Genomic DNA, 57,671 nt, shown 5'->3' with positions numbered 1-57,671 from the left:
CAGTACCCAGCACAGCCTGGGTTGCGCGTTGATCGCCGGCCGCGGCGAGGACATGCAGCGCGACGGCTGGTACAGCATCGCGCTGGCCGCCGAGGGGCTGGAATCCCCGGCCGCGATCGGCCGCAAGGCCGCCGAGCGTGCGATCTCGCGCCTCGCTCCACGGCAGATTCCCACCGGCGAGTACCCGGTGCTGTTCTCGGCCGAGATCGCCCGCTCGCTGGTCGGGCATCTGCTGGGCGCGGTATCCGGCGGCGCCCTGTACCGGCGCGCCAGCTTCCTGCTCGACAGCGTCGGCACGCAGCTGTTTCCGGACTGGTTCGCGATCAAGGAACAGCCCTTCCTGCCGCGCGGCTTCCGCTCGTCCTCGTTCGATGCCGAGGGCGTGGCGACACGCGAGTCGGCCCTGGTCGCCGGCGGCATCCTGCAGCGCTATGTACTCGGCAGCTACTCGGCCCGCCGGCTCGGCCTGCAGACCACCGCCAACGCCGGCGGCGTGCACAACCTGCAGGTCACCGCGAATGCCGGCGACCAGCGATCGATGCTGGCCGGCATGGGGCGCGGCCTGCTGGTCACCGAGTTGATGGGGCAGGGCGTGAACAACATCACCGGCGATTACTCGCGCGGTGCGGCGGGTTTCTGGATCGAGGACGGCCAGATCCAGTACCCGGTCGACGGAATCACCATCGCCGGCAATCTGAAAAGCATGTTTGCTGCGATCGAGGCGGTCGGCAGCGATGTCGATGCGCGTTCGCACATCCGCACCGGTTCGATCCTGGTCGGGAAGATGACGGTGGCCGGCGAAAGTTGACCGCCGAACGGCGTCCTGCCGGTTGACCTGCCGCCGCGATGCGCCGACATTCAGGGGTGTTTCGACCGCGGAGTCACCCATGAGCCAGAACGAGAATGAACCCGCCGGCAGCCCGCCGCCGGAGCAAGAACCCCAAGCCCAGGTTTCCCACGAGCCGGCATCCCAGGCGACGCAGGGCAACGGCCTTTCCGCCGAGCAGCGCCAGTGGGCGATGTTCGCGCACTTGTCGGCACTGCTTGGCCTGTTCACCGGCGGTGTCGGTTGTGTCATCGGCCCGCTGGTGATCTGGCTGATCAAGAAGGAAACCATGCCGTTCGTCGACGACCAGGGCAAGGAAGCGTTGAACTTCAACATCACCGTGGCGGCTTCGGCCTTGATCCTCACGGTGGTGGGCACGATCCTGCTGGTGATCCTGGTCGGCTTCCTGTTCTATTTCGCGGTTTTCCTGCTGGGCATCTACTGGCTGGTGATGACCGTCATCGCGGCGATCAAGGCCAACGAAGGGGTGGCATACCGTTACCCGTTCACGCTGCGTCTAATCAAGTAAGCGCCGGTGATCAAGTAGACGCGCTGCTCGAATAGAAATTCCGCGCAGGAATTCAACGGGCCCCGGCGATGTTTCTCCGGGGCCCATTGCTTTTGGTCGTGCCTATTAGTTTGCGAGGTTCCTTTGGAGGGCCGGGGAGTCGGCGACGTAAGACTTTTCGCATTCGCGGCTCACGCCGCTCCTACAAGAGCCCTTCGTAACCTCGCTCCTTCGTAGAGTGATGTAAGTCGCGACCGTGGTCCTGTGCCGCCACCCACACCGTCAACCCGTCCGGGGCTGTTTTTGGTCCTGACCGTGAACCATCAGCGGCGTGCCTGCCGATCCAGCTGGTCCAGCCGGTGATCCAGCGGCGGGTGGGTGCGGTACATCTGGGTCAGCCGGGCCGAGCGGGTGCCCAGTGCCGTCATCTTCTGCAGCACCGCGTAGAACGCCAGCGGGTCGAAGCCGGCGCGTGCCAGGTAGATGCCGGCGGCCTGGTCGGCGCGGTATTCGGCATCGCGGTCCAGGCTGCCCATCAGCACGGCGGCGCCGTGCCGGCTCACGTAGTCCTTGGCATAGCTGGCGGCACCGGGGGCGCGAACCTGCGCCATCGCGATGTCCTTGCCGACGCCGGCGACCTCCTGCTTGCGGATCACCTCGTAGTGGTCGCGCTGGACGACGTGGCCGAGTTCGTGCGCGATCACCGCGGCGATTTCGGCATCGTCGGCGAGCAGGTCGTACAGTCCGCGCGTGATCAGGATGTAGCCGCCCGGCGCGGCGAAGGCGTTGACCTCGCCGTCGTCGATGATGCCGAACGTCCACGGCAGGTCGGGCCGCGCGGTCTGCGATGCGACCCAGCGCCCGACCAGGTTCACGCGTTTCTGTGCCTCGTCGTTGGCCCACAGCGGCGCGGCACCCAGCACGCGACCGGCGATGGCCGGCCCCAGTTCCAGTTCTTCGGCGGCCAGTTCCTGTTCGGACTTGCCGACAGCGCGGTCGGCCACGCGCATCGCGGAATCACCGATGGCGCCGGCGCCCAGTTTCGACAGCAGGCCGCGGGCCGTCGACAGTCCCTGGCGCTTTTCGGCCTGGGTGGCCTGCGGACGATTGCGGGCAGAGGCCACCGAGGCTTCGCCCGCCCAGTTGACCCTGCTTGCCTGCCAGCCCTGCGAGCGGGCGTGGGCGGCAGCCGTCGCCGGGTCGACGCGGTAGCCCTGCATGCGGGCGATGCCGGCGCTGTCATGGCTGGCACGGCGCAGGCTGCTTTCGTCGATGCCGCGCACGCTGGCGGTTTCGGTCACCCGGCCCTTGCCCGCGTTGCCGGTGAACAGCACCCGGGTGTTGGCAGCGGGCGCCTCGTTGCCGGCATAGGCCATGCGCACGTCATTGATGCGCACGTAGCCGGTCTTGCCGGCGCCCAGCTCAAGCCGGTACCACAGGCCTTGCTGGGCGATGATCCGGACCGCGGCGTTGCGCGACAGGGTGGCGACTTTGGCGGTATCGAATGCCGGGCCGCTGTGCACATCGACCGAGGCCTTGTGCACGACGGCCGGCATCTCGGCCTGGCTGCCGGCGGCGGCGACAACACCACTGGCGGTGGCAAACAGCAGCAAGGGCAGCAGGAAGGTGGTCGTGCGGAAGCTTATCCGGTGGCGCATGCGTCATCTCCATCAGGCTCTGGGCCTGTCTGAACACAGGTGTTTGCGGCCGTCAGTGGCCATTCGTCGCGCTGGTTGAAATCCTGCCCCAGCAGCGCGCGCAGCTGCAGGCGTTCACGTTCGCGGTCCTCGTCGCCGATCCTTGCCGCGGCCATGCATATCCGTACCTGGCAGGTGTCGTCGAGCTGCCGGTTGATGGCGTTGATCTCTGCATACAGCGCATCCAGGCCGCGTCGTACCTGTGCGCGCACATCGGCCTCATCCGTGCCCTTCCACACCAGCAGCATCAGGTCGTCGAGGAGCGCGTTGAGCCAGCTCTTGCGCTCGACGATGCCCTCGACCATGACGATGTCGCCGGTGGTGTAGACGAAGCGGCGCAGGGCGCGCCGGTATTCGCGACGCTTGCGCTTGTAGACGACCGGGTCGAGACCCGCGACGGGCGCAAGCCGCAGCCGCGCGACCAGCAGCCAGGGGTACCGGCGCGTGTCGAGTTCCCGCAGGTAGTCGCTGTTGCCGTCGGCGCGTCCTCGCTGGATGGCCGTGTACATCCGGCACAGGCCGAAGCACAGGCTGACGAAGGCGACGCTGGCGAAGATGTCGAGGAACACACCGAAGAAAGTCAGCCCGGCGAAGGCGGCCAGCAACATCGTGGCGTTGACCGCGACGAACACCGAGTCGACATCCTTGTGCGGCTCGCCGCGCCAGAACACGAACGTGACCAGCAGCGTGGCCAGTGCCGCGAGCACGTACTTCAGCCAGGTGGGCGGCATCCGGATCGCGCTGCCGGTGATCAGTGCCTCGGTGGCTTCGGCGAGCACCTCGACCCCGGGCATGGCGCCGTTGACCGGGGTTGGTTTGGCGTCGTTGATGCCGGCGGCGGTGTAGCCGATGAGTGCGACCGCGCCGTCCAGCGATGGCGGAGCCGCGCCTTCGGGCTGGCACACGGGTCGGCGCTCGATGACATCGGCGGCGCTCACGTAAGGCAGCTGCGAGCGGGTGCGCCAGTTGATCCGCAGCAGCTCCGGGGCTGCGGCGGCATGGTGGCCCTCGGCCAGCAACGCCAGCCGCAACGGCAGTGCCGGCAGCGCCCAGCCGCCGATGTCCTGGTACAGGCGCACGTCGCGCAGCACGCCGTCACCGGCGCGGGCGACATTGACCAGGCCGCTGTTCGCCGCCATCGCCTTGCCGTACGGCAGCATCAGCGCCACCGCGGGTCCGGGTCGCGCTGCGGCGGGAGCCAGTGCGAACGCGCCGGGGACGGCGTCGGCGGTCAGCATCGCCTGCGCATCGAAGTCCGGATGCATGCGCGAGGACGCGAACAGGAAACGACCATCGCCGGCTTCGGCCATGGCCTCCAGGAGGGCGTCGCCTTGTGGGTCCTGCAGGGAGGCATCGGCAAAGATCACGTCGAACGCCGCGGCGCGTACGCCGGCGCGGTCGAGGTTGCCGAGCAGGTCGGCGTGGCGTTCACGGCTCCACGGCCAGCCACCCTCGCCGAGGTTGCGGAAGTGGTCGATCGAGCAGTCGTCGATTTCCACGATCACGGTACGGCCGGAAGGCTTCGGCTCCAGCGGGCGCCATTGCAGGACCTGGTCGAAGATCGCGTCCTCGGCGGCGTCCAGCGAACGCGCATGCGTCCAGTCCCAGGCCAGCCAGCCGATCGCGGCGAACGCCAGCAGGGGGTAGAACGCGAACTTCAACCACAGCGTCAGGCGCGCGAGCGGGCGACGGTAGCCCCGCAGCACCTTCGTCCACTGGTCCATGAGCGCGACGTTGAGCCGCGTTACCGAGGCATCGAGCCGGGCCGCCTGCGCACGTATCCATCGGTGGGTCACGAGCGCCTCCTGGCGGCCGGTGGTCCATTGGTCGGAATGATGTACGTCGGAACGCGTCCGGGGCGGACAGGCCCCTCGGTGACGATGGCTCAGTGTTGGCGATCGACCGCGTGGCGGCCGAGTGCGGCGAGTGCCTCCGCGCGCGAGCCGAACGGTGCGAGGGCATCGTCCATCGCATCGACCAGTTGCGCCAGCCGGCGACGGGACGCATCGATGCCCAGCAGCGCGGGGAAGGTCGCCTTGTCCTGCGCGGCGTCCTTGCCGGCGGTCTTGCCCAGGGTGGCACTGTCGCCCTCGACATCGAGGATGTCGTCGCGGACCTGGAACGCCAAGCCGAGCGCGTCGGCGTAACGGTCCAGGCGGGCGAGGTCGTCGCTGGCGGCGCCACCGCACAGCGCGCCCATGCGCACGGCGGCGCGGATCAGCGCACCGGTCTTGAGTGCGTGCAGGCGTTCCAGTTCGGCAACGGCCAGCGTGCCGGCACCGGTGGCGGCGAGGTCGAGCGCCTGCCCGCCGCACATCCCGGCGCTGCCGGCGGCATTGGCCAGGGTACGCAGCAGTTCGATCCGGACCGCGTCGCTGACGGGGGTGTCTGCCAGCACGGCGAAGGCCAGCGATTGCAGTGCGTCGCCGGCCAGGATCGCGGTGGCCTCGTCGAAGGCGACGTGCACGGTCGGCTGGCCGCGGCGCAGCTCGTCGTCGTCCATCGCCGGCAGGTCGTCATGCACCAGCGAGTACGCATGGATCAGCTCGATCGCGACGGCCGGCGCATCCAGCGCGTCAGGCGCGGCGTCGAACAGCGTGCCCGCGGCGTGCACCAGCAGCGGCCGCATGCGCTTGCCGCCGAGCAGGACGGCGTGGCGCATCGCCGCGTGCAGACGTTGCGGGGAGGCGGTGGGATCGGGCAGGGCGAGGGCCAGCGCGGCGTCGATGCGCTCGCGCCATCGCGCCAGATGCAGCTCAGACATCGGGTGAGGAGGCGCCGGCGAGGGGTTCGAACGGTTCGGCGCTGGCCGGGTCCTGCGGGTCGCTGAGCAGGCGCACGCGCAGCTCGGCCTGTTCGAGCGCGCTCGAACAGTGGCGGTACAGGCCGACACCGCGCTCGTAGGCGGCGAGCGACTCTTCCAGGCTCATCTCGCCGTGCTCCATTTTCTCGACCAGTTGCTCAAGCGCGTCGAGCGAGGTTTCGAAGTCGGCGACCGGGGAGGCTTCGGGGGTGGCTTTGCGAGGCATCCGCGCAGTGTCGGCCAGCGCGTGGATGCGGTCAATCCGATGCGGGATGCCAGCGCAGGTGCGCGCCTTGCCGCTCCAGCCAGTCCGCGAACTCCCCCTCGTAAGCCAGGTCGGCGACGGCCAGCAGCTTGCCGTCAGGCGCGGACAGCAACGGTAGTCCGGGGCGTTGCCACGGCGGCACGCCGAGCTCCTGCAGCACATGCTTGAGCGCGTGGCTGTGGGTCCGGCCGGGCAGGGTGATGCGTTCGCCGCCGCGGCGGGCCGTGACCCGACAGGGGTTTGGCAAAGCGGGCGCGCCTTCCAGTACCAGCTCGCCCCCATTGGGCAGTGGCAACGGCCGGCTGCCGTCCCAGGAGGTGCGCCATCCATCCGGCAGACCGGCCTGGACGGGGGCGGCGTGCAGGTCGTCGCGCCAGGCGTGGATGACGGCGCCGCTCCATTCGAACCGGGCCGAGGCGTCGGCGCGCGCGCGCAGCAGGTCGGATTCGATCCGTGCCAGGCCGTGGGCCGGCAGGGGTGGCAGTCCCAGTCCGGTAGTCCAGCGACGCAACACGCGCGCACGGCGCGGGGCCGGCAAGGCGAGCAGCGCCGCGCGCGACAGCACGCGCGGGTGGTGGCCCGCGCTCGAAGCCAGCGCGGCCGCATCCTCGGCGTCCAGCAGTTGGCTGGCTTCATCGCACAGGGTCGCGGAGCGGGCGAACGCCGCGTCGGCCTGTGGCCAGCGTGCGCGCAGCAACGGCAGCACCTGCTGGCGCAGGAAGTTGCGATCGAAGCGGCTGTCGGTATTGCTCGGATCCTCGATCCAGCGCAGTCCGTGTGCGTTCGCATAGGCGAGCAGGGCGGCGCGCGGGATGTCCAGCAAGGGCCGCCACAGTCGCCCGGCACCGAAGTCGCGCCAGCGTCGCATCGCCGACAAGCCGTCCACGCCCGATCCGCGCAGGGCGCGCAGCAGGAAGGTCTCGGCCTGGTCGTCGCGGTGGTGGGCCAGGGTCAGCACGTCGCCGGGTTCGAGCTTGCTGGCGAAGGCGGCATGGCGGGCATCGCGCGCGGCGGCCTCGGTGCCGTTGCCGTCGGGTTGTACGGTCACCGGGACGGTGTCGAAGGCAATCCCGAGCGCGCTGCAGACGTTTTCGCAGTGCGCCGCCCAGCGGTCGGCATTGGCGTGCAGACCGTGGTGGATGTGGATGGCGCGCAGGCCGGACGTACGGACGGCGGGATCGCTGGCCAACGCGTGCAGCAGGACGGTGGAATCCAGGCCGCCGCTGAAGCCGACCAGCAGGCGGGCCCGGGGCCGGTCGTGGAATGCCTGACCAAGGAACGTCTGGTCAGGCAGCGGGCGTGGCGTGTGCATCGACAGATGGTGCCACGAGGCGGTCACAGTGACCGGGTAATGACGGTGGAACGTCTGCATGCTTGCTAACGTAGGCGGCCGCCTTGCCCCGGGTGACAGGGGACACTTCCAGCGCAATGCCTACTGCCGCGAAGCCGGTATCGGAGCCAGCCTTGAGCCACCTGTTCGAACCCCTGCAGCAACGGTCGGTCGCATTCCGCAACCGCCTGGCGGTGTCGCCGATGTGCCAGTACTCCGCCCGCGACGGCATGCCCGACGACTGGCACCTGGTGCATCTGGGCAGCCGCGCGGTGGGCGGTGCCGCGGCGGTGATCGCCGAGGCGACCGCGATCGCGCCCGAAGGCCGGATATCGCCCGCGGACACCGGCATCTGGAACGACGCGCAAGCCGACGCCTGGGCGCGTATTGCCGGTTTCATCGAGGCGCAGGGCGCGGTGGCCGGCATCCAGTTGGCGCACGCCGGGCGCAAGGCCAGCACGCATGCGCCCTGGCTCGGCCGCGGAGCGGTGCCGGCGCAGGACGGTGGCTGGGTTCCGGTGGCACCGTCCGCACTCGCCTTCGATGCGCATTACGCGCAGCCGCGGGCGCTGGATCGCGCCGGGATCGCCAGGGTCATCGAGGACTTCGCGCTGGCTGCGCGGCGTTCGCTCAAAGCGGGGTTCCGTCTGTTGGAAGTCCACGCCGCCCACGGCTACCTGCTGCACCAGTTCCTCTCGCCGTTGTCGAACCGGCGCGAGGACGACTACGGCGGCAGCTTCCAGAACCGTGTGCGGCTGCTGTGCGTGGTGCTCGACGCGGTGCGCCACGAATGGCCGCAGGAGCTGCCGGTGTGGGTGCGGATCTCGGCGACCGACTGGGCTGACGGCGGCTGGGACATCGAGCAGAGCGTCGCCTTGTCCCGCTTGTTGGCCGGGCATGGCGTGGATCTGGTCGATGTCTCCTCCGGCGGGCTGGTGCCGGATGTCGAGATTCCGCTGGAGCCGGGTTATCAGGCGCCGTTCGCCGCCCGCATCCGCCGCGAAGCCGGTATCGCGACCGGAGCGGTGGGCCTGATCACCGATGCGCAATACGCGGATGCGCTGGTCGCCACCGGCGAGGCGGACATGGTGTTGCTGGCCCGCGAGCTGCTGCGCGACCCGTACTTTCCGCAGCGTGCGGCCCGGCAACTGGGAGCGGAGATGCCGGTTCCGGTGCAGTACCAGCGAGCCTGGTGATTGCCTGATCCGTGTCCGGCAGATCAGGGTGCAGGACAGGGGGCCGGGCAGGGTGCAGGGCCGGTCAAGGTCGGAGCCGTCCGCATGCAGCGCGCTGCCCCGCAGGTCGGCATGCCGACCTGTCGAACGCTCCTTTCCGGATACGGGTGACCGGCTTTGCGGGGCGCACAGCGCCGCTGCCGCTCGGCCGCGTTATGCGGCCTCGTAGGCGCCGTAGTTGCGCAGGCGCGCGTAGCGTCGTTCAAGCAGCTCTTCGATCGGCAGCGCTTCGAGGGCATCCAGCTCGTTCAGCAGCACCGCCTTGAGCCGGGTCGCGATCTGCCGGGGGTTGCGGTGCGCGCCGCCGGTCGGCTCGCGCACGACCTTGTCGACCAGCCCCAGCCCTTGCAGGCGCTTGGCGGTCAGGCCCAGTTGCTCGGCGGCATCCTTGGCCTTGGCGGGGTCTTTCCACAGGATCGAGGCGCAGCCTTCCGGGGAAATCACCGAATAGGTGCTGTGCTCCATCATCACCGTGCAGTCGCCGACGCCGATCGCCAGTGCGCCGCCGGAGCCGCCTTCGCCGATCACGGTGCAGATGATCGGGGTCTTCAGTTCGGCCATTTCCAGCAGGTTGCGGGCGATGGCTTCGGACTGGCCGCGCTCTTCCGCGCCGATGCCTGGGTAGGCGCCGGGCGTGTCGATGAAGGTCAACAGCGGCAGGTGAAAACGCTCGGCCAGCTTCATCAGGCGCAGGGCCTTGCGGTAGCCCTCCGGGCGCGGCATGCCGAAGTTGCGGCGCACCTTGCTCTTGGTGTCGCGGCCCTTCTCGTGGCCAATGACGACCACCGCGCGGCCGCCGATGCGGGCCAGCCCGCCGACGATCGCGGCGTCGTCGCTGTAGGCGCGGTCGCCGGCCAGTTCCTGGAACTCGTCGCACATCACCCGGATGTAGTCGGTGGTGTGCGGGCGCGCCGGATGCCGGGCGAGCTGCGACACCTGCCACGGGCTCAGGTCGCGGAAGATCTGTGCGGTGCGCTTGCGCAACTTGTCCTGCAGGGCATGGACTTCGGTGTCGGCATCGACCGCCGAGCCACGACTGGCCTGGCGAAGTTCCTGGATCTTGGTTTCCAGATCGGCGATGGGTTGTTCGAAATCGAGGTAGTTCGGATTCATGTGTGGGCCGCTGGCCTGTGAAGTGGACAAGTCTAGCCGACCGGTCCGGATCGTACCGGAGGCGCGGGGTCGGCTGGCGTCAGCAAGCCCAGGGTCGGCCCAGTGCCAGTTTCACCGTCCTCACGCCCGGCACGGCCCGCAGCGCTCCCGCCAACTCGGCGTCCACCCGCACGCCGTGGCTGCCATTGAGGTCGACCATGCCCGCGGCCGCTTCGATCAGCAGGTCCAGCCGCAGCGGCGTCGCGCCCGGCCGGTGCCTGGCCAGCAACGCATCGACCCGCTGCCAGGTGCCGGGTACGCGCAGGTCCAGTCGCAGCGACAGGCGCGTGGCGTGTTCGGCGCAGATCTGGTTGTAGTCCCAGCAACGTTCGGCCTTCAGCGCGAAGCCACCGCTGAATGCGTCCTCGCGCAGGCCACCCTTGATCACCAGCAGGCGGTCGCGGGTCAGCAGCTGGGCGAATTCGGCGTAGGTCTCGGAGAAGAACGCGCACTCGAGACGGCCGCGACCGTCCTCGATCTGCACGAACATCTGGCTGTCGCCCTTCTTGCGCACCGCGACGACCTGACCGGCCATCACCGTGTCCAGTTCCGGTCGCCAGCCGCTGCGGGCGCTGTCGGGGCGCGACTCCCAGATCTTTTCCAGGTCGCCCAGGTCGTGGCCGACCAGGTCGCGCAACTCGTCGCGGTACGGGTCGAACGGATGGCCGCTGAGGTAGTGGCCCAGGGTTTCGCGCTCGCCGGCAAGCAGTCGCCCGAGCGGAAACTCGTCGGTTTCCCTCAACTCGATCCGCAAGGCCGGCGCTGCGCTTTCACCGCCACCGAACAGACTGACCTGGCCGGCCTCGCGCTCGCGCGCGAGCTGGTCGGTCGCGCGCAACACCTCGGGCAGCTGCAGCATCAGGCTCGCGCGGTTCCTGCCGAGCTTGTCCAGTGCGCCGGCCTGGATGAGGGCTTCCAGCGCGCGGCGATTGAGCTTGCCGCTGTCGACGCGCTTGCAGAAATCCAGCAGGTCGTCGAACGGCCCGGCGCGGCGCGCCTGCACGATCGCCTCGCAGGCGCCGTGGCCGACGCCTTTCACCGCGCCCAGGCCATAGCGGATCGTGCCGACCGGCAGCCTTTCCGGTGACGGCGAAGCAGGGCGCGCGTCCGTATTGGCTGGCGAATCGGGCTTTGGCGGTGCCACCGCCTCGAACATGTACTGCGACGCATCCACGTCCGGCGGCAACACGGCCAGGTTCATCGCCCGGCATTCGTCGAGGAAGCCGGTGACCTTGTCGGTGTTGTCCATGTCGCTGGACAGCACCGCGGCCATGAACTCCGCCGGGTAGTGCACCTTGAGCCAGGCGGTCTGGTAGGCGACCAGCGCGTAGGCGGCCGAGTGCGACTTGTTGAAGCCGTACTCGGCGAACTTCTCCATCAGGTCGAAGATCGGGCTGGCGATCTTGGCCGGAATGCCGTTGGCCAGGCAGCCGGCCTCGAACTTGGCCCGCTCCTTGGCCATCTCCTCGGGCTTCTTCTTGCCCATCGCGCGGCGCAGCAGGTCGGCGCCGCCGAGCGAGTAGCCCGCCATCACCTGGGCGATCTGCATCACCTGTTCCTGGTACACGATCACGCCGTAGGTCGGGCCGAGCACCGGCTCCAGCGACGGGTGCGGGTAGCTGACTTCGGCCACGCCGTGCTTGCGGTCGACCCAGTCCTTGTCCATCCCCGAGCCCAGCGGGCCGGGCCGGAACAGCGCCGCCAGCGCGATGATGTCCTCGAAGGTGTCGGGCCTGGCGCGCTTGAGCAGCTCGCGCATGCCACGTGACTCGAACTGGAACACCGCCACGCCTTCGCCGCGCGCGAACAGCTCGTAGGTCGGCTTGTCGTCCAGCGGCAACGTGGTGATGTCGAGCGGTGGCTCGCCGGCCGTCGCGCGGCGCACGTTGATGGCCTTCACCGCCCAGTCGATGATCGTCAGCGTGCGCAGGCCGAGGAAGTCGAACTTGACCAGCCCGACCGACTCCACGTCGTCCTTGTCGAACTGGGTGACCGGGGTCTTGCCGCGTCCCTCGCCGTCGTGTTCGGCGAACAGCGGGCAGAAATCGCTCAGCGGCGAGGGCGCGATCACCACGCCACCCGCGTGCCGGCCTGCGTTGCGGGTCAGGTTCTCCAGGCTGCGCGCCAGGTCGAGCAGGTCGCGCACGTCGTCCTCGGAGTGGTAGCGCGCGATCAGGTCGGCGGAGGCGAGCTCCGGGTTCTTTTTCGCCGCCTCCGACTCGCCCAGGGCATCGCCGAGACTGACGCCGAGGGTCATCGGGATCAGCTTGGCGATGCCGTCGACGAAGCCGTACGGGTGGCCCAGCACCCGGCCGCAGTCGCGCACCACAGCCTTCGCCGCCATGGTGCCGTAGGTGATGATCTGGCTGACCCGGTCGCGGCCGTACTTGCGCGCGACGTAGTCGATCACCTCGTCGCGGCGGTCCATGCAGAAGTCGATGTCGAAGTCGGGCATCGACACGCGTTCGGGGTTCAGGAAGCGCTCGAACAGCAGGTCGTACGGCAGCGGGTCCAGGTCGGTGATGCCCAGCGCCCACGCCACCAGCGAACCGGCACCCGAGCCGCGGCCGGGACCGACCGGGATGCCTTGCTGCTTGCCCCAGTTGATGAAGTCCGCAACGATCAGGAAGTAGCCGGGGAAACCCATCGACAGGATGACGTCGAGCTCGGTTTCCAGCCGCTGGTCGTACACCTCGCGGGTCTTGCCGGGCGCGAGCGGGGCTTTCTCCAGCCGCTGCGCGAGGCCCTCGCGCGCGGAGTTGCGCAGCCAGGATTCGATCGTGTGCTCAGCAGGTACCGGAAACGCCGGCAGGTAGTAGGTGCCCAGCTGCATCTCGACGTTGCAGCGGGTCGCCAGTGCGAGCGCGTTGTCGATCGCATCGGGCACGTCGGCGAACAGTTCGGCCATCTGCCCGGACGATTTCAGGTACTGCTCGGGGCTGTACTCCTTCGGCCGCTTGGGGTCGTCCAGCACCCGGCCGGTGGAGATGCACACGCGCGCCTCGTGGGCGTCGAAACCGTCGGCGTCGAGGAAGCGCGTGTCGTTGCTGGCGATCACCGGCAGGCCGCGCTTGCTCGAGGTGTGCAGGGCGAAGCTGTTGAAGGCCGCCTCGTCATCACGACCGGTGCGGGTCAACTCCAGGTGCAGCCGCTCGCCGAACGTGCCCTGCCAGTCGGCCAGCCACGCCTCGGCCAGTTCGTGGCGATGCGAGGTCGCCAGCCGTCCGGCCAGGCTCTGCCGCCCGGCCAGCGCGAACAGGCCCTCGTTGTCCTCGCGCAGCCACTCCGGCCGCAGCGCCACGCTGTCGGTGCGGTGGCCTTCCATCCACATCCGGCTGAGCAGGCGCGACAGGGTCAGATAGCCGGTGTGGTCGCGGCACAGAAGGGTCAGCCGCGATGTCGCTTCATTGCCGTCGGCCAGGCCGATGTCCGCGCCGAGGATCGGCTTGATCCCGGCGCCTTCTGCCTTGCGGTAGAACTTGACCGCGGCGAACAGGTTGTTGACGTCGGTCAATGCAACCGCAGGCTGGCCCAGCGCAACGCAGCGCTTGACCAGCTCGTCGATCCGGATGGTGGAATCGACGAGCGAGAATTCGCTGTGCAGGTGGAGGTGTATGAAGCGCGCTGACATTCGTGCCGTGGACTGACCGGCTGGGGCAACCGCCAGAGTAGCAGCCCGGTCGAAGCCGGCAAGGCCTTGACAGGGCCGCTACGGAGGCGGCGCCAGAGCAACAGCGGGCGTTCAATTCACCCGGAAGCGCCCAGGCGCATCGGCCGACAGATAGCTGTCGCGGCCAACCCGCCGGCAGTGCGCCAGCCACTCGGTCTCCGCGTCGCGGGCGTCCTGCCATTGTTCGCGGGTGAAACCGAAGCGCGTGCGTTGTTCGCCACGCAGGCCGGCCTCGATCCGGCGCAGGCGGCAGAAGTCCAGGTAATCACGCACCTCGTCGCCCAGCGATGGCCACGCGGTCTCGACCAGTACCGCGTCATCCAGCCAGCCCACCACCGGCAGCCTGTTGGGGATCAGCGGCGCGTTCCCGTGCAGGTAATCAACCGCGACCGCAGCCACCAGGGCGGCTTCGGCGCGTGTCTCCCATTCGGGGTCGGACAGCATCAGGTCGACCGCGCCGGCGCGACGCACACGGTCACGGATGCAGGCCGGCACGCGGCCGTCGGGCGACTGGTCGATCAACTCACGTGCGGCGCTGGCCACCTGGTCGCGATCCAGCAAGGGATGATCCTCGCTGATCCGCGCCAGCAACGCGTTGAAGTGTTCCATTTGGGCCGGTTCGAGTTCGAACTGCGCGATCCGGTGCCGCTGGTGCGGACCATCGCGCTCCAACTGGAACAGTGCATTTGGCAATGGGGTTATCCGGTTAAGGGAGATGTTCATGATGGCTCTCGAAATTGATCCCGTCCTGAGGAAGCGATTGCAACGGGAGAAGTGAATGCGGCGCGACACGCCACTGGCACTCGCGCATCGCTGAATGGGCCTATGTGGACGTCCGCCGCCAGGGAAGTTTGCCGGCTGGACCGCACCGTTTGACGGCACGCGCAGCTCAGGTGACCCGGAAGCGCGGGCCGGGTTCGCCGGAGGTCGTGTAATGGCTGTCTGCGACCTGCAACTGGTGACGCCACAGCGCCACCTCGGCGACCCGGTCGCGAACCCAGCTCGCACGTTGACGGTCTCCATTGCCGTCGGGATGCTCTTCGTTGCGGTACGCACAGAAGTCGCGGTATTCATCGGCTTCCGTGGCGAACGCGGGCCACGCCAGTTCGATCAGCAGGACATCGTCGAGCATGCCGAATATTGGCTGCTGGTCGGCGATCAGGTCGTTGTCGCGATCGATATAGTCCACCAGCCGGGCCAGTCGTACCCGTGTCGCCTGGTCGGTGTCCCAGTCGAAGTCCTCGACCATCGCGCGCAGTTCCTCGACCCGCCGCAGGCGGCGGTCGAGGACGTGGCGGAGGCGGGCCGGAGCCAACCCCGTCAGCCAGATCATCAGTTGTTGCAGGCGGTCGGGATCGACCCGCACGGCGTCCGGATTGATTTCGTGCAGCAGGGCGTCGAACTGTGCGATGGCATCGCCACGCAGCGCCGGCAGCGCAGAAGCATGTCCGTCGGGACCGCGCCCTTTGGTGGAGGGATCGCCGATGCCATTGCGGTTGCGCGTCTCGTGACTTTCGCTGACGTAGGGCAACGGGTCGGCGGTGGGTGTACGGAGTGATGCGCGCATGACACACCTCGGTGCCGGTCCTCGGATTTCCGGGAGCGCATCGACCGGCAATTCAGCGCATCTCCGGGTTTTCGGGCATTCCCGCGCGGAGCTTCCGCACGAAAAGTAAATGGGACATTTGCACGTAAATCATCGAAAACGGTCGTCGCGTCATGCCATCCGTGGATCCATGCCCCGATCCTGCGCTTTTATTGCGCGATTGTCCCGTGTCGAAAGTGGGGTGGCTGGTGCGGGCAGCCGGCTGAGACATCGGAGTGGCGAGCTTTGGGAAACTCCAAGGGGGCCGGTTACACAACGGTTGGTGAACCGTTGTCGGCCCTGGCGGCGGCCGCGTGCGCGTCCAGGCACTGGCGCACCGGAGTGAAGCTTCGCCGATGGTGCGGGCATGGGCCGTGCCGGGCCAACGCGTCCAGGTGCGCGGGCGTTCCGTAACCCTTGTGGGTCGCAAAACCATATTGCGGCCATTGCTCGTGCAGGGCGGCCATCATCCGGTCCCGGGTGACCTTGGCCAGGATCGAGGCGGCCATGATCGCGCGGTCGCGGGTGTCGCCGCCGATCCAGGCCTCAGCCGGGCAAGGCAGGCCACGGGGCAGGGCGTTGCCGTCGATGCGGGCCAGCTCGGGATGCGGCCTCAGGCCTTCCAGCGCCCGACGCATGCCCAGCAGGGTGGCCTGGTAGATGTTGAGGCGGTCGATTTCCTCGACCTCGATCGTCACCACCTGCCAGGCCTGGGCGCGCTCGATGATGCGCTGGTAGAGGACTTCCCGCCGTTGCGGCGTCAATTGCTTGGAATCGTCCAGGCCGTTGATCGGGGTACGGCCCGGGCCGAGCACCACGGCGGCGACCGTGACCGGCCCGGCCAGCGGCCCGCGCCCGGCTTCGTCCACGCCGGCGATGCGTTGCGCGTGCGGGGCCGGGTCGAGCTGGAGCGCGAACTGGCGGCCGGGATCAGTCACGGGTGGCCAGGTCATGGGGTTGGTCAACCGTGCCGGATACGAGCTCGACGATGGCCTGCGCGGCCTGGGCCGAAGCATCGCGCCTGAGTTGCTGGTGCAAGGCCAGGAAGCGCGGCTGCAGGGCCTTGCTGGCGGCTTCATCGTGCAGCCAGCGCAAGGTCGCGGCTGCCAGCTTGTCCGGCGTGCACTCGTGCTGCATCAACTCGGGCACCACGGCCTGCCCGGCCAGCACGTTCGGCAGCGCGTAGTGGTCGACCTTGAGCATGCCCAGGCCCTTCACCAGCCGGTAGGTCAGCGGCGACACCTTGTAGGCCACGACCATCGGCCGCTTGGCCAGCATCGCCTCCAGGGTGGCGGTGCCGGAGGCCAGCAGGATCACGTCGCTGGCGATCATTGCGGTGCGTGCGCGGCCGTCGATCACCCGCAGCGCGGATTGCAGCGCGGCGGCATCGCGATGGTTCGCCAGGACCCGGTCGAACGCAATGCGGGCCTGGGCGCTGGCCATCGGCGCGACGATCTGCAGGCCGGGTTTGGCGGCCAGCACAAGGGCGGCCGCAGCGAGGAAGTCGGTGGCCAGGCGTTCGATTTCGCCGATCCGGGATCCTGGCAGCAGGGCCAGCACGGGGCGCGCCGGATCCAGGCCGAGTTCGGCCCGCGCGGTGTCGCGGTCGGGATGCAGCGGCATCTCGTCGGCCAGCGGGTGGCCCACGAAGCGCGCATCCACGTCGTGACGGGCATAGATCGCCGGCTCCATCGGAAACAGGCACAGCACCCGGTCGGCACTGAGGCCGATTTTCCCGGCCCGCTTCTCCCGCCAGGCCCACACCGACGGGCTCACGTAATGCACCGTGCGAACGCCGCGCTGCTTCAGCCACTTCTCCACGCCGAGGTTGAAGTCCGGCGCGTCGATGCCGATGAAGACGTCCGGCTGCCAGTCCAGCAGCCGGCGGCGCAACTCGCGGCGCAGCCGCAGCAGCCGTGGCAGGTGGCGCAGGACTTCCGACAGGCCCATCACCGCCAGTTCGGAGGCGTCGAACCAGGTTTCCATGCCGGCCGTGCGCATGGCCTCGCCGCCGACACCGACGAATTCCGCTCCGGGCCAGTGTCTGCGCAATTGCGCGATCAGCCCCGCACCCAGCAGATCGCCGGACGCTTCGCCGGCCACGACGGCGACGCGCATGGAACGGGTGGGCGGAGGGTCGTTGAAGAACTCCGCGGCAGCGGTGTTGCCGCTCACCGCAGCAGGGGCCGGTCGCCGCTGTCGACGAAGTCCAGCAGGTCGCGTACGTCCCGGCTGTCGTTGGCCAGTTCGACCAGCTTGGCGCGGGCTTCGTCCAGCGAGTTGCCGGCCATGTACAGGGCGCGGTAGGCGCGCTTGATCGCGCCGATGCGTTCGGCATCGAAACCGCGCCGTTTCAGGCCTTCGTTGTTGATCCCACGCGGCCGGCTGTAGCCTTCCTGGGCCACCATCACGAACGGTGGCACGTCGCCATTGACGAAGGCGCCCATGCCGACGAAGGCGTGCGCGCCGATCCGGCAGAACTGGTGCACGCCGGCGAATCCGCTGAGGATCACGTGGTCGCCGACGCTGACGTGTCCGGCCAGGGTCGCGTTGTTGGAGAACACGCAGTGGTTGCCGACCACGCAGTCGTGGGCGATGTGGGTGTACGCGAGCAGCAGGTTGTCGTCGCCGATCCGGGTGCTGCCGCCGCCGCCTTGGGTGCCGCGGTTGATGGTGACGAATTCGCGCACCGTGTTGCGGTCGCCGATCACCAGCTCGACCCGTTCGCCACCGAACTTCTTGTCCTGCGGCTCGCCACCGATCGCGGCGTGGCCGATGAAACGGTTGTCGCGGCCGATCCGGGTCGGCCCGTGCACGCTGCAGTGGGGACCGATCTCGGTGTTGTCGCCGATCTCCACGTCCGCACCGATGATGCTGAAAGCCCCCACCCGCACGCCATCACCGAGCCGGGCGCCGGCCTCGACGACTGCGCTGGGATGGACTGCGAGCGTGTTCATGCCTTGGCTGCCACCTCGGCGCACAGGATGTCGGCGCAGGCGGCCTGCTCGCCATCGACCCGGGCCACGCCCTGGTACAGGGCCATGTTGCGGATGGTGCGCTTGAGGGTGACTTCCAGATCCAGCCGGTCGCCGGGAACGACCATGCGGGTGAACTTCGCGCCGTCGATCTTGACCAGGTAGAACAGCTTGTTCTCGGTCGTGCCGCCCAGCGACAACTGGGTCAGCAGGCCGCCGGCCTGCGCCAGCGCCTCGATCACCAGCACGCCGGGCATCACCGGCTGGCCGGGGAAGTGACCGTTGAAGAACGGCTCGTTGTTGGTCACGTTCTTGTAGGCGAGCACGCGTTTGTGGGGCTCCAGCTCGATCACCCGGTCGACCAACAGGAACGGATAGCGGTGCGGAAGCAGCGCCTGGATGGCCGGTACGTCGATCGGCAGTTTCAGGGTGTCGCTCATCAAGTCCTGTCCTTAATTTTCCTGGTCGCGCAACTGGCGCGCCATCTTGTCCAATTGTCTGAATCGCGCGGCGTTCTTGCGCCAGCTGCGATTGTCCATCAAGCCGGTGCCCGACGAGTATTCTCCCGGCTCGCGGATCGAGCGGGTGACCAGGCTCATCGCGGTGATCACCACCCGGTCGCAGATTTCCAGGTGGCCGGTGATGCCCGCGCCGCCGCCGATCAGGCAGTAGCGGCCGATCCGGGCGCTGCCGGCGACCGCGACGCAGCCGGCCATCGCGGTGTGCGCGCCGATGCGGACGTTGTGGCCGATCTGGATCAGGTTGTCGAGCCGCACGTCCTCCTCCAACACCGTGTCCTCGATCGCGCCGCGGTCGATGGCGGTGTTGGCACCGATCTCGCAATCGTCGCCGACGACCACCCCGCCCAGCTGCGGCACCTTGATCCATCGCCCCGCGTCCATCGCCAGGCCGAAGCCGTCCGCGCCGAGCACTGCGCCCGGATGGATGCGTACACGCTGCCCCAACCGCACACGGGTGACCAGGGTGACCCGGGCGACCAGTTCACTGCCGGCACCGACCACGCAGTCCTCGCCGATCACGCAGCCCGGGCCGATCACCGCGCCGGCCTCGATCCGGCTGTTCGCACCGATGCTCACGAACGCGGCGACATGCACGTCATCGGCCACGCGGACGGTCGGGTGGATGTCGGCCGACGGGTGGATACCCGGTGGGCGCGACGGCAAGGGTTCGAACAGGGCCGACAGCCTGGCGAAGGCGGTATAGGGATCGCTGGCGATCAGCGCGGTGCCGGGATAACCCTCGGCGTCGGACTCGCGCATCACCACCACGCCGGCGTTGGTCGCGTTCAACTGGTGGCGGTATTTCGGGTTGGCGAGGAAGGCGAGCTGGCCAGGTCCGGCCTGGGCGAGGGTGCCCACGCCCAGGATCCGGACGCTGCCGTCACCGTGCAGGCGGAGCGAGAAACGCTCCGCCAGTTCGGCAGCGGTGTACGGGGGCGATGGCATGACGGCTTCCGGTCGCCGTCAGAACGAGCCGCCGAAGGTGAACTGCAGGCGCTCCAGCTGGTCGCCGTCTTCCTTCTTGATCGGGAACGCGTAGCTGATCGTGATCGGCCCCATCGGCGAGCGCCACATCAGCGCCAGGCCGGTGGAGGCGCGCAGCTCGCCGGCATCGAAGGCATCGAAGCTGGAGAACACGTTGCCGAAGTCCACGAACGCCGACACGCGCGCCGCCGAGCTGTCGATCAGGGTCGGGAAGATCATCTCCACCGAGCCGATCGTCTTCAGCGAGCCGCCGATCGGCTGCCGGTAACTGCTGCCCAGCGCGGACTCGTGGGGGCCCAGGGTGTTGTCCTTGAAACCGCGCACCGAGCGCGTACCACCGGCGTAGAAGTTCTCGAAGAACGGCAGGCCGTCGGCGGTGATGGTCTTGACGTAGTCCGCGGAGTCCGGCTGGCACGGATCGGTAGGCGCCGCGCCGGGGGTAAAGACCGGCGGGGTCGCCGGATCGTTGTCATGGTCGACCATGGTGGGCGCGGTGTAGCAGACGTTGCGCACGAACGCGTCGCCGTAGCTGTCGCCATAGCCGAGTTCGGCGCGGGTGTTGAGCACCAGATGGCGCGACAGCGGCCAGAAGTTGGAGATGTTGTAGTTGAGCTTGTAGTACTCGACCGTCGACCCGGGCAGGGTCGCCTCCAGCCACAGACGCTGCGACATGCCGCGGGTGGGAGTCAGGGCGCTGTTGAGGGTGTTGCGCGCCCAGCCGATCTCGCCGCGCCAGGCATGGAACGTGCGCTGGCCGACCGCGTCGATGTAGTCGACGATGGATTCGGGGGTGACGCCGCGGTAGGCGAAGATCTGGTTGCTGTCGATGCCCAGCAGCGTGGTGAAGCTGTCGGTTTCGGTGATCGGCACGCCGAGCACCATCTGCCCCATGCCGCTGGTGGAGGAGTACTGCGCGGTGTTGAAGTCGGAGTTGTTGAACTCGCTCCAGCGCAGGTTGTAGCCCAGCGACACGCCGTTGTCGGTGAAGTACGGGTCCATGAACGAGAAATCGTAGCGCTGCAGGTAATCGTTGCGCTGCGCCTGCACCGCGATGCGGTTGCCGCTGCCCAGGAAGTTGTTCTGCGACACCTGGACCTGGGTGCTCAGGCCGGTCAGCTGGGAGTAGCCCAGACCGAAGACGAACTGGCCGGCGGCGACCTCGTTGACGTTGTAGACCACGTCGACCTGGTCATGGCTGCCCGGCACCGGGGTGGTTTCCACGTCGACCTTGTCGAAGTAGCCCAGGCCCTGGATGCGGATCTTGGAACGGTCGATCGCAGCCTGCGAATACCAGGTGCCCTCGAACTGCCGCAGCTGCCGGCGCAACACCTCGTCGGCGGTGCGCGAGTTGCCCTTGAACACCACCCGGCGCACGTTCACGCGCGGCCCGGGCACCACCTGCAGCGCGATCGCGACGGTCTTGTCCTCGCGGTTGACGTCGGGCACCGGATTGACCTGCGCGAACGCATAGCCGACGTTGCCGAGGGTCGCGGTGATGGCGTCGGAGGTGATCTCCAGCAGGCTGCGCGAGAAGATCTGGTCGGGCTTGACCAGCACCAGCTTCTCGATGTCTTCCTTCGGCAGCACGGTGTCGCCGGTGATCTCGACGCTGGAGATCTTGTACTGCTCGCCCTCGGTGACGCCGGCGCTGATGAACATGTCCTGCAGGTCGGGACTGATCGAGACCTGGGTGGAGTCGATGCTGAAATCGACGTAGCCGCGGTCGAGGTAGTAGTTGTTGAGCTTTTCCAGGTCGCCCGACAGCTTCTCGCGCGAATACTGGTCGTCGCGGCGGTACCAGCTCAGCCAGTTGTGCACGCCCGATTCCCAGTACTTCAGGATCTCCTTGTCCTCGAACAGCTCGTTGCCGACCAGGTTGATGTGCTGGATCCTGGCGGCCTTGCCTTCCTCCACCGCGATGCTCACGTCCACGCGGTTGCGTGGCAGTGACGACACGCTCGGGGTGATCTTGACGTTGTACTTGCCGCGGTTGTTGTACTGGCGGGTCAATTCCTGGGTGACGCGGTCCAGGCTCAGCCGGTCGAAGGTGTTGCCCTCGGTCAGGCCGATGTCGCTCAGGCCCTTCATCAGGTCTTCGGTCTTGATGTCCTTGTTGCCGGTCAGGGTCAGCTTGTTGATCGCCGGGCGCTCGGTCACGGTCACCACGAGGATGTCGCCCTGGTGGCCGATCCTGACGTCCTCGAAGAAACCCGTCTTGTACAACGCCCGGATCGCCTCGCCGGCGGCGGCCTGGTCCATCCTGTCACCGCGTTCGACCGGCAGGTAGGTGAACACGGTGCCGGCGGAAATGCGCTGCAATCCGTCCACGCGGATATCGCTGACGGTGAACGGACTGACCGGCGCGGCCGTGGCGGTCTGCGCCATGGCGGTGAATGCGGGAACCGTGGAAAGCGCCGAGGCAAGAGCAAGGGCAAGCAGGCGGCGGGAAAGGGGTCGCGTCATCATCACGTCCGGTTGGGGGGCTTGCGGCACTCGTCGAGGCGGGTGTCGGGTCGGGGCAGGAAGAGGGGCTGGCAATTGGCAGGAGGCATCGGGAAAACCCGTTGGCGGCATGTCGGGCATCAGTGCACCAGGTTGTTCACGATGTCGTTGTAGAACGCCAGGCCCATCAGCCCGGCGATCAGCAACAGGCCGATGTATTGGCCGGCGATCATGGTCCGCTCGCTCACCGGGCTGCCTTTGACCAACTCGATAAGGTAATACAGCAGGTGACCGCCGTCCAAGACGGGTATGGGCAGCAGGTTCAGGATGCCCAGGCTCAGCGACAGCATCGCCAGCAGCGACAGGAACCACGCGGGGCCCTGATCGGCATACGCGTTGGCGGCGCGGGCGATGGTGATCGGCCCGGCGACGGTGTTGCGGACCTCGACCCGGCCGGTGAAGGCGCGGCCGATCATGGCGAACAACTGGCTGCCCTGATGCACGGTTTCGCGCAATGCCGCCGGCAAGGCCGCGACCGGGCCGTATCGCAATTCCGCATCCATCGGCGGCATCTCCGGCCGCGCCGGGGCAATGCCGAGCGCCCAGTACGCCTCGCCGCCGTTTTCGGGCTGGACTTTGGTGGGGCGCAACTCCAGCGCCAGGCGATCGCCGTCGCGGATCACCTCGACCATCGCCGCGCCGCCGTGCTCGCCCAGCGCCTGCACCAGCGGGCCGAGATCGCCCCAGCTCTGGACCGGACTGCCGTCGATCGCGCTGATCGTGTCGCCTTCGGCGAGCACACCCCAGGCCGCGGTGTCGGGGGCGACGCGGCCGACCACCGCCGGCAGCAGCAGGTGGCGCGGGGTGAGGCCGATGGCATCGACCGCGCGACGCTCGTCGAACTGCGCGGGCAACTGCGAAAGAGCCAGCGTGCGGCTCGACTCCATGCCCGCGGCGGAGCGCACCTGCATGTCCACGTTCGCGTGGTCCAGCGCGGCCGGGATCAGCGCCAGCTGGACCTCGCTCCAGGTCGGGGTCGGCCGGCCATCGATCGCCAGGATGGTGTCGCCGCGTTGCAGGCCGGCCACGGCGGCGATGCCGTCGACCTGGCCCACGACCGGCGCATAGTCGGGCCGGCCGATCACGAACATGCCCCACAGCAGGAACACGCAGAGCACCAGGTTGGCCAGCGGCCCGGCGATCACGATCGCGATCCGCTTCCAGACCGACTGGCGATTGAAGGCCTGCTCCAGCTGCCCGGCGGAAAGGGGTTGCTCCTGCCCGTCCGGCCGGCCTTCATCGAGCCGGCCCTCGTCCAGCATCTTGACGTAGCCGCCGAGCGGAATCGCGGCGATCACGTACTCGGTGCCGTCCTTGCCGCGCCGCATCCACAGCGGTTTGCCGAAGCCGACCGAGAAGCGCAGCACCTTGACCCCGCAACGGCGCGCGACCCAGTAGTGGCCGAACTCGTGGAACGTGACCAGCAGGCCCAGGCTGACCAGCAGCCACCAGATCGAACCGAAGAATTCAGCCATGGTGGGGATCCGGAAGGCGGGTGGGGCGGGTCATGCCGGTGTCCTGGCCGCCGCCACGGCCTGCGCGGTGTGGTGGCGGGCATGCGCATCGGCGTCGTGCAAGGCGTCCAGCGACGTCGCCGGGCTTGCCGGGATCGCGGCGAGGGTGTCCTCGACCAGCGCGGGAATCGACAGGAAACCGATCCGCCGCTGAAGAAATGCTGAAACTGCGACTTCGTTGGCGGCGTTGAGCAGCGCCGGCGCGGTGCCGCCCGCGGCCAGTGCGCCATAGGCCAGTCGCAGGCAGGGGAAGGCGTCCAGATCCGGTGGTTCGAAGTCGAGCCGCCCGCCTTCCGCCAGCAGGTCGAGCCCGCCCACACCGGAGTCGATCCGCTGCGGCCAGCCAAAGCCGACCGCGAGCGCCGTGCGCATGTCCGGCAGCCCCAACTGGGCGAGGGTGGAGCCGTCGATGAACTCGACCATCGAATGCACCAGGCTCTGCGGGTGCACCAGCACGTCGATGCGCGCGCCGGGCAGGCCGAACAGGTGGTGCGCCTCGATCACTTCCAGACCCTTGTTCATCAAGGTCGCGGAGTCGACCGAAATCTTCGGTCCCATCGACCACTTGGGATGATTGACCGCCTGCTCGACGGTGACGTCCGCCAGGGATGCACGCGTGCGGCCACGGAACGGCCCGCCCGAGGCCGTCAGGATGATCCGGGCCAGGGTGTTGTCAATGGAGCTTTGCGTCCGGGCGGAGGGCAGGCACTGGAAGATCGCGTTGTGCTCGCTGTCGATCGGCACGATCGTCGCGCCACCTTCACGCGCCGCGGCCATCAGCAATTCGCCTGCCAGCACCAGGGATTCCTTGTTGGCCAGCAGCAGGCGCTTGCCCGCGCGTGCGGCGGCCATGGTCGAGGGCAGGCCGGCGGCACCGACAATGGCGGCAACCACAGTGTTGCAGGCGTCACTGCCGGCCAGGTCCTCGATGGCCTTGGCGCCGGCATGGGCCCGCGTGTCCAGACCGGCGTCGCGCAGGCCATCGCACAAGGCAGCGAATCGGGTCTCGTCGGCGATCACGGCGTGCTGCGGTCGATGCCGGCGGCACAGCACCAGCAGCGCCTCGACGTCGCGTCCTGCGGCCAGCACGGTGACGCGCAGGCGGTCCGGATGACGCGCGATCACGTCGAGCGCGGAGGTGCCGATCGAGCCGGTGGCCCCGAACACGGCGATGTCCTGCCGGTCTCCGCCTTGGCGGTCGTCGCCATGCGTGCCGGACGCATGCATGCCCGAAGCCTGCGTGTCCGAAGCCTGCATGGCCGGGTTGGAGCCGGACGTGGCGATGACCGGAGCCATCAGAGGCCCATCAATGCCTTGCCCAGCGCAAATGCGGGCAGCGCGGCGAGCACGCCGTCGAGACGATCCAGCACGCCGCCGTGCCCCGGGATCAGGTGCCCGGAGTCCTTCACGCCGGCGTGGCGCTTGAGCAGGCTTTCGAACAGGTCGCCCACCACCGAGAACAACGTCGCCACCAACGCCACCAGGGAGACGACCGGCAACTGTTCGACGGTCGCACCCGCTGCCAGCGACATCAGCACGCCCACCGCCACGCCGGCGACCATGCCGCCCACCAGCCCCTCGATCGTCTTGTTCGGGCTGATCCGTGGCGACAGTTTGTGCTTGCCGAAATGCCGGCCGACGAAATATGCGCCACTGTCGGCCGCCCACACCACCATCAGCGCCGTCAACAGCCAGAAGTGGCCTTTGGGGATGCCGGGCAATGCGCTGGCGGACGGGTCGCTGGCGTGCAGCCAGCCCAGTGCGCACCAGGCGGGAATGGTCGCCAGCACGCCGGCGAACAGCTTGAACACGCGTGCGTGGGTGGTGTGGTCGCTGGCGAACCGGTAACGGCCCAGCCAGGCCAATGCCAGCAGCCACCACACCACGCCGATCAAGGTCATCAGCTCGAACAGCGCGAAGCTGAAGCCCATCGTGGAGCGTGACGCCCACACCAGGGCGACCATCAGCGCGAGGTGCGCCAGCAGCAATACGGTGCGCGCGAGGGGCTCGTCGATGTCGGCCAGGTCGAACCATTCCCACAGCCCGAGCAGGAAGACGATCGCGGCCAGCATCATCATCCATTCGGTCGGCAGCAGCAGGATGGCGGCGATGGCGACGGGAGCCATCACCAGCGCGGCGATCAGGCGGATATGGGTCATTCGGGAATCTCGTCGGAGGGGGCGACCTGCGCTCCGGTGAGGCCGAAGCGACGTTCCCGGGAGGCGTAGTGGTCGAGCGCGCGCTGCAGTGTCACCGCATCCAGCTCGGGCCACAACAGATCGGTGAACCACAGCTCGGTATAAGCCAGCTGCCACAACAGGAAGTTGCTGATGCGCATCTCGCCGCCGGTGCGGATGAACAGATCCGGCGCCGGCAGGTCGGCCAGGGCGACGCGCGATGCCATCGCCGCCTCGTCGATGTCATCGGGGGTTAATCGGCCGGCCGCCACATCCATCGCCAGCGCGCGTGCGGCCTGGGTGATATCCCAGCGACCGCCGTAGCTGGCCGCGATGTTCAATTGCAGGCCGGTGTTGGAGACGGTCTGCGACTCGGCCAGCGCCATCCGCTGGACAATGGTGGCGCTGAAGCGCTCGCGCTCGCCGATGAAGCGGATCCGGACGCCGCGGCGGTCGAGTTCGTCGACCTCCCGTTCCAGCGCATTCATGAACAGCTTCATCAACGCGCCCACTTCGCCTTCCGGCCGGCCCCAGTTTTCGCTGGAAAACGCAAACAGGGTCAAGGCCTGGATACGTTTTTCAAGGCAGAAGTCGATGCAGATGTTGACCGCGCGTGCGCCCGCCCGGTGACCGATGACGCGCGGCCGATGACGCCGCTCGGCCCACCGGCCATTGCCATCCATGATGATGGCCAGATGGCGGGGAATGCCGGCGCTGGTGACTGGTTCTGAAGACATGGCAGTGACGACGGGTCGGGCCGTCAAACCGCCATCAATTCCTGTTCCTTCGACTTGACCACTTCATCGACTTCCTTGATCGCCGCGTCGGTCAGCTTCTGGATCTCGTCTTCCATCCGGCGCACGTCATCTTCGCTGGCTTCCTTTTCTTTCAGCAGTTCCTTGACCTGCTGGTTGGCGTCGCGGCGGATGTTGCGGATCGCGACCTTGGCGTCCTCGCCTTCGCCATGGACCATCTTGGACAGATCGCGACGGCGCTCCTCGGTCAGCGCGGGCAGGTTGATGCGGATCACGGTGCCCGCGGTGTTGGGGGTCAGGCCGAGGTCGGAGTTGATGATCGCCTTCTCCACCGCCGCGACCATGGGCTTCTCCCACGGGGTGATGGTGAGCGAGCGGGCATCGTTGACGGCGATGCTGGCCACCTGCCCCAAGGGCATTTCCGAGCCGTAATAGTTGACCTTCAAATGGTCGACCAGCGAGGTCGAGGCGCGGCCGGTGCGGACCTTGGTCATGGCATGACGCAGAGACTCGATGCTCTTGTTCATGCGGGTCTGGGCGTCTTTTTTGATCTCGTTGAGCATCGCCGATTCCGATCCTGTGCGGTAATCGTCGAAGTATAGCGAACCGCGCCGCGCCGAGGCCCGGATTTCAGTGCCCGTGGGGCGCGCGGTCGTGCCGGTCGTGCTCGCACGATTGGCCGTGTTCGATCTGCAGGGTCGGGTGGTTGATGCCGAAACGCTCGTCCAATGAATGGTTGAGCGCGTCGATGAAGGCGTCGTGGTCGTGGGTGGAGGGGCGGACCAGGTGTGCGGTCATTGCGATCTCACCCGTGCCCAGCGACCAGATATGCAGGTGATGCACGGCCGTCACCCCGGGCTGGCGGATCAGGAAATTCCCCACCTCGTCCTGGTCGACCGTGCGCGGAACCGCGTCCATCGCCGCATTGAAGCTTTCCCGCAGCAGCCCGAAGGCGCTGGCCGCCACCACCAAGCCGACCAGCAGGGCGATGACCGGGTCCAGCCACTCCCAGCCAAACCACCACATGCCGGCACCGGCGGCGACCGCGGCAGCGGAGATGGCCGCGTCGGCCATCAGATGGAGGAAGGCACCGCGCCGGTTGAGGTCGTGGTCATGGCCGTCGCGCATCATCCACGCGCCACCCAGGTTCACGACGATACCGATGGCGGCGACGATCATCACCGGCAAGGCCGGGATCGCCGGCGGCGCATCGAACCGGCGGATCGCTTCCCATCCCAGCGCACCCGAAAACGTCACCAGCAGCAGGGCATTGGCCAGCGGTGACAGCAGGGTGGCCCGCCGCCAGCCATAGGTGTGTCTGCTGGTGGGCGGACGCCTGGCGAGCACCGCCGCGCCCCATGCCAGGCCGAGTCCGAAGACGTCGCCCAGGTTGTGCAGCGCGTCCGACAGCAGCACCAGCGAGTTGGTATGGAAGCCATAGCCCGCCTCCACGATCGTGTAGGCGAGGTTGGCCAGGGTGACGACCGCGAATGCCCGGGTCGCGTGCGGCGTGGTGTGTGGATGCGGGTGCATCGGGCGATCGTGGCATGACGCCCGGATGGACGCTATTTCAGGCGGGTCGTCGGCCACCCGTTTACGGCAAGTCGCGACGTCTCTCGTCCGGCACCTGCTTCCGGTGGAAGAGGTGTTTCAGCTGCGTCCCTGCACCAGGGTGCCGATGGGTTCCCCGCGCAGGATCCGCAGCAACTCGCCCGGCTGGCTCATGTCGAAAATCCGCAACGGCAGATCGCTGTCGCGGGCGAGCGCGAAGGCCGCCGTGTCCATCACCTGCAGGTTGCGGGTGATCACATCGTCATAGGTGAGGGTGTCGTAGCGCACTGCATCGTCGTGCTTGTTGGGGTCCTTGTCGTACACGCCATCGACCTTGGTCGCCTTCAGCAACAGGTCGGCGCCGATCTCGATCGCGCGCAGTGCGGCCCCCGAGTCGGTGGTGAAAAACGGTGCGCCCACGCCGGCGGCGAAGATCACCAGCCGGCCCTTTTCCAGGTGGCGGATCGCGCGCCGGCGGATGTAGTCCTCGCACACGTCGTTGATCTTGATCGCGCTCATCACCCGCGCCTTGGCGCCGAGCTTTTCCAGCGCGTCCTGCATCGCCAGCGCATTGATCACCGTGGCCAGCATGCCCATCTGGTCGCCGGTGACCCGGTCCATGCCGCCTGCGGCCAGTCCCGCGCCACGGAAGATGTTGCCGCCGCCGATGACCAGCGCGACTTCCGCCCCCGCCTGCTGCGCCTCCATCACCTCGCGCGCGAGCCGGTGGATGACCAGCGGGTCGATGCCGTAGTCCTCGTTGCCCATCAGCGCCTCGCCGGAAAGCTTCAACAGGATGCGGCGATAGGCGAGCTGGGACATGGTGACCTCTTGTGGGTGGGCAAACGCGGCAATTGTACGGGAAGCTCCGCGTCGGCCGCTTGCTCCCGCCTTGGAGGTCCGTACTTCATGCCTGACTTTGCATTTACGAATGCAAATCACGCGATCGCGTCTTTCTCAAGGGTCTGTTTGGGCGCTTGCCCGTTTAAAAGTGCGATATCAGTCACATTTCTTCGATGCTCAATAATTAATGTCTTGTTAAGAATAGCGGCGGGAGAGATAGTCGGTACGCCCATCTGGGCCATTCATTGACAGTGTTGAGGGGAGTAGCCACGTGTCGAAAACATCCATTCACCGTACTCTGCGTCGCAGTGCATTGACCGTTGCGCTCGGCTTTTGCGTTGCTTCGGGCGTGCACGCCCAATCCAACGTTGCCGGTTCCATCTCCGGTTCCACCGGCCAGCCGGGGGCTACGGTTGTCATCGAGAACGTAAACACCGGTCTTACCCGCCAGATCACGAGTGATGCCAGCGGTCGATATAGCGCCACGTCGCTGCCCACGGGGGTTTACAACGTCACTCTGCAACGGGATGGGCAGGTCCTCGCTACGCAGGAGCGCGTAGAGGTCCAGCTCGGATCCGGCCGCGAGGTCTCCTTCGCGACTGCAGGGGGCGCGGGCGGTGCAGCGGCAACCGACCTCGACCGGATCATGGTGACGGCATCCGCTGCGTCCATGATCGACGTGTCCTCCACGGATACGCGCACGGTATTCACCGCGCAGCAGCTGGAAAAACTGCCGGTAGGAAGAAGCATCGAAGCCGTGGCGCTGCTCGCGCCCGGCGTGATCCAGGCGGACTCGCGTTATCCGGGTACGGCGTCTTTTGGCGGATCCGCGGCATCCGAGAACGCGTTCTACATCAACGGTTACGCCGTCACCAATCCCCTGACCAACCTGGGTTCGACAACTTTGCCGTTTGATGGCATCAGCCAGATGCAGGTAATCACCGGAGGCTATGGTGCTGAATTCGGGCGCGCCACAGGCGGCGTCGTCAATATCGTGACCAATCGCGGTGGCAACGAGTGGAAGTTTGGCGGGCTGATGACCTACAACCCCGCGTCGCTGCGGGCGGACTACAGGAACATCATCTATCCGAACAACGGCACGGCCAATGATGGGTTGATCTATCAAAAACGTCAGGAGATTGATGTCAATTCCTGGAGTTACGGTCTGTCGGCAAGCGGCCCCATCATCCAGGACCGGTTGTTTGTGTATGTGACCGCTGAGGCCCAAGATCAGGATCAGGACGGCGTTCTGGCGCGGCCGGGCGGCGCAACCAACGGCTATCAGCGCTCACATTATGAAATCCCGCGCTGGATGGCGAAGCTGGACTGGAACATCACCGACAATCATCTGCTGGAAGTGACTGCGGTGTCCGACATCACCAAACAGACGGTCGATTACTTCCCCTATGTATATACGCCTGGCACTAATGAAACCACGAAGGGCACCAGCAAGACCGGTGGCTACTACTACGAGGATGGCGGCGAGCTGTATATCGGCAAGTACACCGGCTATCTTTCCGACAACCTGACCTTGAGCGCTCTGTATGGGCAGCAGAAGCAGGATCACGTCGCCGAACCGTTTGGCTATGACCCCAGTGTCGTTTATGTAAGTGACAGCCGTTCCATCCCCGACCCGATCCAGCGCGGTACCTACGCTCAGCTCGCGTTCCCGGATGCTTTTGACGAAACCGAAGGTGGACGCCTGGATCTGGAATGGCGGCTGGCGGATCACGCCCTGCGACTCGGCTACGACCGGCAGGACTCCACATCGCGCGCGGGCCAGGTGACTTCCGGGCCCAATGGCTACCGTTGGATATATCAGACCTGCGGTACCGGTCATGCCGGCGACGCTATTCCCGGCGGTGGCGGAGCCATCTGCCCGGGAGGTTCGGGTGACTATGTTTCGCAGTACAAATATGCGAATGGCGGAACCTTTACGGTAAAGCAATGGGCGTATTACCTGGAGGATCGTTGGCAGATCACCGATCAATGGCTGTTGACGCTGGGCCTGCGTAACGAGAATTTCCGCAATTTCAATGCGGACAACATCGTCTATGCGGAGCAGAAGAACCAGTGGGCTCCGCGTATCGGCGCCAGTTGGGATGTATTTGGAGACTCTTCGCTGAAGGCGTTCGCCAATGCGGGTCGTTACCATCTGGCAATGCCCAACAACGTGGCGCTGCGTGGTGCGGCGGGATCGCTCTACACGAACGAATACTTCTCCTTCACCGGGTTCGATCCGGCGACGGGCGCGCCCCTGGGGCTGACGGCCTTGGGAGACGGGCCGTACTCGTCAAACCGGGAATATGGCCAGGCCCCTGATCCGGACTCGGTTACGGCGAAGGGGTTGAAGTCGCACTTCCAGGATGAGTTCGTGCTCGGGTTCGAAAAGCGGATGACCGACTCGATCAATGTCGGCGCCCGTTATGTCCACCGGGATCTCAAGTCGGCCATCGACGACATGTGCGATTACCGGCCAGCCTACAAATGGGCCATCGACCGTGGGATGTCGGAGGAAATGGCGGATCAGCTGGGGAACGAGTTGGCAAACTGCCGTCTGTTCAATCCGGGCGAAGCCAATACCTTCATGCTGGATGATGGAACCGGGAAGCTGGTGGAAGTCGCACTGACCGCCGAGGAGCTTGGATTTCCCAAGTTGAAGCGGATGTATCAGGGCATCGACATGTTCGTTGAGCGTGCGTTTGACGGCAAATGGTACGGGCGTCTGGATTACACCTTATCCCGCAACTACGGCAATGCCGAAGGCCAGCTCAAGTCGGACGTCGGTCAGGGCGATGTTTCCCAGACCATGGATTGGGATCACCCGGAGCTGATGGACTACGCGAATGGCTATCTGCCGAATGATCGTCGTCATTACGTCAAGGGGTATGGCTTCTATCAGTTGACTCCCGAGTGGCGCTTCTCGGCTGCTGCGACGTTCCAGTCCGGACGGCCGAAGAACTGCACCGGCTACTATCCGGATACCCCGGAGAATGAGGAGTTCAACGAGTTCTATGCCTATGGCGGTCCCTACTACCACTACTGCAATGGGCAGCCTGTCGCCCGTGGCACCAGTGGTCGGATGCCGTGGACCAACAAGCTCGATCTGGGTGTTTCATACGCGCCAAACTTTGCCAACAACGCGTTGGTGTTCTCGCTCGATGTATTCAACGTGTTCGATTCGCAGGTCGCACAGAACATGGTCGAATATGGCGAGCTGGGCGGTATCGGTGTTCCGTACAACCAGACAGGGCGTCCATTGAGCTTCTCGACCCCGCGCAATGTCCGGTTTGCGGTGCGCTACGACTTCTAGTCTGGCCGTCAGGGGCATCGTCAGCGCAGGCTGGCGATGCCTCGCCGGCACAAGGCGCCATTATCGGCCTGCCGGCTCTTGACTCTCTCCAATCTTGGCCGCCGGAAGGCGGCCTTCTTTTTGGCGTTGCAGATAACGGAATACGTGCTTCGTTCACGGTTGCTGCAGACAGCGGCGCACAAAAAACCGCGGTTGCCCGCGGTTTTTCAGAACAGAATCTTGCGGTTGGCTTACGCCAGGCCGGCCTGCTTCATGACCTCGGAGGCGAAGTCGTCGGTCTGCTTCTCGATGCCTTCGCCGACGGCGATGCGGACGAAGCTGATCACTTCGGCACCGGCGGACTTGAGCATCTGCTCCACGCTCTGGTTGGTGTCCAGCACGTAGGGCTGGCCGGTGAGGCACAGCTCGTTGACGGTCTTGGCGACCTTGCCGGAAATCATCTTCTCGAGGATATCGGCGGGCTTGCCGGTGTCCTTGACCTGGGCCAGGGCGATTTCCTTTTCCTTGGCGACGAAGTCGGCGGGGACGTGGGCCGGCGAGATGTACGGGGGGTTCATCGCGGCGATGTGCATCGCCAGGCCGCGGGCCAGCTCGGGGTTGCCGCCGGTCAGCTCGACCAGCACGCCGATGCGGCCGCCGTGGACGTAGGCCGACACGGTGTTGGCACTGTCGATGCGGGCCATGCGGCGGACCTGGACGTTCTCGCCGACCTTGGCGATCACGGCAGCGCGGGCTTCCTCGACGGTCTCGCCGGATGCCAGCTTGGTGTTCTTGAGCGTTTCGATGTCAGCGGCCTGCAGGGCGGCTTCGCCGACGGCATCGGTGAAGGCCAGGAAGTTGCTGTCCTTGGCGACGAAGTCGGTCTCGGAGTTGATCTCGACCAGCACGGCCTTGCCGTCGGTCTGGGCGGACACGACGCGGCCTTCGGCGGCAACGCGGTCGGCCTTCTTGTCGGCCTTGGCCAGGCCCTGCTTGCGCAGCCACTCGGCGGCGACCTGGACGTCGCCATTGTTTTCCACGAGTGCCTTCTTGCACTCCATCATGCCGGCGCCGGTGCGCTCGCGCAGTTCCTTGACCAGGGAAGCGGTGATCTCTGCCATGGGGGTTTTACCTCGAATGTTCAGGGCTGTAGGAGCGGCTTCAGCCGCGATGGATCCGGTGACGAGCCTTGCGGCAAGTCCAGCCGTGACCGCGGCTGAAGCCGCTCCTACATGAAGGGAGCGCGGCCGCAGTATCGTGCGGCCGCGCGACAGCGGTATTACTCGGCGGCCGGCGCTTCGTCGGCCTTGGCTTCGGCAGCAGGTGCGGCCTCATCGGCCTTCTTGGCCGGAGCCTTCTTCGCCGGTGCGCGGCGCGGCTTCTCGCTGGCGTTTTCGCCTTCGATGAAGTCTTCCTCGCGGACACTGGCGGCCGACGGCGCGGCGGCCTTGCCTTCCAGCACGGCGTCGGCGGCGGCACGGGCGTACAGCTGCACGGCGCGGATGGCGTCGTCGTTGCCCGGGATCGCGTAATCGACCAGGGTCGGGTCGTAGTTGGTGTCGACCACGGCAATGACCGGGATGCCGAGCTTCCGGGCTTCCTTGATCGCGATGTCCTCATGGCCGATGTCGATCACGAAGATCGCGTCCGGCAGGCGGTTCATTTCCTTGATGCCGCCCAGCGAGGCGAGCTTCTTGTCGCGCTCGCGACGCAGGTTCAGCACCTCGTGCTTGACCAGCTTGTCGAAGGTGCCGTCGGTCTCGGCCGCTTCCAGCTCCTTCAGGCGACCCACCGACTTCTTCACCGTGGCGAAGTTGGTCAGGGTGCCGCCGAGCCAGCGCTGGTTCATGTACGGCATGCCGCAACGCTCGGCTTCTTCCTTGATCGACTCGCGGGCGCTGCGCTTGGTGCCCAGGAACAGGATGACGCCGCGCTTCTGGGCGATGCTCGAGATGAAGTTCATCGCGTCGTTGAACAACGGGACGGTCTTCTCGAGGTTGATGATGTGGATCTTGCCGCGGGCGCCGAAGATGTACGGGCTCATCTTCGGGTTCCAGTAGCGGGTCTGGTGTCCGAAATGGACGCCGGCTTCCAGCATCTGGCGCATGGTGATCTGGGGCATTGCGGTAACTCCGATAAGGGAATCCGGCCGCCGGATAGGGTGGGGCGGCTGCATCGGCGTGAGCCGAGGCAAGGATTCCGGGGTTGGACTTCCCCACTGCTTCCGTGACCGAACTTCGTGGCGACAAGCCTTGAAGCACCCCGGCACGGGCTTTGGCAGCGGGTGTGTATTCGTCGGTGACGCCCGACGTGGGCGGTGTGAAGGCGCAAGACCTGCACAGCCCGCGGATTGTAACGGCCGCAGGCGGGAGCGGCAAGCACGCGGGTGGTGCCGATTTCCGTGCGCAGCGGCTGAGCCGGCCGCGGCGCTCCGTCCGGGCCTGCCAGGCGCAGGCCCCGGCGCGGTGCCAATCGGCGATAATGCGCGAATGGCTATCAACCTCAAAACCCCCGAAGAGATCGAAAAGATGCGCATCGCCGGTCGCCTGGCGGCCGAAGTGCTGCAGATCGTCGCGCCGCACGTGAAAGCCGGTGTCAGCACCGAAGAGCTGGACCGCATCTGCCACGACCACATCGTCAACGTGCAGAAGGCGGTCCCCGCGAACGTCGGCTACAAGGGTTTCCCCAAGACGATCTGCACCTCGGTCAACAACGTCATCTGCCACGGCATCCCGAGCGAGGCCAAGATCCTGAAGGACGGCGACATCGTCAATATCGACGTCACCGTGATCAAGGACGGCTGGCATGGCGACACCAGCCGCATGTACATCGTCGGTACCCCGTCGGTGCTGGCGCAGCGGCTGGTGGACGTGACCCGCGAAGCGATGTTCCGCGGCATCCGCGTGGTCCGGCCGGGCGCGACCCTGGGCGATATCGGCCATGCGATCCAGCAATATGCCGAGTCGGAGCGCTTCAGCGTCGTGCGCGAGTACTGCGGCCACGGCATCGGCAAGGTCTACCACGACGAGCCGCAGGTGCTGCATTACGGCAACGCCGGGGAAGGGCTGGTGCTGGAGGCCGGCATGACCTTCACCATCGAGCCGATGATCAACACCGGCAAGCGCCACACCCGCGTGCTGCCCGATGGCTGGACGGTGGTGACCAAGGACCGTTCGCTGTCCGCGCAATGGGAGCACACCGTGCTGGTGACCGGGGACGGGGTCGAGATCTTGACCCGCGTGCCGGGCGACGACAACGACCTATGACCGGGCCCGACCCTGCCGCCGGTCCGGCCGGGGTCCGGGGCGCGGAACTGCCTGCGGCGCCGCAGGACATGCAGTCCCTGCAACAACAGGACACCGCCTGGGCGGCGACGGCGCGCGAGGGCCTGGCCGCGACCGATGCGGCGTTCGCCAGCCGTTTCGACACCGGGGTCGAGGCCGAGGCCGGCATCGATCGCCTGCTGGCCGAGCGCGCGGCGGCGGTCGATGCGCTGGTCCAGGCGGCGTGGCTGCGCTGCATTCCTACCGATGCCGGGCTCGCGCTGTTTGCCGTCGGCGGCTACGGTCGCGGCGAGTTGTACCCGCAGTCAGATATCGACCTGCTGGTATTGGCCGAACCGGCCGTCTCGCAGCAGTACGCCGATGCACTGGGGCGGTTTTTCACCTTGCTGTGGGATTCCGGCTTGCCGGTCGGCCATGCCGTGCGTTCGTTGGCGCAGTGCACCGAAGCCTCGATCGAGGACATCACGGTGCTGACGGCGATGCTCGAGGCGCGCCCGCTGGCCGCCAACGAGCACGAGCGCCGCGAATTGCAGGCGGCGGTGTCGCCCCTGCTGGTCTGGCCGCCGCAGCCGTTTTTCGAGGCCAAACGCGCGGAGTTGCGTGAGCGGCACGCGCGTTTCGACGACACCGCCGACAACCTGGAACCGAACCTCAAGGAAGGCCCCGGTGGCCTGCGCGACGTGCAGACACTGAGCTGGATGGCGCTGCGCATCATCGGCACCGCCGACATGGAATCGCTGGTGGCGTTCGGCCAGCTGGGTGCCGACGAGGTCGCCACGCTGGAGCGCGCGCGCCGCACCCTGGCCCGGCTGCGCTACGGCCTGCATCTGGTGGCAGGAAAGCGCGAGGAGCGGTTGCGGTTCGATTACCAGAAGCTGCTGGCGACGCGGCTGGGGTTCGAGGATGTTGGCGGCACGCTGGCGGTCGAGCAGATGATGCAGGCGTTCTACCGCAGCGCCTCGCTGGTGCTGCGGATCGGCGATCGCCTGCTGCAGCGTTTCGAGGAGCAGCTGGAGGGCGAGGCCGAACCGGAGCCGCTGGACGCGCTGTTCGAGCTGCGTCGTGGCTATCTGGCCGCGCGCGAGGCGGACTGGCCCCGGACACCGGCGCAGATCTTCGCGCTGTTCTCGGCCTGGGCGATGCGCGGCGAGTTGAACGGCCTGCATTCGCACACCGCCCGGGCGCTGGCCGAGGCGCTGCCGATGCTGCCGGATTTTTCCCGCGCCGAGCCGGCGTTGCGGCAGCAGTTCATGGCGTTGCTGCGCGGCACCCAGCCGGTGCGCACGCTGACCCGGATGGCCCGGCTGGGCGTGCTCGGGCGCTGGATCCCGGCATTCCTGCGGGTGTCCGGGCGGATGCAGTTCGACCTGTTCCACGTCTACACGGTCGACCAGCACACCCTGGCGGTACTCAAGAACCTCGCGTCGTTCGCCTCGGGTGGCCCGAGCGAGCGTTTCGCGCTCGCCCACGAGGTCTGGCCGCGGCTGCGCAAGCCCGAGTTGCTGCTGCTGGCCGGCCTGTTCCACGACATCGCCAAGGGCCGCGGCGGCGACCATTCCGAGCTGGGCGGCGATGACGCGCGGGTCTTCTGCCGCACGATCGGGCTGGGCGAGGCGGATACCGCGCTGGTGGAATGGCTGGTCCGCAAGCACCTGCTGATGTCGATCACCGCGCAGAAGCAGGACATCGCCGACCCCGAGGTGATCCATCGTTTTGCCACCGTGGTGGGCGATCGCGAACGGCTCGACCACCTGTACCTGCTGACCTGCGCCGATATCGCCGGCACCTCGCCGAAGCTGTGGAATGCGTGGAAGGACCGGCTGATGGCCGACCTCTACACCGCCACCCGGCTGGCGTTGCGGCGCGGGCTGGAGAACCCGCTGGCGGCGGCCGAGCGCAGCGCCGAGACGCGCCAGGCCGTGCGCACCCGGCTCACGACCTTCGGCATCGACGATGCCGGGATCGATGCGCTGTTCGCGCGCATGCCCGAAATCGGTTTCCAGCGTGGCCGGCCGGACCAGCTCGCCTGGCAGGCGGCGTCGCTGCGGGGGCTGGCGGAGGGCGAGACGCGGGTAAGGGTGCGCCCGGTGGCGGCCGATACCGGGGCGCTGGAAGTATTCGTGCACTCGCTGGATCGCGACGGGCTGTTTGCCGCGATCGTCGCCGTGCTCGACCGCTGCGGCCTGGAGATCCAGCACGCGCGGGTTCTGGACGGCCCCAACGGCACCATTTTCGACACCTTTGAAGTCATCCCGGGCGATCCGCGGCGTGCGCCGGTTGCCGACGAGGTCGCGCGTCGATTGACCCAGGCGCTGGACGGGCCGCTGGAAGACATCCGGCCGGCCCGGCGCACCCAGCCGCGCCACCTGCGCCATTTCCGCATTCCGCCGAAGATCGGTTTCGACGACGCCGGCCAGGGACGCAGCACCCTCAGCCTGGTGTGTACCGACCGTCCCGGTCTGCTTGCCGACGTTGCCCGGATCCTGCGCAACCAGCGCCTGCGCGTGCACGATGCGCGCATCGCGACATTCGGCGCGCGCGCCGAAGACGTCTTCCAGATCACCGCCACCGATGCCCAGGGCCGCAACCAACCCCTGGACGAGAACCGCCGGCAGGCACTGAGCGCCGAATTGCTCGCCTGCCTCGAAGGAGAACACCCGTGAGTCCAGTCAAGAAGTCCGCCGCCAAGACCGCCGTGAAGAAGGTTGCGGACAAGAAAGTGCAGCCCGGCATTTCCGCCGTGGAAGAGCTGAAGGTCGTCATCGAAGGCGCGTTCGAGCGTCGCGGCACGCTGACCCCCGAGGAGATCGAAGGCTCGACCCGGCCAACCGTGGAACGCGTCATCGACGGCATCGAGAACGGTGAATTCCGGGTCGCCGAACCCGACGGAAAAGGCGGCTGGAAGGTCAACGCATGGCTGAAGAAGGCGGTGCTGCTGTATTTCCGCACCCAGGAAATGGAACTCGTGGATGCCTACCCGGCGCCGTTCTGGGACAAGATTCCGGCGCGCTTCGGCGACTTCGACGAGGCCGCGTTCCGCCAGCTCGGTGCGCGCGTCGTGCCCGGCGCGATCGTGCGCCGCGGCGCCCACATCGGCCGGGACGTGGTGCTGATGCCGAGCTTCGTCAACATCGGTGCTTACGTGGGCGAGGGCAGCATGGTCGACACCTGGGCGACGGTGGGTTCGTGCGCGCAGATCGGCAAGCACTGCCACCTGTCCGGGGGCGCCGGCATCGGCGGCGTGCTCGAGCCGCTGCAGGCGACGCCGACGATCATCGAGGACCATTGCTTCATCGGCGCGCGCTCGGAAGTGGTCGAGGGCGTCGTCGTCGGCCACCACAGCGTGATCGGCATGGGCGTATTCATCGGCCAGAGCACGCGCATCTACAACCGCGCGACCGGGGAGATCTCCTACGGCTACGTGCCGCCCTACAGCGTGGTGGTGTCCGGGCAGTTGCCGGCGAAGGACGGCTCGCACTCGCTGTACTGCGCGGTGATCGTCAAGCAGGTCGATGCGAAGACGCGCTCCAAGACCAGCATCAACGACCTGTTGCGCGGGTTGGCGGATTAGCCGCGCACGTTGAAAAACGGTGGATTACGCCTGCGGCTGATCCGCCCTACGCGGGCGTTGCCACGGGTGACACGCCGCAAGTATGTCCATGTAGGCTCTTCGGCGGCGTCCTTGCCGCCGAAGGTCGCCCGCGGCAACGCCCGCCCACACCTTGGAATTCTGGAGTGCCATGAACACCACGCTCTACGGATTGAACAATTGCGATACCTGCCGCAAGGCGCGCAAGTGGCTCGACCGCTTCGGCATCGCGCACGAGTTCATCGACTACCGCGACCAGCGGCAATCGCCGGAAACGCTGACGGAATGGAAGGACAAGCTGGGCGGCTGGGAGGCGATGATCAACAAGTCCTCGACCACCTGGCGGCAGTTGCCGGACAACCGCAAGGCCCCCGGGTCGGACGCCGAATGGAAACTGCTGCTGCGGGAATACCCGCAGCTGATCCGCCGCCCGGTGGTGGTCACCGACGACGGCCAGGTGACCCAGCGCTTCAGCGACAACGGCTTCAAGCAGCGCTTCGGGATCGCATGACGTTCCGTCGGTTGCAGGAGCGACTTCAGCCGCGACCTGTACATCGTTCCCAATGCACGAACTGCCATGGCTGCATCGTCCAGGACAACGAAGAGAGGCCGGCGATCCGGCAACGGCGTCGGTAAACCGGTTCCGGTTCGCGGCTGAAGCCGCGCCTACAGGAGATATTTCCGCCATGTCCGATGTCCTCCAACTCACCCGTGACCTTATCGCGCGGCCATCGGTCACCCCCGACGACGCCGGTTGCCAGCCGCTGATCGCCGAACGCCTGCAACGCGCCGGCTTCCAGTGCGAGCACCTGCGTTTCGGGGCAGTCGACAACCTCTGGGCGACGCACCGTGGGACGAACCGCGGCACGGATGGCGGCACGGATGGCGAGGCCGACGGACCGACCCTGGTGCTGCTCGGCCACACCGACGTGGTGCCGGCCGGGCCGCGCGAGGCCTGGGCCAGCGATCCGTTCGAGCCGCAGGTCCGCGATGGCATGTTGTACGGGCGCGGCGCGGCCGACATGAAGGGCAGCGTGGCCGCGTTCGTCATTGCCGCCGAGCGCTTCGTCGCCGCCCATCCGGACCATCGCGGCCGCCTCGCGTTGCTGCTGACCTCCGACGAGGAAGGCGATGCCATCGACGGCGTCCGCCGGGTGACGGAGCACTTCCGCGAACGCGGCGAGCGCATCGACTGGTGCATCACCGGCGAGCCGTCCTCCACGTCCCGGCTTGGCGATCTGCTGCGCGTCGGACGCCGCGGCAGCCTGACCGGCACCTTGACCGTGCGCGGCGTGCAGGGCCATGTCGCCTATCCCGACAAGGCGCGCAATCCGATCCATCAGGCGCTGCCGGCGCTGGCCGAATTGACGGCGCGCGAATGGGACGCGGGCTACGAATCGTTCCCGCCGACCAGCCTGCAGATCAGCAACATCCATGCCGGCACCGGCGCCAGCAACGTGATCCCGGGCGAGCTGCAGGTGGTGTTCAACCTGCGCTACAACCCGACCTGGAACGCCGATCAACTCGAACACGAGTGCGAGGCGATCCTGCGCGCGCACGGCCTGGACCACGCGATCCACTGGCACCGCAGTGGCGAGCCGTTCCACACCCCCGAAGGCCCGCTGCGCGCCGCCACCCGTGAGGTGCTGACCCGTTTCTGCGGCGACGCTCCGGAGGAAAGCACCGGCGGCGGGACGTCCGATGCACGCTTCATCGCCACCCTGGGCACCCAGTGCATCGAGATCGGGCCGGTCAACGCGAGCATCCACCAGGTCGACGAACACGTCTCGGTGGCCGACCTGGAGGCCTTGCCCGGCCTGTATCTGGCTTTGATCGAACGGCTGCTGGGCTGACTCAGACCAGGTCAGTGCAGGGCATCACACCCGTAGGTGCGGCTTCAGCATCAGTGAGCTCGCGACTCACGTCGCTCCTGCGGTCGCGCGCGTCCATCGACCGAAGCAACCGCAGGACAAGGGCGCGGTTTCCGAGAGTCTCCGCACAGCCATCTACACCTGCAGGAGCGACATGAGTCGCGACCCGTGCATCGACTCCCATGTTCGCCGGGGCATAGGCAATGCAGTGACCCGCGCCCCCGATCGGTGCTTTCGAGTCGCCGGGAACTACGGCGCGGTCAATTCCGGCAACTCAAGCGATACCCACGACAACGTGGCATCGCCGCCGCCACTGGGCATCGCGACCGCATCGCGGGCGCGAACCTTGTCGGCCAGCGCATCCGGAATGCCGTGCGAGCGGTCGTAGCCGTACACGGTGACGGCTTGCCCCGGCGTCGCCCGGAATTCGAACCGTGCCCCGTCCTGCGGCAGGCCGACCAGCGCCACCTTGCGCCACGTGACCGGCTGCTTATGCCAGCGTGACGGTGCCAGCGGCTGACCCTGCACGCGGATGCCGGCCACGTCGATGCCGCCGGGAAGCAGCAGGCCGGCTTCGTCGGCACCGCGTTGCGAATGCAGCCGGATGCTGATCCGGCGCTCGCCATCCACAAGGACATCCTGTTCGACCTGCAGCACGGGCGGCGCCAGCGCCGGACCGCGGACGCCGGGGAATCCCCGGCCCAGCCAGGGCGCGATCGGTTCCGATGTCGTCGCAAAGCCGGCCTCGTGCAGGAAACCGGGCGGCAGGGTCGCATTGGGCTGTGCGAACAGGCGCGCGTCCGCGCCCGTGCCGTTGTCTGCGCCGGCATACATCAGGTTCATTGGGCGCGGGACGTCGGCATCGAAGGCCGGGCGAACCAGCGACAACACCGCGAGCACCAGCACGCCGGCGGTTGCAGCGATGCCCAGGACACGGCCGGCAAGACGGCCCGACGCATTGAGCGCGGGCAGCAACGGCAGCAGGATCAGGCCGGTGAGCAGGGTCGCGGCCGGCAGGCCGGGGTGGCCGATCGCGCTGTAGCTGTCCGCTGCGTAGGGAAACCACAGGCCGGCGGCAACCAGCGCGGCGATTCCGGCCCAGACGACCGGCCGTTTCGGCCACAGATGGCCGCACACCGCACCGGCGAGCAGCGGCAGCAGGCCCAGATGACTGGCGCCCGGCATCGCGTTCACCGCGAACACGGCGATGAGGGCGAACGGCAGCAGGCTGGCGAGGGCGAGCGCGGCATCGCCGAAGCGGCGTCGGCCCCAACGCCCGAGCACGATAACGATCGGCAGTGCCGACAGCACGAAGGCCGCGCTCAGCACGCCGCCTTGCGCGGTCCACGCCGCCGGCGTCGCGCCCAGCCACCCCAGCACGGCGTGCAATGTCCAGCCGAATCCGCCCAGCAACGCCAGGCCGGCCAATACCGTCAGACCGGCACCGGCCCGTGCTGCGGTTTTCAGCGCCCCGGTGCGGGCCAGGCGCCAAGCCGACGTGAACCACGTGAGCAGGCCCAGCACCAGCAGCGCCGGGTTCCAGGTGGAAGGCCAGCCGCCCATCACCGTGCCCAGCACGCCGAAGAACACCGCGTCGTGCGTGGCCTGCAGCGATGCGGGCGCCGCGGCGAACGCACGCGCCATCGCCAGCGCGTTGTCGCCGTGCTGCTGCAGCGAGCCGGGGTCGAGGTGGGCGATGTCGTCCAGCGGTGTGTGGTAACGCGCCGCGCCGCGTGCCCAGGCGAAGTTGGTGCCGGCCAGGCCCTCGCGCCGGTACACGGTGAAATCGGTGTCGTTGGGCAGGGTCTGGTAGATCTCGTAATCCAGCGACGAACCGCCCGGCCGCGGCAGCAGGTGACGGATGGCCGCCATCAGTGCGGCGTTGCCCGGCTGGGTTTCGATCAGCAGGCTGGCACCGCCGGTGCCGCGCGCTTCCAGATTGATCGCGGTGGCGATGCGGGCGAATTCCGGCTCGCGCGCGAAGGCCTCCGCACCGATCAGGCCCAGCTCCTCGCCGTCGTTGGCGAGCAGCCACACGTCGCGCGGCAACGGTGGACCAGCCCGCAGGGCGCGCGCCACCTCGATGATCGCCGCGACTCCGGCGCCGTCGTCCGACGCCCCCGGCCCGGCCGCGACCGAGTCGTAATGGGCCGACAGCAACACCGCCTGCTCCGGATCCTTGCCGGCGATCTTCGCCACGACGTTGTCGACCGTCGCGCAGGTGCTGCCACCGCAGGCGAAACGGCGCTGTACCTCGACCGGAATCCCCAACTGCCCGAACTCGGCCACGATGCGGTCGCGCACCGCCGCGTTGGCCGCGCTGCCGGTCGGGTGGGGCGACTGGTCGCCGAGCAGGCGCACCAGCACGGCTTTGGCCCGCGCCGCCGAGAACAGTTCCGCCGGTGCGTCGAAACCCGCGGGAGCAGGTGGCGCGCTGCCGCGCAGCGACAAGCCCGCGATCAGCACGAACAGCGCCAGCATGACGACCGCCGTCAGCCGCGCTCCGGCCAGGTGTGCACCAGGCAGGCGCACACCGGCGGCTTGCACGCCCGCGTCAACGGATGGCGTCTTGTGCGGCATCTTCTTCCCCAGGCCCGGCCGGAAACGGCCTGTCGATGATAGCCGCGGCCCGGCTATCTGAAGCTCGCATGGGAGTGGACGAAACAACTACCGGATCACCCGCGCGCGATCACCTCATGGCATGCCGACGGTCAACACGTAACAGTATGTTTCGGCGGTCACTCTGCGATGCCCGCGCGATGGGAAAACCGTGGGCGTTCCAGGCGGCGAATCCACCTGCCAGCGGGCGTACGTGCTTGAAGCCGCGGCTCTTCAACTGCCGGGCGAGCAGTGTCGGCGTAGTTCAGCAGCAGGAACGGACTCAGGTGCTGGTCGTGACTGTTGCAGGAAAACGGGGCGCGCGCTGGAGGTCCAGAAGTCGTAGCTCAGCCGTCGGATCGCGATGCTGGAGGAGCGACTGGGTGTGTGCCTGATCCAACGGTCCATACGCCGGTTTTCTGTCAGATGGTGTTGGTGTTGGCTATGGCTGGCTCGATGGCCTGAAAAGCGCACGCCGCCGCGCAGGTTGATTGCGATGGCGGCCGCCGCAACCGGTTGCCGGTCAACCTACCGCAGAGCCGGGAGACTTGTTTCTACCGGCGGATCTTCGAGCGGCTGTTCCCCGGCGCGGCATGCGCGCAAACGGTGCCGGGCGGCAAGTCGCTCGCCTGCTCATCACCGGCCGCGATCGCTGGGGATGCCTCGTGCCGATGCCGCCGAACCGTCGGGCAGGGCAGTGGTGGAGTGCATCAGGCGGCACCACAGCACTGATGGCGGTCGTCGCCCATTGAGTACCGTTGCGCCTCGACCTGGAAACCGCCTTTTCAGGATTTCCCGCGGGGTTCAGTGCCCGTGGTCGCTTTCACCGGGCGCGTGGCTGATCCCTTCGGTAAGCAACTTGTCCACGGCTTCGACGAAGTGGGTGAACTGCACGTAGGACTCCACGTACTCGCGGCCCTGCTCGACCGAGTCCTCGGCGACCTGCCGTTGTTTGTAGGCGGTCGCGAAGCGCTCGCTGACCTGTCCGCGGATCGCCGCGGCGAGCTGGTCGGCCAGCGCATCGGCGTTCCCGGTCTCCAGCGCCCGGTCCGCCGCCGCAATCGAGGGGTCCATGCTGCCCAGCGGTTTGATGCCGGTGAAGCCCGCTCCCTCGCTGGCGCGGTGCACGCGGACCAGGGTTTCGAAGAAGTAGTTGTCGGCGACCGTCCTGGCGGTATCGCTTTCGCCGCGGACTGCCAGGGCCATGTCGAACGCGCTGCGGACCTCGGCCTCATCGTTCGCCGGGATCCACTTCAGGACCGGCGTCACGTTCTTCTCGATCAGGGCCTTTTGCGCATCGGCGATGACCGGGCCGTCCAGGCTGTCGCAGTGGGCCATCGCCGGGCCGGCGGTTGCGAACGCCAGCGCCACTACCAGCGCCAGCGCGGTGAATCGGGGAAAACGGGTTTGCATCTGCATGGAAATTCTCCTTGGGTTGGGTTTGTCCTTCTCTGCGCTTCAGCGCAACAGCCGCATCGCGTTGAGGATCACTATCAGCACCGAGCCCTCATGCACCAGCATGCCCAGTGACATGGTGACCCCGCCGGCGAACACGCCCACCAGCAGTACCACCACGGTGGCCAGGGCGATGATGATGTTCTGTCGCATCACGCCCACGGTGCGCTTGGCGAGGCGAATCGCCTCCGGCAGCTTGAGCAGGTTGTCGCCCATCAGCGCGATGTCTGCGGTTTCCACCGCCACTGCCGAGCCGGCGGCGCCCATGGCTACGCCGATGTTGGCGGTCGCCAGCGCCGGGGCATCATTCACGCCGTCGCCGACCATTGCCACCACGTGGCCTTCGCGCTGCAGTTTCGCGACGGCGTCCAGCTTGTCCTCGGGCAGCAGCGAGGCGTGGATCTCCCCGATGCCGGTGGCCTTGCCGACCGCCTCGGCCACCAGCCGGGTGTCGCCGGTGAGCATGACCACCTTGTCGATGCCGGCGGCATACAGGCGGGCCACCATTTCCTTCGCGTCCTCGCGAAGACGGTCGGCCACCGCGACCACGCCGATCACCTGCTGGTCGACCGCCACGATCATCGGCGTCTTGCCGGCCGCGGCCAGCGCACGCGCCGCTTCGGCAGCGCCGGCATCGTCACTGATGCCGTACTGCTCCAGCAGCGCCGGGTTGCCGATCAGCACGCGGCGACCGTCGGTGTCGGACACGATGCCCTTGCCCGGCACCGGCGTGACCGAGCCGGGGATGCCGTCGGGGCCCACGCCTTCGGCGATCGCGGTGTCCAGAATCGGGCGTGCCAGCGGGTGTTCGGAGCCCGCCTCTGCGGCGGCGGCCCAGCGCAGCACGTCGGCACGGCCCATGGACGGGTGCAGCACCACCACGTCGGTCAGCTGCGGCCGGCCCTCGGTGAGGGTGCCAGTCTTGTCCACGGCGACCACGGAGATTTTCGCAGCGGTCTCCAGGAATTCGCCGCCCTTGATCAGGATGCCGTTGCGCGCCGCACGGCCGATGCCGGCCACGATCGCCACCGGAATCGAGATGACCAGCGCGCCCGGACAACCGATGACCAGCAAGGTCAGCGCCAGCACCACGTTGCCGCTGACCAGTCCTGCCACCAGGGCCAGGACCATCACGCCGGGCGTGTACCACGTCGAGAACCGGTCGATGAAGGACTGCGTCCGCGCCTTGGCGTCCTGCGCCTCCTCGACGCGGTGGATGATGCGCGCCAGCGTGGTGTCGGCGCCGATGCCGGTGGCCAGCACCTGCAGGAAGCCACCGCGCGAGATGGTGCCGGCGAAGACCGGGTCGGACTTCGACTTTTCCACCGGAATCGACTCGCCGGTGATCGAAGCTTCGTCGATCGCACCGGTACCCGACACGACCTGGCCGTCGACCGGCACCTTGGCCCCGTTCTTGACCAGCACGATCTCGCCCATCCGCACCTGGCTGGCGGGGATCTCCTGCTGTTCGCCGTCGCGCATGACGATGGCGGTGTCCGGGGCGACGGCGACCAGTTCGGCCAATGCCGAGCGCGTCTTGTTGAGCGTGGCCGCCTCCAGCGCATGGCCGACGGCGAACAGGAAGGTGACGGCCGCGGCTTCCCAGAAGTTGCCGATCAGGATCGCGCCGATGGCCGCGACCGAGACCAGCAGGTCGATGCCGATCATCCTGGCGACCAGCGCACGCAGTGCCTTGACCACGATGTCGTAGCCGGCCACGACGGCCGCGGCCAGCATCAACAGGTCTGAGAGCAGGAATGATTCCGCGCTGTGGGTCGCGTGGACCCCGGCGTCAAACCACCACTGCGGCGCGAGGGAGGGATTCGCGGCGCCCCCGAGCGCCTTGTCCAACACGAACGAGGCAACAATCAGGATCCCGGAAAGTGCGGGGACCAACCACTTTCCGGTGACCCATTGCTGGAGGCGGCTCACGTCATCAAAACGCCGACGGAGCCGATTTGTAACCGGCCTTTGCGACCGTTGCCACGAGATCGTCCACCGACACCTTCGACGTATCGTGGTCAATCTCGATGCGCGCCGACGCGAAATAGACCTTCACCTTCTCAACGCCGTCGATGCGGCCGACCTGTTTCTCGATCTTCTCGACGCACGACGGGCAGGAAAAGCCCTCGGCACGCAGGATCGTATGGGTGATGGGAACAGTGCTCATGTGTTTTCTCCTTGATCGGATCCATACCGCAGGATCCACACTGTTACCGTACGTCACCGCATATTAGAAAGAGTTGATATAAATCAACTCGGCGGCCTGCGTCCATTGCTGTTCAGGTTCCGGGGGCGAAGCACGCTGACCGCAATATGTGGGCTTATTGCCGGCGTAAACCGTACACCACGGTCTGCAAGGCGGTGACTCCCTCGGCGATGAAGGCCGGCTGCTGGGCGAGGATGTCGCGGCGTTCCAGGACGTCGACGTGCCAGAGCGGCTCGAACAGCTCGCGGACTTCGCTTTCTTCCACCGAGAACGGCGGGCCGGCTTTCTCGTCCTGCGGGTATTCCAGGGTGATCAGCAAACCCCGGCAGCCGGCCGGCAGTTTCGCGTACACCTCGCGGGCATAGCGCCGGCGCATGGGTGGCGGCAGCGCGATCAGCGCGGCGCGGTCGTACACGATGTTGCAGTCGGACAGGGTCGCGGTGTCCAGCGCAAACACGTCGCCCTGGATGATCTCGATACCGCCGGCGTGGTAATGCCGGCCGATGGCCGATTCACTGATGTGCGGCTCCAGCGCGTGTTCGGCGAAGAACTGACCGATCGCCGTCGCCGACAACTCGGCCCCGAGGACGCGGTGGCCCTGTGCGGCGAACCACGCCATGTCGAGACTCTTGCCGGCCAAGGGCACGAACACCCGGCTGCCCGGAGGCGCCTGCAGGGCGGACCAGTGCTTCAGCATCAGCGGCGTCTCGCGGTCCTGATGAAAGCCGATGCGGCCTTCGCGCCAACGCTGTTGCCAGAATTCGGGTTCCATCAGGATTCTCCGTTGCGCCTCGATGTAATCCGCTTGCGACGGTTTCCCAACGCGCCGCCGCGCGCGATGTAACTTGCTTGCGACTTATTCGACTGACAGCCCTTCCACTTTCTGCCACCCGCGCGGCAACAACCCGCCGCGCGTCGCGCGCCCGCCCAGATACGCCTCCAGGTCCTTCCAGGTCACCGTCATCGTGCGGGCGCCGGACTTCACGCTGAGCGATGCGCCGGGAGCGACCACGGCCACCGCGACCACGTGCTCGGTGCCCAGTTTGGCGCGGGGAATGTCGATCAGCTTGTTGCCCTTGCCCTTGTCGAGTTCCGGCAATTCCGACACCGGGAAGGCCAGCAGGTGGCCGGCGCTGGTCGCCACGACCACCCGGTCCTGCGCGACGTCGCTCACGGCCGCAGGCTGCAGCACGTGGGCGTTCGGCGTCAGCGACAGCATCGCCTTGCCGGCCTTGTTGCGGCTGGTGAGGTTCTCGAAGCGGGTCACGAAACCGTAGCCGTGCGAGCTGGCGAGCACGAAGCGCTGGTCGTTGTCGCCGCTGGCGATCGCCTGGAACGAGGTCTTCGGAGCGGGCGAGAAGCGCACGGTCAGCGGTTCGCCGTTGCCGCGTGCCGAGGGCAGGCTGTGGACCACGGTCGAATAGCTGCGGCCGGTGGAATCCAGGAACGCGACCTGCTGGTTGCTGCGCGTGCGGGTCGCCACCAGCAGCTCGTCGCCTTCGCGGTAGTTCATCGCGGCCGCGTCGACGTCATGGCCCTTCGCCGCGCGCACCCAGCCCATCTCGCTGAGCACGACGGTCATCGGCTCGCTCGGCGCCAGATCGGTTTCCGACAGCGCCTGCGCCGCACCGCGGGCGACCAGCGGCGAGCGCCGGGCGTCGCCGAATTTCTTCGCATCGGCCAGCAGCTCGTCCTTGACCAGCTTCTTCAGCTTGCCCTTGCTGGCGAGGATCGCGACCAGCCGGTCACGCTCTTTCGCCAGTTCGTCCTGCTCGCCGCGGATCTTCATCTCCTCCAGCCGCGCCAGCTGGCGCAGGCGGGTTTCCAGGATGTAGTCGGTCTGCTCCTCGCTGAGCGCGAAGCGCTGCATCAGGACGGGCTTGGGCTCGTCCTCGCTGCGGATGATGCGGATCACCTCGTCCAGGTTGAGGAACGCGACCAGCAAGCCTTCCAGCAGGTGCAGCCGCTGCTCGACCTTCGCCAGCCGGTGGTTGAGCCGGCGGGTCACGGTGTCGGTGCGGAACGTCAGCCATTCGGCCAGGAACGCCTTGAGTCCCTTGACCTGCGGGCGGCCGTCCAGACCGATCACGTTGATGTTGACCCGGAAGCTTTTCTCCAGGTCGGTGGTGGCGAACAGATGACCCATCAGCTGGTCGACATCGACCCGGTTGCTGCGCGGGATCAGCACGATCCGGGTCGGGTTGGCGTGGTCGGACTCGTCGCGGATGTCCTCCAGCCACGGCAGCTTCTTGGCCCGCATCTGGGTCGCGATCTGCTCGATGATCTTGCTCGGCGACGCCTGGTGGGGCAGGCCGGTGATGACGATGTTGGGGCCGTCCTTCTCGTACACGGCGCGCGCGCGCACGCTGCCCAGGCCGGTCTCGTACATCTGCAGCAGGTCGGCGCGCGGCGTGATGATCTCGGCGGTGGTCGGGTAGTCCGGGCCGAGCACGTGCTCGCACAGGTCGGCGGTGGTGGCATCGGGGTCGTCCAGCAGGCGGATGCAGGCGCTGACCACTTCATTGAGGTTGTGCGGCGGCACGTCGGTGGCCATGCCGACGGCGATGCCGGTGGTGCCGTTGAGCAGCAGGTGCGGCAGTCGTGCCGGCATCCAGGACGGCTCTTCCAAGGTGCCGTCGAAGTTGGGGACCCAGTCGGCCGTGCCCTGGGTCAGCTCGCCCAGCAGCACCTCGGCGATCGGGGTCAGCTTGGACTCGGTGTAGCGCATCGCCGCGAACGACTTGGGGTCGTCGCTGGAGCCGAAGTTGCCCTGGCCCTCGACCAGCGGATAGCGGTACGAGAACGGCTGCGCCATCAGCACCATCGCCTCGTAGCAGGCGCTGTCGCCGTGCGGGTGGTATTTGCCGATCACGTCGCCGATGGTGCGCGCGGATTTCTTCGGCTTCGCCCCGGCATTCAGGCCCAACTCGCTCATCGAATAGATGATCCGCCGCTGCACCGGCTTGAGGCCGTCGCCGAGGAATGGCAGCGCGCGGTCCAGCACCACGTACATCGAATAGTCGAGGTAGGCGCGCTCGGCGTATTCGCGCAGCGGAATCTGTTCGTAACCGTGGAAGTGGGGCCGTACGGAATCGGTCATGGGCGCAGTGGATCTCGTAAGCGGAACGCAGGGGGATGGCAATTCTACCGGCGGGCGGTGGCCTGGGCGGACGCGACGGCCGGAAAACACAAGGCCGAAGGCGCTTGCGACGCCTCCGGCCTTGGGGGTGTGTTACCAGCGGTGGCCGCGCGGAACCGGACGATCACCTGTGCGGGTGCGACTCAGCGGTGCAGCTCGCCGGATGCCTCCGGCTGGTAGCGGATGGACAGCACTTCCAGCTTGATCGTGCGGCCACCGGGCACCGGCCATTCGATCACCGCACCGACGTGCAGGCCCAGCAGCGCGCTGCCGACCGGGGCGAGGATCGACACCTTCTCCGGGCTGCCATCGGCATCCTTTGGGTAGACCAGCGTCAGTTCGCGCTCGCCACCGCTGTTGACGTCGCGGAAGCGGGCGGTGGAGTTCATCGTGATCACGTCGTCCGGCATCTCGGCCGGCTCCAGCAATTCGGCGCGGTCGAGCTCGCGACGCAGGGCGTCGGTATTGAGACCCTGGGCCAGAGGCTGCTCAAGCAGCGACTCCAGACGCTCGCAGTCCAGACGGGACACCAACAGCGGCGGGGTGGCGGTAGCGTTCATGCTTCATGGCTCCAAAAGCAATGCGGGCGACGCATCAAAATGCGCGTCGCCCGCGGAATTTCTGTGGTGGGTTGAAGTTAGCTCTGAATCGGGTGCGCATCAACTGGCGGTTCAACCGGCAAGTCCAGGAAGCGCACCCCGGGCCCGTCGAGGCGACATTGTCCCACTTCCGAAGAAATATTTCGCAAGGCGTTGACAACCTGTTCGCGGCAACGCAACATACGCGGCCCGCACAGCCAGAACACAACGGTTTTGCGGTTTGCCCGGGTGGCGGAATTGGTAGACGCACTAGCTTCAGGTGCTAGCGGGGGCAACTCCGTGGAGGTTCGAGTCCTCTCCCGGGCACCAACACCGTTCGACGACTACCATGTCGAACAAACAGAAAGCCCCGCTTCGGCGGGGTTTTTTGTGGCCGATGCTTTTGGCCGGGGCGTTTGGTGCCGCTGGTTTGCCGGTAATGCGATCAGTCCGGATCCCGTGGTTCGGCATCGATCGGCTCCCGGGGCAACGGCGGGATGCAACCGGCGAGGTATGCGGTGCCGGGAATCAACACCCAGTCGCGCCGGCTGGAACGGCCCAGGTCGATGGTGCGGGCCGGGTCCACGCAATCGCCCACCGACTCCTTCAGCGCAAACAGCCAGCGTTGCGCCGGGGCGGCGGCGAGCCAGGTCACCGCGTCGTGCCATTGGCCGCGGATGTCGCGTTCGAAACCGAACTCGCGCGTCGGCCCGGTCGCCTGCAACAGGTGCTGCTCCCGCCAGCCCACCAGACCGAGTCCGGCATCCGGGCCGATGCGCGCGCGGACGTCCTGCATCAGCTCCCGGGCCGAGCTGCTGGCATCCAGCGCGGGGGCCAGGCCGAGGCCGTACACCGTCCACAGCACCAGGTTGAACGCCACTGCCACCACCGCTGCCCGGGATTGCCGCCCTCGCGTCCGCAAGCCCCAGAAGAAGAGCAGCAGGCCCGCCGTGCCGACGACGCACACCCACACCAGCAGTCCGTGCACGCTCATCGCATCCAGGCTGCGGTCGGCCGCCACCTTTGACACCCATCGCGCACCCGACAACCCACTGATGCCCAGCGCCAGCATTCCGGCCGACATCGCCAGCACGTAACCGAGCAGGGTGCGTCGCACGCCGGGCCGGCGCAGCAGGCCGGCCAGCAGCGGCGCGGCGGCGACGCACAGTGCCGGCAGCGCGGGAAAGATATAGACCTCGCGCTTGCCCGGGCTGGCGCTGAAGAACACGAACACCAGCACCGCCCAGCCGACCAGCAGGGTCGTGCGCGCATCGCCGCGCCGGATGCGCCGCCACCAGGCCGGCGCCAGCCACGGCAGCAGCAGCGCGCCGGGCAACCACAGCGTCGCGATCACCTGCAGGTAGTACCAGGAAGGCTTCACGTGGTGCCAGGCGTGGGCGTAGCGGGTGGCGGTCTGCTTGAACAGGATCTCCGACGCGTACTGATGCAGCGCCGCATCGGTGGTGCCGACCACCGCCAGCAGCATCGGCAGCAGCCACACCCCGGCGCCGGCAAGGAAGCCCACGGCCAGCCAGAGCCAGCGCCAGTTCCTGTAACTCCCCGCGATCGCCGCCGGGTCGCGACGCCGTGCCAGCCACCACGGCAGCAGCACCAGCAGGGGCAGGAAGCCGACCCCCTTGGTGACCGTGCCGATGCCGGCGGCGAATCCGCCCAGCGCCAGCGCCGCCCAGTCCGGCCCGCGCAGCAGGTGCCGCGACAGGCCCCACAGCGACAAGGTGGTCCAGAACACCAGCACCATGTCGATCTGGCCGCGCTTGGCCTGCAGTCCGAATTGCAGGCAGGCGAGCAGGGCGAAGCCGGCATACATGGCCACGCGGCGGTTCCACAGCCGCCGGGCGAGGTCGTGCACCAGCCACAGGGTTCCCAGCCCGGCCAGCAGCGACGGCAGCAGGAAGGCGACCCGCCAATCGCGCACCACGGTGTAGGCGATCGCCTGCAGCCACATGAAGGGCGGCGGCTTGTGCGCGTACAGCTCGCTGCCGCGGTGCGGAACCAGCCACTGGCCGGATTCGACCATTTGTTTTGCCGCCAGCACGAACCGCGGCTCATCCGGCGGCGACGGATCGCGCAGCCCGATGCCGGCACCCAGGGCCAGCGCGGCGAGCAGCAGCAACCACCAGAGGGTGGACGGCCGGGACAGGCGTCGATCGTGCATGTGTGGACTCCGCAGGCGGGGTGGTCACGGTGCCGATCATCGCATCGGAATTTGGTCGTAATGGTTCCGACACCACTCCGACGCGCGCGGTGGGACGCTCTGGCCTACAGTCAGCCGTGCCATGCCACGCCCCCGTGCACGGCTTCTCCCGTCACCGCCAGCCGGAAACCCGCGATGCGCGTACTAGTGGTGGAAGACAACCAGAACCTGGTCGCCAACCTGTTCGACTACCTCGAGGCCCGCGGCCATGTCGTCGATGCCGCACCCGATGGCTTTACCGGCCTGCACCTGGCCACCACGCAACCCTATGACGTGGTCGTGCTGGACTGGATGCTGCCGCGGATGGACGGGCCGGAGGTGCTGCGCCGGCTGCGCGACGATGCCGGCAGTGGCGTCCCGGTGATCATGCTGACCGCGCGCGACGAGTTGCCGGACAAGATCGCCGGCTTCCGCGCCGGCGCCGACGACTACCTGACCAAGCCGTTCGCATTGCCCGAGCTGGAAGTCCGCCTGGAGGCCCTGATCGCCCGCGCGGCCGGCCGCGGGCGCGGCAAGGTGCTGGAGGTGGCGGACCTGCGTTTCGACCAGGCGACGCTGGAGGTCACCCGGGCCGGCCAGCCGCTGCATCTGTATCCCGCCTGTCGCCGGTTGCTGCAGGTGCTGATGCAGGCCAGCCCGGCCGCGGTCACCCGCGAGCGGCTGGAGGAAGCGCTGTGGGGCGACAACCCGCCCGACGGCGACATGCTGCGTTCGCACGTCTACGAGTTGCGGCGCAGTGTCGATACCGGTTTCGCCTTCAAGCTGATCCATACCCTGCCGCGCGTCGGTTACCGGCTCGGCGTGGCGGCGTCGGGAGCCGAGGAGGGCATCGACCCCGGTGCCGGCAATGAATCCTAGGCACAGCCTGCAGCGCCGCATCACCTTCGGCGCGCTCGCCTACGTGGCGCTGCTGAGCGTGGCGGTGCTGCTGCATGGCTGGGTGATCAACGAGCAGGCGGAGGAGCTGGTCTGGAACTCGCTGCTGGAAACCGAGATGGCGTATTTCGCTGGCCACGCACGCGATGACGGATGGCAGCCGCGCGACTCGGACCTGCTGGAGTTCTACCAGGACACCGACGCCGTGCCCGCTCCCCCGGAACTTGCCCGCCTGGCCCCCGGCCTGCACGACGAAGTCATGGTCAACGGTCGTGAAACCGTGGTCCTGGTGCGCGAGCAGGACGGCCGCCGGCTGGTGCTGGCGCTGGACATTTCCGAGTTCGAGCAGCTCGAGCGCGAGATCGTCCTGAAGCTGCTGCTGTCCAGCCTGCTGGTGGTGGGGTTGCTGGGCGCCGCCGTTGCCTGGGGTGTCGCACGGCTGATGCGGCCCCTGCGGGAACTGGCGTCGCGCATCGGCGACCTGCGCCCGGACGCCGTCGCACAACGCATCGAGGTGCCGGACCACGCCAGCGCGGAACTGGTGGTGATCGCGGACGCATTGAATGCCTATCTGCAACGGCACGACGATTTCATCGCACGCGAGCGCGCCTTCGTCGACAGCGCCAGCCACGAGTTGCGCACGCCGATCGCGGTGATCGCCGGCGCCAGCGAGTTGGCGCTGGAGGCGGACATACCGATGTCGGCCCGGCTGCAGCTGGGCCGGATCCAGCGCACGGTGCGCGGCGTCGAGGAGCTGATCGCGATGCTGCTGGTGCTGGCCAAGGACCCGGCCCGGCTCGCCCGCAGCAGCGACCGGATCGAGCTGGACCAGCTGCTGCCCGAGATCGCCGACGACCACCGCCACCTGTGCAGGGAGAAAGCGCTGGAATTGCGGGTGCTGCCGTTGCCCGCCTGCGAGGTGGTGGCGCCGGTCGCGATCGTCCAGGCGGCGGTGGGCAACCTGCTGCGCAACGCGATCGAGAACAGCGACAGCGGAGAGGTCACGCTGCGGCTGCAGCCCGATGCGGTGGTGGTGATCGAGGACCCCGGCCAGGGCATGTCGCCCGAGCAGATCAGCGCCATCTACACCCGCCAGGCGCATGAACAGGGACGTGGTGGCGGTGGATTGGGCCTGGAATTGATCACCCGCCTGTGCCGGCACCTGGGTTGGCAGTTGCGGATCGAACCGCGCGAGGGTGTGCGCGGAACCCGGTCGACGATCGACATGGGCGTGTCCAGGCCGGACCCGGTCGCCCGCGCGGACTGAGGGCTCTCACGGTTCTCCGACACCCGGTTGTCGACCATTGCCGCATCGCCTCGAGGTTGCCGTGATGTCCACTCCGCTAGCCACTCCCCAGTGCACGCCACGATCCCCGGATCCGCATGCCCCTGATCCGCAGGTCCATCGCGGCGCGTTTTCCCTGGTATCGGTTCCGCCCGCGCTGTCGGTGGTGATCCCGATGCTCAACGAATCCGGCAATGCCGCCGCGCTGCTGGAGGAAGTCGTGCAGGCGCTGCAGGGCCGGATCGATTTCGAGATCATCTGCGTCGACGACGCCAGCCAGGACTCCACCCGCGAGGTGCTGTATGCCTTGGCCGACCACTACCCGCAGTTGCGGGTGCTTGCCCACGCCGAACGCGCCGGCCAGAGCGCCGCGGTCCGCAACGGCGTCAAGGCCGCGCGCGCGCCGTGGGTGGCGACGCTCGACGGTGACGGCCAGAACGACCCGGCCGACCTGCCGGGGCTGCTGGCGGTCCGCGACGGCGCGGACGCACAACTGAAACTGGTAGGCGGCTGGCGGGTCCATCGCCGCGACCGCTGGAGCAAGCGCATCGCCTCGCGCCTGGCCAGCGCGATCCGGCGCTCGTTGCTGCACGATGCGACCCCGGACACCGGTTGCGGGATCAAACTGTTCGAGCGCGAGGCGTTCCTGGATCTGCCGTATTTCGACCACATGCACCGTTACCTGCCCGCGCTCATGCAGCGCGCCGGCTGGCGCACCCTGAGCGTTCCGGTCAATCACCGCGAACGCGGCAGCGGCGCATCCAACTACACCAACCTGGGCCGGGCGTGGGTCGGCCTGTCCGACCTGTGCGGAGTGGCCTGGCTGATCCGCCGCAGTCACGTGGTTGCCGTCAGCAGTGCCACCGCCGCCGGCAAGGAATCATCCGCAAGCGTTATCGGGAGCGCGCCATGAGCAACCTGTCCCCTTGGCTGGTGGTGGGGTTTATCGGCCAGGCGTTGTTTGCCTCGCGTTTCATCCTGCAGTGGCTGGCCTCCGAGCGCGCCCGGCGCAGCATCGTCCCCACGGCGTTCTGGTATTTCAGCCTGGCGGGCAGCTCGGTGCTGCTGGCGTATGCGATCCACCGCGCCGATCCGGTGTTCATCGTCGGCCAGGCATCCGGCCTGGGGATCTACCTGCGCAACCTGCACCTGATCCGCAAGCGCAGGCTGGTCGGCGACTCCAGCGCGGGTTGAGCGGGCCATCGCCGCAAGCCACCGGCACAAGCCACCGCCGCAGACCACCGCCGCAAACCGCCGCGCGGCAGCCGGTTTGCCTACGGCCTGTTGACGCCGCACCTGTAACATCCCCGCGATGAACAAGCCTCCCAGCAAGCGCCGCAGCGGCAGCAAATCGACCGGCAAGACCGGAACCCCCCCGCCAGCCGGCAGTTCCAGGCCAGCAAAAGGTGGCCGCGGCCCCGGCAAATCCACCGCGAAGAAGCCCGGCTGGCTGCCCGAACCGCCGCCGCGCGGCACCCGTCCGCCGCCGCTGGCGCCGCTGCACGGCGACCCGGCGCAGGGTGGGGGCGGACTGCGCGATCCCTACGCCGCGCGCGAGGCCGCCCGCTACGAGCAGCCCATCGCCAGCCGCGAAATGATCCTGCAGCTGCTGGTCGCCGCCGATGGACCGCTGGACGCCGAGGCACTGGCCGGGAAGCTGGGCCTGACCGAACCGGAACGTTTCGACGCGATGTCCGCACGCCTGCGCGCGATGGTCCGCGACGGCCAGGTGCTGCAGAACCGTCGCGGCGGCTACGTGCCCGCCGAGCAGCTGGACCTGGTCGCCGGCAGCGTGATCGCCAACCCCGACGGCTTCGGCTTCCTCCGGCCCGAAGCCGGCGGCGACGACATGTTCCTGCCGCCCTACGAGATGCGGAAGGTGATGCACGGCGACCGCGTGCTCGCCAGCGTCACCGGCGTGGACCATCGCGGCCGCCAGGAAGGCGTGATCGTGGAAGTGCTGGAGCGCCGCCTCAGCCGCATGATCGGCCGCTTCATCCTCGAAGACGACGTGTCCTACGTCGAGCCGGACGACCGCCGCATCCAGCGCAACATCCTGATCCCGCCCGAGGCGCGTGGGGACGCGCAGCCCGGCAACCTGGTGGTGTGCGAACTGACCCGCTCGCCGGATGCGCGCCGCCCGCCGCTGGGCCGCATCCTGACCGTCCTGGGCGACCGCCTGACCGCCTCGCTGGCCGTGCAGGCCGCGATCCACGGCCACGACATCCCGCACGAGTTCCCGCCCGAAGTGCTCGACCAGGCCGCCGCGATACCGGTCGAGGTGCAGCCGGCCGAGATCGCATCGCGCGTCGACCTGCGCGAGCTGCCGCTGGTCACCATCGATGGCGAGGACGCAAAGGATTTCGACGACGCGGTGTGGTGCGAAC

General features: G+C 67.6%; 46 protein-coding genes, 1 tRNA gene and 2 pseudogenes (2 of these 49 running past the window's edge). 17 read left to right on the top strand and 32 right to left on the bottom strand.

Annotated elements, in window-relative coordinates:
- Positions 1–808: the 3' portion of a metalloprotease PmbA gene (gene pmbA / locus N792_RS03240; RefSeq protein ID WP_156969294.1), read on the top strand. It extends 503 nt beyond the left edge of the window; the window shows 808 of its 1,311 coding nt (coding positions 504–1,311); its start codon lies beyond the left edge, outside the window; the stop codon is at positions 806–808.
- A 79-nt stretch (positions 809–887) separates the two neighbouring features.
- Complete coding sequence (locus N792_RS03235) at positions 888–1,355, top strand: DUF4870 domain-containing protein (protein WP_255516762.1); 468 nt, start codon at positions 888–890, stop codon at positions 1,353–1,355.
- A 302-nt stretch (positions 1,356–1,657) separates the two neighbouring features.
- On the opposite strand, the gene N792_RS13370 is transcribed toward N792_RS03235, so the two are convergent.
- The 5 genes from N792_RS13370 to tilS form a co-directional block, all read right to left on the bottom strand.
- On the bottom strand, positions 1,658–2,992 hold the full coding sequence (locus N792_RS13370; RefSeq protein ID WP_052103376.1) for a M48 family metallopeptidase: 1,335 nt from the start codon (positions 2,990–2,992) through the stop codon (positions 1,658–1,660).
- Entirely contained in the window at positions 2,977–4,827 is a 1,851-nt protein-coding gene (locus N792_RS03225) for a CHASE2 domain-containing protein (RefSeq protein WP_156969280.1), read from the bottom strand. The genes N792_RS13370 and N792_RS03225 overlap by 16 nt, the downstream gene beginning before the upstream one ends.
- Positions 4,828–4,916: 89 nt before the next feature.
- Entirely contained in the window at positions 4,917–5,795 is an 879-nt protein-coding gene (locus N792_RS03220) for a polyprenyl synthetase family protein (RefSeq protein WP_036192635.1), read from the bottom strand.
- Positions 5,788–6,060 carry an exodeoxyribonuclease VII small subunit gene (locus tag N792_RS03215; protein ID WP_036192634.1) on the bottom strand — a complete coding sequence of 91 codons (273 nt, stop codon included), beginning with the start codon at positions 6,058–6,060 and terminating at the stop codon, positions 5,788–5,790. The genes N792_RS03220 and N792_RS03215 overlap by 8 nt, the downstream gene beginning before the upstream one ends.
- 31 nt (positions 6,061–6,091) lie before the next feature.
- A complete protein-coding gene (gene tilS, locus N792_RS03210) occupies positions 6,092–7,411 on the bottom strand; it encodes a tRNA lysidine(34) synthetase TilS (protein WP_084105386.1) in 1,320 nt (439 codons plus the stop codon).
- Between the two features lie 116 nt (positions 7,412–7,527).
- Between tilS and N792_RS03205 the strand changes: the two genes are divergently transcribed.
- Positions 7,528–8,625, top strand: a complete 1,098-nt coding sequence (locus tag N792_RS03205; protein WP_052103374.1) for an NADH:flavin oxidoreductase/NADH oxidase — start codon at positions 7,528–7,530, stop codon at positions 8,623–8,625.
- 192 nt (positions 8,626–8,817) lie between these two features.
- On the opposite strand, the gene N792_RS03200 is transcribed toward N792_RS03205, so the two are convergent.
- The 17 genes from N792_RS03200 to pyrH form a co-directional block, all read right to left on the bottom strand.
- A complete protein-coding gene (locus N792_RS03200) occupies positions 8,818–9,777 on the bottom strand; it encodes an acetyl-CoA carboxylase carboxyltransferase subunit alpha (protein ID WP_036192632.1) in 960 nt (319 codons plus the stop codon).
- 79 nt (positions 9,778–9,856) lie between these two features.
- The gene (gene dnaE / locus N792_RS03195) at positions 9,857–13,447 is read right to left on the bottom strand and encodes a DNA polymerase III subunit alpha (RefSeq protein ID WP_036192631.1); all 3,591 of its coding nucleotides are present in this window, start codon (positions 13,445–13,447) and stop codon (positions 9,857–9,859) included.
- A 111-nt stretch (positions 13,448–13,558) separates the two neighbouring features.
- Positions 13,559–14,209, bottom strand: a complete 651-nt coding sequence (locus N792_RS03190) for a YkvA family protein (RefSeq protein ID WP_156969279.1) — start codon at positions 14,207–14,209, stop codon at positions 13,559–13,561.
- A 166-nt stretch (positions 14,210–14,375) separates the two neighbouring features.
- Positions 14,376–15,053, bottom strand: a complete 678-nt coding sequence (locus N792_RS03185; RefSeq protein WP_036192629.1) for a hypothetical protein — start codon at positions 15,051–15,053, stop codon at positions 14,376–14,378.
- 287 nt (positions 15,054–15,340) lie between these two features.
- On the bottom strand, positions 15,341–16,024 hold the full coding sequence (locus N792_RS03180; RefSeq protein ID WP_036192628.1) for a ribonuclease HII: 684 nt from the start codon (positions 16,022–16,024) through the stop codon (positions 15,341–15,343).
- Positions 16,002–17,189 carry a lipid-A-disaccharide synthase gene (gene lpxB, locus N792_RS03175; RefSeq protein ID WP_036192922.1) on the bottom strand — a complete coding sequence of 396 codons (1,188 nt, stop codon included), beginning with the start codon at positions 17,187–17,189 and terminating at the stop codon, positions 16,002–16,004. Before lpxB ends, N792_RS03180 begins: the two co-directional genes overlap by 23 nt.
- Before the next feature lie 53 nt (positions 17,190–17,242).
- Positions 17,243–18,028: an acyl-ACP--UDP-N-acetylglucosamine O-acyltransferase gene (lpxA, locus tag N792_RS03170; RefSeq protein ID WP_036192627.1), complete on the bottom strand. Its 786-nt coding sequence runs from the start codon at positions 18,026–18,028 to the stop codon at positions 17,243–17,245.
- The gene (gene fabZ, locus N792_RS03165) at positions 18,025–18,486 is read right to left on the bottom strand and encodes a 3-hydroxyacyl-ACP dehydratase FabZ (RefSeq protein ID WP_036192626.1); all 462 of its coding nucleotides are present in this window, start codon (positions 18,484–18,486) and stop codon (positions 18,025–18,027) included. The genes lpxA and fabZ overlap by 4 nt, the downstream gene beginning before the upstream one ends.
- A gap of 12 nt (positions 18,487–18,498) precedes the next feature.
- The gene (gene lpxD / locus N792_RS03160) at positions 18,499–19,512 is read right to left on the bottom strand and encodes a UDP-3-O-(3-hydroxymyristoyl)glucosamine N-acyltransferase (protein WP_036192625.1); all 1,014 of its coding nucleotides are present in this window, start codon (positions 19,510–19,512) and stop codon (positions 18,499–18,501) included.
- Between the two features lie 18 nt (positions 19,513–19,530).
- Positions 19,531–22,014, bottom strand: coding sequence for an outer membrane protein assembly factor BamA (gene bamA, locus N792_RS03155; RefSeq protein ID WP_036192921.1), 2,484 nt, complete (start codon positions 22,012–22,014; stop codon positions 19,531–19,533).
- Positions 22,015–22,133: 119 nt separating this feature from the next.
- Positions 22,134–23,528 carry an RIP metalloprotease RseP gene (gene rseP / locus N792_RS03150; protein WP_036192624.1) on the bottom strand — a complete coding sequence of 465 codons (1,395 nt, stop codon included), beginning with the start codon at positions 23,526–23,528 and terminating at the stop codon, positions 22,134–22,136.
- Positions 23,529–23,558: 30 nt separating this feature from the next.
- Entirely contained in the window at positions 23,559–24,794 is a 1,236-nt protein-coding gene (locus tag N792_RS03145; protein ID WP_052103452.1) for a 1-deoxy-D-xylulose-5-phosphate reductoisomerase, read from the bottom strand.
- A gap of 68 nt (positions 24,795–24,862) precedes the next feature.
- Positions 24,863–25,726, bottom strand: a complete 864-nt coding sequence (locus tag N792_RS03140; protein ID WP_036192623.1) for a phosphatidate cytidylyltransferase — start codon at positions 25,724–25,726, stop codon at positions 24,863–24,865.
- Positions 25,723–26,481, bottom strand: coding sequence for a polyprenyl diphosphate synthase (gene uppS / locus N792_RS03135; RefSeq protein ID WP_084105348.1), 759 nt, complete (start codon positions 26,479–26,481; stop codon positions 25,723–25,725). The genes N792_RS03140 and uppS overlap by 4 nt, the downstream gene beginning before the upstream one ends.
- 23 nt (positions 26,482–26,504) lie before the next feature.
- Entirely contained in the window at positions 26,505–27,062 is a 558-nt protein-coding gene (frr, locus tag N792_RS03130; RefSeq protein ID WP_036192621.1) for a ribosome recycling factor, read from the bottom strand.
- Between the two features lie 67 nt (positions 27,063–27,129).
- A complete protein-coding gene (locus tag N792_RS03125; RefSeq protein WP_052103371.1) occupies positions 27,130–28,032 on the bottom strand; it encodes a cation diffusion facilitator family transporter in 903 nt (300 codons plus the stop codon).
- 117 nt (positions 28,033–28,149) lie between these two features.
- Complete coding sequence (gene pyrH, locus N792_RS03120) at positions 28,150–28,872, bottom strand: UMP kinase (RefSeq protein WP_036192620.1); 723 nt, start codon at positions 28,870–28,872, stop codon at positions 28,150–28,152.
- 292 nt (positions 28,873–29,164) lie between these two features.
- On the opposite strand from pyrH, the gene N792_RS03115 reads away from it, so the two are divergent.
- Entirely contained in the window at positions 29,165–32,206 is a 3,042-nt protein-coding gene (locus N792_RS03115) for a TonB-dependent receptor (protein WP_036192619.1), read from the top strand.
- 230 nt (positions 32,207–32,436) lie between these two features.
- Here N792_RS03115 and tsf read toward each other — a convergent pair whose 3' ends face one another.
- Entirely contained in the window at positions 32,437–33,306 is an 870-nt protein-coding gene (gene tsf, locus N792_RS03110) for a translation elongation factor Ts (protein WP_036192618.1), read from the bottom strand.
- Positions 33,307–33,464: 158 nt separating this feature from the next.
- Complete coding sequence (gene rpsB / locus N792_RS03105) at positions 33,465–34,307, bottom strand: 30S ribosomal protein S2 (RefSeq protein ID WP_036192617.1); 843 nt, start codon at positions 34,305–34,307, stop codon at positions 33,465–33,467.
- Between the two features lie 367 nt (positions 34,308–34,674).
- Here rpsB and map point away from each other — a divergent pair, with 367 nt between their 5' ends.
- From map to dapE, 5 genes are all read left to right on the top strand, one after another.
- Entirely contained in the window at positions 34,675–35,451 is a 777-nt protein-coding gene (map, locus tag N792_RS03100; protein WP_036192616.1) for a type I methionyl aminopeptidase, read from the top strand.
- Between the two features lie 68 nt (positions 35,452–35,519).
- Complete coding sequence (gene glnD / locus N792_RS03095) at positions 35,520–38,132, top strand: [protein-PII] uridylyltransferase (protein ID WP_036192917.1); 2,613 nt, start codon at positions 35,520–35,522, stop codon at positions 38,130–38,132.
- Positions 38,099–39,040, top strand: coding sequence for a 2,3,4,5-tetrahydropyridine-2,6-dicarboxylate N-succinyltransferase (gene dapD, locus N792_RS03090; protein WP_036192916.1), 942 nt, complete (start codon positions 38,099–38,101; stop codon positions 39,038–39,040). The genes glnD and dapD overlap by 34 nt, the downstream gene beginning before the upstream one ends.
- Positions 39,041–39,209: 169 nt before the next feature.
- Positions 39,210–39,569 (top strand): arsenate reductase, encoded by a 360-nt coding sequence (locus N792_RS03085; protein ID WP_036192615.1) that lies wholly within the window; start codon positions 39,210–39,212, stop codon positions 39,567–39,569.
- 175 nt (positions 39,570–39,744) lie between these two features.
- Entirely contained in the window at positions 39,745–40,911 is a 1,167-nt protein-coding gene (gene dapE, locus N792_RS03080; RefSeq protein WP_036192614.1) for a succinyl-diaminopimelate desuccinylase, read from the top strand.
- A gap of 267 nt (positions 40,912–41,178) precedes the next feature.
- Here dapE and N792_RS13365 read toward each other — a convergent pair whose 3' ends face one another.
- Positions 41,179–43,509, bottom strand: coding sequence for a M20/M25/M40 family metallo-hydrolase (locus N792_RS13365; RefSeq protein WP_052103367.1), 2,331 nt, complete (start codon positions 43,507–43,509; stop codon positions 41,179–41,181).
- A gap of 328 nt (positions 43,510–43,837) precedes the next feature.
- Between N792_RS13365 and N792_RS14310 the strand changes: the two are divergent.
- Positions 43,838–43,951, top strand: a pseudogene (locus N792_RS14310) (LysR family transcriptional regulator); the annotation flags it as partial.
- Between the two features lie 10 nt (positions 43,952–43,961).
- Positions 43,962–44,259, top strand: a pseudogene (gene asnB / locus N792_RS14160) (asparagine synthase B); the annotation flags it as partial.
- A gap of 72 nt (positions 44,260–44,331) precedes the next feature.
- On the opposite strand, the gene N792_RS03070 reads toward asnB, so the two are convergent.
- From N792_RS03070 to rnk, 6 genes are all read right to left on the bottom strand, one after another.
- Positions 44,332–44,946, bottom strand: coding sequence for a DUF6448 family protein (locus tag N792_RS03070; RefSeq protein ID WP_191150505.1), 615 nt, complete (start codon positions 44,944–44,946; stop codon positions 44,332–44,334).
- Positions 44,947–44,985: 39 nt separating this feature from the next.
- Positions 44,986–46,878 (bottom strand): heavy metal translocating P-type ATPase, encoded by a 1,893-nt coding sequence (locus N792_RS03065; protein WP_198025567.1) that lies wholly within the window; start codon positions 46,876–46,878, stop codon positions 44,986–44,988.
- 40 nt (positions 46,879–46,918) lie between these two features.
- A complete protein-coding gene (locus N792_RS03060) occupies positions 46,919–47,152 on the bottom strand; it encodes a heavy-metal-associated domain-containing protein (RefSeq protein WP_036192612.1) in 234 nt (77 codons plus the stop codon).
- 154 nt (positions 47,153–47,306) lie between these two features.
- Positions 47,307–47,963, bottom strand: a complete 657-nt coding sequence (locus N792_RS03055) for a thiopurine S-methyltransferase (protein ID WP_036192611.1) — start codon at positions 47,961–47,963, stop codon at positions 47,307–47,309.
- An 84-nt stretch (positions 47,964–48,047) separates the two neighbouring features.
- Positions 48,048–50,291 carry a DNA topoisomerase IV subunit A gene (gene parC, locus N792_RS03050; protein ID WP_036192610.1) on the bottom strand — a complete coding sequence of 748 codons (2,244 nt, stop codon included), beginning with the start codon at positions 50,289–50,291 and terminating at the stop codon, positions 48,048–48,050.
- 182 nt (positions 50,292–50,473) lie between these two features.
- Positions 50,474–50,890 (bottom strand): nucleoside diphosphate kinase regulator, encoded by a 417-nt coding sequence (gene rnk / locus N792_RS03045; protein WP_036192609.1) that lies wholly within the window; start codon positions 50,888–50,890, stop codon positions 50,474–50,476.
- Between the two features lie 261 nt (positions 50,891–51,151).
- Here rnk and N792_RS03040 point away from each other — a divergent pair.
- A tRNA-Leu gene (locus N792_RS03040) sits at positions 51,152–51,238 on the top strand.
- A 115-nt stretch (positions 51,239–51,353) separates the two neighbouring features.
- Here the strand turns inward: N792_RS03040 and N792_RS03035 are convergent.
- Positions 51,354–53,084 (bottom strand): ArnT family glycosyltransferase, encoded by a 1,731-nt coding sequence (locus tag N792_RS03035; protein WP_052103365.1) that lies wholly within the window; start codon positions 53,082–53,084, stop codon positions 51,354–51,356.
- 174 nt (positions 53,085–53,258) lie between these two features.
- On the opposite strand from N792_RS03035, the gene N792_RS03030 reads away from it, so the two are divergent.
- The 5 genes from N792_RS03030 to rnr all read left to right on the top strand — a co-directional run.
- A complete protein-coding gene (locus N792_RS03030; protein ID WP_036192608.1) occupies positions 53,259–53,981 on the top strand; it encodes a response regulator transcription factor in 723 nt (240 codons plus the stop codon).
- Entirely contained in the window at positions 53,971–55,266 is a 1,296-nt protein-coding gene (locus N792_RS03025) for a sensor histidine kinase (protein WP_036192607.1), read from the top strand. Before N792_RS03030 ends, N792_RS03025 begins: the two co-directional genes overlap by 11 nt.
- 64 nt (positions 55,267–55,330) lie before the next feature.
- Positions 55,331–56,197 carry a glycosyltransferase family 2 protein gene (locus N792_RS03020; RefSeq protein ID WP_084105344.1) on the top strand — a complete coding sequence of 289 codons (867 nt, stop codon included), beginning with the start codon at positions 55,331–55,333 and terminating at the stop codon, positions 56,195–56,197.
- A complete protein-coding gene (locus tag N792_RS03015; protein WP_036192606.1) occupies positions 56,194–56,478 on the top strand; it encodes a lipid-A-disaccharide synthase N-terminal domain-containing protein in 285 nt (94 codons plus the stop codon). Before N792_RS03020 ends, N792_RS03015 begins: the two co-directional genes overlap by 4 nt.
- 118 nt (positions 56,479–56,596) lie before the next feature.
- On the top strand, positions 56,597–57,671 hold the 5' portion of the coding sequence (gene rnr / locus N792_RS03010; protein ID WP_036192605.1) for a ribonuclease R. 1,379 nt of this gene lie beyond the right edge of the window; only the first 1,075 of its 2,454 coding nucleotides appear in the window; it begins with the start codon at positions 56,597–56,599; its stop codon lies beyond the right edge, outside the window.

This window comes from Lysobacter concretionis Ko07 = DSM 16239 (assembly GCF_000768345.1).
In the GTDB taxonomy this organism is placed as follows: Bacteria; Pseudomonadota; Gammaproteobacteria; order Xanthomonadales; family Xanthomonadaceae; genus Novilysobacter; species Novilysobacter concretionis.
The sequence above is the reverse complement of the archived record's forward strand: the minus strand, read 5'-3'. Positions and strand labels throughout refer to the sequence as shown.

Coding starts and splice junctions, on each gene's coding strand:
- bamA (WP_036192921.1), bottom strand. CDS start 22,014: ATGACGCGACCCCTTTCCCGCCGCCTGCTTGCCCTTGCTCTTGCCTCG.
- N792_RS03035 (WP_052103365.1), bottom strand. CDS start 53,084: ATGCACGATCGACGCCTGTCCCGGCCGTCCACCCTCTGGTGGTTGCTG.
- N792_RS03125 (WP_052103371.1), bottom strand. CDS start 28,032: ATGCACCCGCATCCACACACCACGCCGCACGCGACCCGGGCATTCGCG.
- N792_RS13370 (WP_052103376.1), bottom strand. CDS start 2,992: ATGCGCCACCGGATAAGCTTCCGCACGACCACCTTCCTGCTGCCCTTG.
- uppS (WP_084105348.1), bottom strand. CDS start 26,481: ATGTCTTCAGAACCAGTCACCAGCGCCGGCATTCCCCGCCATCTGGCC.
- N792_RS03085 (WP_036192615.1), top strand. CDS start 39,210: ATGAACACCACGCTCTACGGATTGAACAATTGCGATACCTGCCGCAAG.
- N792_RS03220 (WP_036192635.1), bottom strand. CDS start 5,795: ATGTCTGAGCTGCATCTGGCGCGATGGCGCGAGCGCATCGACGCCGCG.
- dapE (WP_036192614.1), top strand. CDS start 39,745: ATGTCCGATGTCCTCCAACTCACCCGTGACCTTATCGCGCGGCCATCG.
- tilS (WP_084105386.1), bottom strand. CDS start 7,411: ATGCACACGCCACGCCCGCTGCCTGACCAGACGTTCCTTGGTCAGGCA.
- N792_RS03235 (WP_255516762.1), top strand. CDS start 888: ATGAGCCAGAACGAGAATGAACCCGCCGGCAGCCCGCCGCCGGAGCAA.
- N792_RS03055 (WP_036192611.1), bottom strand. CDS start 47,963: ATGGAACCCGAATTCTGGCAACAGCGTTGGCGCGAAGGCCGCATCGGC.
- dnaE (WP_036192631.1), bottom strand. CDS start 13,447: ATGTCAGCGCGCTTCATACACCTCCACCTGCACAGCGAATTCTCGCTC.
- N792_RS03020 (WP_084105344.1), top strand. CDS start 55,331: ATGTCCACTCCGCTAGCCACTCCCCAGTGCACGCCACGATCCCCGGAT.
- glnD (WP_036192917.1), top strand. CDS start 35,520: ATGCAGTCCCTGCAACAACAGGACACCGCCTGGGCGGCGACGGCGCGC.
- N792_RS03025 (WP_036192607.1), top strand. CDS start 53,971: ATGAATCCTAGGCACAGCCTGCAGCGCCGCATCACCTTCGGCGCGCTC.
- lpxB (WP_036192922.1), bottom strand. CDS start 17,189: ATGCGCGTCGCCGTCGTGGCCGGCGAAGCGTCCGGCGATCTGCTGGGT.
- N792_RS03030 (WP_036192608.1), top strand. CDS start 53,259: ATGCGCGTACTAGTGGTGGAAGACAACCAGAACCTGGTCGCCAACCTG.
- pyrH (WP_036192620.1), bottom strand. CDS start 28,872: ATGTCCCAGCTCGCCTATCGCCGCATCCTGTTGAAGCTTTCCGGCGAG.
- N792_RS03070 (WP_191150505.1), bottom strand. CDS start 44,946: ATGCAGATGCAAACCCGTTTTCCCCGATTCACCGCGCTGGCGCTGGTA.
- N792_RS03015 (WP_036192606.1), top strand. CDS start 56,194: ATGAGCAACCTGTCCCCTTGGCTGGTGGTGGGGTTTATCGGCCAGGCG.
- frr (WP_036192621.1), bottom strand. CDS start 27,062: ATGCTCAACGAGATCAAAAAAGACGCCCAGACCCGCATGAACAAGAGC.
- N792_RS03180 (WP_036192628.1), bottom strand. CDS start 16,024: ATGACCTGGCCACCCGTGACTGATCCCGGCCGCCAGTTCGCGCTCCAG.
- fabZ (WP_036192626.1), bottom strand. CDS start 18,486: ATGAGCGACACCCTGAAACTGCCGATCGACGTACCGGCCATCCAGGCG.
- N792_RS13365 (WP_052103367.1), bottom strand. CDS start 43,509: ATGCCGCACAAGACGCCATCCGTTGACGCGGGCGTGCAAGCCGCCGGT.
- N792_RS03215 (WP_036192634.1), bottom strand. CDS start 6,060: ATGCCTCGCAAAGCCACCCCCGAAGCCTCCCCGGTCGCCGACTTCGAA.
- parC (WP_036192610.1), bottom strand. CDS start 50,291: ATGACCGATTCCGTACGGCCCCACTTCCACGGTTACGAACAGATTCCG.
- tsf (WP_036192618.1), bottom strand. CDS start 33,306: ATGGCAGAGATCACCGCTTCCCTGGTCAAGGAACTGCGCGAGCGCACC.
- map (WP_036192616.1), top strand. CDS start 34,675: ATGGCTATCAACCTCAAAACCCCCGAAGAGATCGAAAAGATGCGCATC.
- N792_RS03140 (WP_036192623.1), bottom strand. CDS start 25,726: ATGACCCATATCCGCCTGATCGCCGCGCTGGTGATGGCTCCCGTCGCC.
- rpsB (WP_036192617.1), bottom strand. CDS start 34,307: ATGCCCCAGATCACCATGCGCCAGATGCTGGAAGCCGGCGTCCATTTC.
- N792_RS03145 (WP_052103452.1), bottom strand. CDS start 24,794: ATGCATGCGTCCGGCACGCATGGCGACGACCGCCAAGGCGGAGACCGG.
- N792_RS03060 (WP_036192612.1), bottom strand. CDS start 47,152: ATGAGCACTGTTCCCATCACCCATACGATCCTGCGTGCCGAGGGCTTT.
- rseP (WP_036192624.1), bottom strand. CDS start 23,528: ATGGCTGAATTCTTCGGTTCGATCTGGTGGCTGCTGGTCAGCCTGGGC.
- N792_RS03185 (WP_036192629.1), bottom strand. CDS start 15,053: ATGCGCGCATCACTCCGTACACCCACCGCCGACCCGTTGCCCTACGTC.
- rnk (WP_036192609.1), bottom strand. CDS start 50,890: ATGAACGCTACCGCCACCCCGCCGCTGTTGGTGTCCCGTCTGGACTGC.
- N792_RS03200 (WP_036192632.1), bottom strand. CDS start 9,777: ATGAATCCGAACTACCTCGATTTCGAACAACCCATCGCCGATCTGGAA.
- N792_RS03205 (WP_052103374.1), top strand. CDS start 7,528: ATGCCTACTGCCGCGAAGCCGGTATCGGAGCCAGCCTTGAGCCACCTG.
- lpxA (WP_036192627.1), bottom strand. CDS start 18,028: ATGAACACGCTCGCAGTCCATCCCAGCGCAGTCGTCGAGGCCGGCGCC.
- N792_RS03190 (WP_156969279.1), bottom strand. CDS start 14,209: ATGAACATCTCCCTTAACCGGATAACCCCATTGCCAAATGCACTGTTC.
- lpxD (WP_036192625.1), bottom strand. CDS start 19,512: ATGCCATCGCCCCCGTACACCGCTGCCGAACTGGCGGAGCGTTTCTCG.